Below are 55802 nucleotides of genomic sequence, written 5' to 3'. Positions count from 1 at the left end.
ACATGAAGATTCGTATGGCAATGGCTGTCGCGGCAATCGCACTCACGCCGGGCATGGCGCTCGCGCAGACCGCGACGGAGCAGGGCGCGCGCGAGGGCGCGGCGACGGGTCAAGCCATTGGCGGCCCGGTCGGCGGCGCCGTTGGCGGAACTGTCGGCGCGGCGGTCGGAACCGCGGTCGATATTCCGGCGGCTGTGATTTCATCGGTCACAGGGTTGCCGGGACCGTCGGTCGTGGTGAAGGAGCGTGTGGTGGTTGGTGAGCCGCTGCCGGATTATGTCGAACTGCGTCCGGTGCCGAGCCACACCGAGTATAACTATGCGGTGGTGAATGATCGGCGTGTGATCGTCGAGCCGCGCACCCGGCGTGTCATTCGCGTCATCGAGTAACGGCGCGCTGAACAGCAGCGCCGGATGATGCGAAGCGAAAGAGCCCCGTCATCGGACGGGGCTTTTTTGTTTTGGGTGGTTAAACCGAACGCGGTCCAAACAGGATGACGGCAGCGCCGGTCAGGCAGAGCGCTGCGCCCGCGATATCCCATCGGTCGGGCCGCACGCCTTCCGCAGCCCACAACCACAGGAGCGATGCGGCGATATAGACGCCGCCATACGCTGCATACGCGCGTCCGGCCGCATCGGTCGGCACGAGGGTGAGAAAGTAAGCGAACAGCACCAGCGATATGACGCCGGGGACCAGCCACCAGATGGATTTGTCCAGCCGCAGCCAAGCCCAGAATGCAAAACAGCCCCCGATTTCGGCGAGGGCTGCTGCAACGTAGATGATGGCGGTCATGAGACGTGATCCAGAAACAGGATGTTCGTCATCCTGAGGCTCGCCGCGATGCGGCTCGCACCTCGGGGTGACGGCGCATCCCAATTCAGCGCGGCAGCGTGGTCGATCCCATCAGGAACTGATCGATCGCGGCGGCGCACTGGCGGCCTTCGCGGATCGCCCAGACCACAAGGGACTGACCACGGCGCATGTCGCCCGAGGAGAACACCTTCGCGACCGAGGTCTGGTAGTTATTGGTCGAGGCACGCACGTTGCCGCGCGGGTCCAGTTCGACGCCGAGCTTCTTCAGGAGGCCCTCGTGCACCGGATGGACGAAGCCCATCGCCAGCAGCACCAGTTCGGCCTTGATTTCAAACTCGGTGCCCGGCACCGGCTGGAACTTGTCGTCGACGCGAACGCAATGCAGTTTCGCGACCTTGCCATCGTGGCCGGAGAACTTCTGCGTCAGCACGGCGTATTCGCGGACCGCGCCTTCTGCCTGGCTGGACGAGGTGCGCATCTTCAATGGCCAGTTCGGCCAGGTCAGGCCCTTGTTCTCACGCTCCGGCGGGGCCGGCATGATTTCAAGCTGGGTGACGGAGGTCGCGCCCTGGCGGATCGACGTGCCGATGCAATCGGAGCCGGTATCGCCGCCGCCGATCACCACCACGTCCTTGCCGCCTGCGAGAATTTCGCGGACATCGCCGAGCGGCTCGTTGCTGACCCGTCGGTTCTGCTGCGGCAGGAAATCCATCGCGAAGTGAATGCCGTCGAGGTCGCGGCCGGGAATCGGCAGATCGCGCGAGGCTTCCGCGCCGCCGGTCAGTGCCACCGCGTCATAGACCTTCAGCAGGTCCTGCGGCTCGACAGCGCCGGCATAATTGCCGCCGACCGGCGTGTTGTAGTGGAAGGTCACGCCCTCGGCTTCCATCTGCGCCACACGGCGGTCGATGATGCCCTTTTCCATCTTGAAGTCGGGAATGCCGTAACGAAGCAGTCCGCCGGCCTTGGCGAACTTCTCGAACACGTGGACTTCATGACCCACGCGCGCCAGCTGCTGCGCGGCGGCGAGGCCTGCAGGGCCGGAGCCGACCACGGCGATCTTCTTGCCGGTCTTGGTCGCTGAAATTTCCGGCTTGACCCAGCCGCTGTCCCACGCGCGGTCAACGATGGCGCATTCGATGGTCTTGATGGTGACCGGGTTGTCGTCGATGTTCAGCGTGCACGAGGCTTCGCACGGCGCCGGGCAGATGCGCCCGGTGAATTCGGGGAAGTTGTTGGTCGAGTGCAGGTTGCGCGAGGCTTCTTCCCAGTTGCCGTTGTAGACGAGATCGTTGAAGTCCGGGATCTGGTTATTGACCGGGCAGCCGGGCGTGCCGGGCTGAACCGAGCCGGTGCCATGGCAATAGGGGATGCCGCAATTCATGCAGCGCGCGGCCTGATCGCGCGTGTCTTTCTCGCTCAGCGGAATGACGAATTCCCTGAAATCCTTCACCCGCTCCGCGACTGGCTCGTACTTGCGGTCGTGACGCTCGATCTCAAGAAAACCTGTAGGCTTACCCATGGTGACTCTGACGCCCCTGAATCTAAGTTCTCACTTCACGTCATCCTGAGGTGCGCGCTCTTGCGCGCCTCGAAGGATGACTGTTCATCCCGCCGCCCTTAGGCTCGCCGCGATGCGGCTCGCACATCAGGGTGACGGGACACCAAACATTACGCCCCGATCGCGATTTTCGGCTCTTCCGGCTCGCGCGATTTCATTTCTTTCAACGCGCGGCGGTATTCGACCGGCATCACCTTGCGGAACATCGGAAGATACTTCTTCCAGTTCGCGAGGATGTGCTGCGCCCGCGCCGAGCCGGTGAGCTTGGCGTGCCGCGTGATCAGGACATGCAGCCGTTCGACGTCCTCGCCGAGCAGATTGGAGAACACGTCGACGCGGCCATGCGCCTCGAGATCGCCGGACGAATGGAAGGCGTTCTGGTTGATCATCTCCTCGGACAGCACCGGCTCGAGATCGACCATCGCCATGTTGCAGCGTTTCTCGAACGTGCCGTCCTCGTCGATCACGTAAGCCACGCCGCCGGACATGCCGGCTGCGAAGTTGCGCCCGGTCTTGCCGAGCACCACGACGATGCCGCCGGTCATGTATTCGCAGCAGTGATCGCCCGCGCCTTCGACCACGGCGACCGCGCCGGAGTTGCGCACGGCGAAGCGTTCGCCGGCGACGCCCTGGAAGTAGCACTCGCCCTCGATGGCGCCGTACATCACGGTGTTGCCGACGATGATCGACTCTTCCGGCACGATGCCGGAGTTCTTGGGCGGCCGGACGATGATGCGTCCGCCCGACAGACCCTTGCCGACATAGTCGTTGCCTTCGCCTTCGAGATCGAAGGTGATGCCGCGCGCCAGCCACGCGCCGAACGCCTGTCCTGCCGTACCCTTGAGGCTGACATGGATGGTGTCGAGCGGCAGGCCGGTATGGCCATAGGTCTTGGCGACAACGCCGGACAGCATCGCGCCTGCGCTGCGGTCGGTGTTGTGGATTTCAGCCTCGATCTTCACCGGAGCGCCGCGGTCGATCGCCGCCTGCGCTTCCCTGATCAGGGTGCGGTCGAGCACGTTCTCCAGATGATGGTCCTGCGCCTCGGAGTGATAGATCTTCTGGTCGGGCAGGGCAGGCTGCTTGAAGAACAGCTTCGAGAAGTCGAGGCCCTTGGCCTTCCAGTGCGCCACCAGGGTTGCCTGGTCGAGCATCTGGCTCTGGCCGACCATCTCCTGGAAGGTGCGGAAGCCCATGGACGCCATGATCTCGCGCACTTCCTCGGCGACGAAGAAGAAGTAGTTGATGACGTGCTCGGGCTGGCCGGTGAAGCGCTTGCGCAGCACCGGGTCCTGTGTCGCGACGCCGACCGGGCAGGTGTTGAGATGGCACTTGCGCATCATGATGCAGCCCGCCGCGATCAGCGGCGCGGTGGCGAAGCCCATTTCATCCGCGCCGAGCAGCGCGCCGATCACAACGTCGCGTCCGGTGCGGAAGCCGCCGTCGACCTGCACCACGATGCGGCTGCGCAGGCGTTCGCGCACAAGAGTCTGATGGGTTTCGGCGATGCCGAGTTCCCAGGGCGAGCCGGCATGCTTGATCGAGGTCAGCGGAGATGCGCCCGTGCCGCCCTCGAAGCCGGAGATGGTGACATGATCCGCGCGCGCCTTGGCAACGCCGGCGGCAACCGTGCCGACGCCGATTTCGGAGACCAGCTTGACCGAGACCGCGCCGTCAGGATTGACGTTCTTCAGATCGTAGATGAGCTGGGCCAGATCTTCGATCGAGTAGATGTCGTGATGCGGCGGCGGCGAGATCAGGCCGACGCCCGGGGTCGAATGGCGCACGCGGGCGATGGTCGCGTCGACCTTGTGGCCGGGCAACTGTCCGCCTTCGCCGGGCTTCGCGCCCTGCGCCATCTTGATCTGCATCATGTCGGAGTTGACGAGATATTCCGTCGTCACGCCGAAACGTCCCGATGCGACCTGCTTGATGGCGGAGCGCATGCTGTCGCCGTTCGCCATCGGCTTGAAGCGATCCGCCTCTTCGCCGCCTTCGCCGGTGTTGGACTTGCCGCCGATGCGGTTCATCGCGATCGCCAGTGTGGTGTGGGCTTCGCGCGAGATCGAGCCGAACGACATCGCGCCGGTGGCGAAGCGCTTGACGATCTCACTGGCGGGCTCGACTTCGTCGAGCGGCACAGGCTTGCGCTTGTCGTCCTCGGCGGTCTTGAGCTTGAACAGGCCGCGCAGCGTCAGCAGCTTCTCGGACTGCTCGTTCAGCACCTTTGCATAGGCGCGATAACGCTCCTGCGAGTTGCCGCGAACCGCATGCTGAAGCAGCGACACCGTCTCGGCGTTCCAGGCATGGTCCTCGCCGCGCGAGCGGTAGGCATATTCGCCGCCGACATCGAGTGCGGTCTTGTAGATCTGCGCGTCGCCGAATGCCTCGGTATGACGGCGTGCGGTTTCCTCGGCGATCTCGGCAAGGCCGACGCCTTCGATACGGGTGTGGGTGCCGGCGAAATACTTCGCAACGAAATCCGCCTTCAGGCCGACGGCGTCGAAAATCTGCGCGCCGCAATAGGACTGATAGGTCGAGATGCCCATCTTCGACATGACCTTGAGCAGGCCCTTGCCGATCGACTTGATGTAGCGCTTGACGATTTCCTTGTCGTCGAGTTTGGCCGGCAACTGATCCTTCATCGCGATGATGGATTCGAATGCCAGATACGGATTGATCGCTTCGGCGCCGTAACCTGCAAGGCACGCGAAGTGATGCACTTCGCGCGGCTCGCCGGATTCGACCACGAGACCGACCGAAGTGCGCAGGCCGGTGCGGATCAGGTGATGATGCACGGCGGCAGTCGCCAGCAGCGACGGGATCGGAATGCGATCCGAGCCCGCAGCGCGGTCCGACAGGATGATGATGTTGACGCCTTCGCGCACCGCGGCTTCAGCACGGCCGCACAGCTCTTCCAGCACCTGCTCCATGCCCGCGGCCCCGAGGCCGGCGTGGAACGTGGTGTCGAGCGCGCGCGACTTGAAGTGATTGTCGGCGACGTCGGAGATCGAACGGATCTTTTCCAGATCCGCGTCGGTCAAAATCGGCTGGCGCACTTCGAGGCGCTTGGTCTTGGACAGGCCTTCGATGTCGAACAGGTTCGGACGCGGGCCGATGATGGAGACGAGGCTCATCACCAGCTCTTCGCGGATCGGATCGATCGGCGGGTTGGTAACCTGTGCGAAGTTCTGCTTGAAGTAGGTGAACAGCGATTTCGGCTTGCTCGACAGCGCCGAGAGCGGCGTGTCGGTGCCCATCGAGCCCGCGGCTTCTTCACCGGTCGACGCCATCGGCGTCATCAGCACGGAGAGGTCTTCCTGCGAGTAACCGAACGCCTGCTGGCGATCGAGCAGCGACAGGTTGGAGCGCGCGGCCTTGGCCGGCGCGTCCGCCATTTCCTCGAGCACGATCTGGGTGCGGTCCAGCCACTCGCGATACGGATGGCTCTTGGCAAGCTCCGCCTTGATCTCATCGTCGGGGATAAGACGGCCCTGCTCGAGGTCGACCAGCAGCATCTTGCCGGGCTGCAAGCGCCACTTGGTGATGATCTGGTCCTCGGGAATCTTCAGCACGCCCATTTCGGACGCCATCACGATGCGGTCGTCCTTGGTGACGAGATAGCGCGCCGGACGCAGGCCGTTGCGGTCGAGGGTCGCGCCGATCTGGCGGCCGTCGGTGAAGGCGATCGCGGCGGGGCCGTCCCACGGCTCCATCAGCGCGGCGTGATATTCGTAGAACGAGCGGCGCTCTTCGCTCATCAGCGGATTGCCGGCCCATGCTTCAGGCACCAGCATCATCATCGCGTGCGACAGCGAGTAGCCGCCCTGCACGAGGAATTCGAGCGCGTTGTCGAAGCAGGCGGTGTCCGACTGGCCTTCGTAGGAGATCGGCCACAGCTTCTCGATGTCCTCGCCGAACTTCTCGGAGGAGACCGAGGCCTGACGTGCGGCCATCCAGTTGACGTTGCCACGCAGCGTGTTGATTTCGCCGTTGTGCGCGACCATGCGGTAGGGATGCGCCAGCGACCATGCCGGGAAGGTGTTGGTCGAGAAACGCTGATGCACCAGCGCCAGCGCGGATTCGAAATCCGGCTCGTGCAGATCGGGATAGTACTTGCCGAGCTGGTCGGCGAGGAACATGCCCTTGTAGACGACGGTGCGGCACGAGATCGACACCGGATAGTAACCGGCCAGCGCGCGTTCGCGGCGCTGATAGATCGCGTTCGAGATCGCCTTGCGCAGAATGTAGAGACGGCGCTCGAAATCCTCTTCGTCGGCGCAGTCGCCGCAGCCGATGAAAACCTGCATGCAGGTCGGTTCGGTGGGCTTCACGGTCACGCCGAGCGAGGAGTTGTCGGTCGGCACTTCGCGCCAGCCGAACAGCTTCAGGCCTTCCGACTTGATCTTGTCCTTGATGATACCCTTGATGACTTCGCGCCAGGACTTCTCGCGCGGCATGAACATCTGGCCGACGGCGTATTGGCCGGGACCGGGCAAGGTGAAGCCGGCTTCCTTTGCCTTGCGTGCGAAGAAGGCGTGCGGAATCTGGACAAGGATGCCCGCGCCGTCACCGGCGCGCGGGTCGGCGCCGACAGCGCCGCGATGTTCGAGATTGCAAAGGATGCTGATCGCGTCGGACACGATCTGATGCGACTTCTTGCCCTTGATGTTGGCAATGAAGCCGACGCCGCAGGAATCCTTTTCGAGCGCTGGATCGTAAAGACCCGCGGCTTCCGGACGCCAGTTATGCTCGCGCGGTTTCAAGGCCGGGTCCGCCATCGGCGCATCCACCTCGATCTGATTCCGCTCGAACTCTGACCCGCTCATTCTCATCCTCACGCCTCTTTGGATTTAGAGGCAGTCTATTTTTACCCATTTTGGCCGCAGCTTCGGCGTTCGCGGAACCCTTCGGGAAGTCCTCGGGGCCACCGCTCGCGCTGTCACGAGCCTCGCTTTAGAAAGTGCAGTTCGCGCGTGCCGTTTCCGGCTGCCATGCGGCCTGCTGATATTACCGGCGCTGCAAACGCCGTGCCGAGATTACGCGGAAATTGGGACAGTAGTCCTGTCCTAATGCCGAGATTGCCAAACTTTTTCCTATCATACAAGCGCGTGAGAGTCCTCCCAGTGTAGTGGTTCGCAATTCCACGGAAACCCTGATGCGCGCTCCGTTCGTGGACCTGCGAACTGAAACCACACTGGAATCAATATCGTCCAGTGTCCTTCGAATCCCCAGCCCGCTACGGCAGCGCGGCGGAAGGCGGCGAGCCGCGGATTCGGGACACTGGGATGCGCTGCGCAGGCCATGCAGCCACCCGCGAAACGCAGCTGGATTAAGGCATTGCCGCCGCCATCCGGTCCTAGCTCCGCCGAAATCGGAAATCACGTTTGACCCAGGATTTTTGGGAATCCGGGGACGGATTGGGACCCAGAATGGGAGGCCAATGGCGATGACGTCGTTTTCAACACTACAGATGATCGGACGGGCTGCCGCAGCCAGCGCGATCTTGGGAGCCGGACTGGTTTTCGTGCCTCCGGCGTTCGCCGCCGACGATTTTCCGATCGTGGGTGACATCCATATTTCCATGCCGCGAATTCTGGAGGACGAAGACCGTCCGCTGCCGCCGCCCGCTTACGAAAGACCGCCCAGCGAGCGGCCTTCCTATGAGGAGCGGCCTTACGCCCAGCGGCCCTATGCACCACCCCCTTATGCCGCGATCCCCTCGACCCGCTATCAGCGCTCGACATTGGGAGGTCGCCCGATGCTGCCACCTGAGCAGGTCGTGACCGTCCTGCGTTCGAGTGGTTACTCGCCGCTTGGCCGGGTCACCCAGCGCGGCTGGATCTATACCATCGCGGCGATCGACCGGAACGGCGACGACGGCCGCCTGATTATCGATGCCCGCACCGGCCAGATCATGCGGTTTATTCCGGCTCAGGCCGTCGATGAGCGGATGATGGCGGTTTATGGTCCGCCCGGTCCGCCGCCTGCGACCTATGCGGGCTATGAAAACCGGCGCGGAGCCCTGCTCGACCTGCGAAACGTGCCCCGCCCGCCGAACGCCGTCCCGAGGGGTGCGCAGCGCCCCGGATCGAAGGCCGCGAGCCGGACCCCGGCGCCAGCCGGAACGGCGACCACGCCACAAACGGCAGCTCCGGCGCAGCAGGCAACGGCTCCCTCCGCGGAGCCTTCACCGGCCCCGAAGCCGGCCACAGCAGAGAACAAATCTGCGGCAGCAGCGACGGTCGGGGCGGCTGCAGCGGCCGCGCCGCAGGCTTCCACGCCGGCTCCATCGACGCTGAAACTATGGCCGACGCAGGCGATGCCCGACGTTCAGTCGCTGGAGTGACCTTCCGCATCGGTAACGTCGCGTCTCACCATGACGCGGCAAAGAAACGCCCCGGGGCACCGGGGCGTTTGTAGTTTGGGAGGTTCGATAAAGCCGGACGGTTAGGCCGCGGCCTGCTCGGTCACCTGCGGCGCGGGGGCCGACGTGGTGATCGGAATCTGGCGAGGCTTCTTCGCTTCGGGAATCTCGCGGACGAGATCGACGTGGAGCAGGCCGTTCTCGAGCGTGGCGTTCTTCACCTGCACGAAGTCGGCAAGCTGGAACTGGCGCTCGAAGGCGCGCGACGCGATGCCGCGATAAAGCACTTCGCTGGACTGGCTGTTCTCGTTGGCGGCTTTCTCGCCCTTGATCGTCAGGGTGTTTTCCTTGGCGACGATCGAGATTTCATTCTGCGAAAAGCCTGAGACGGCGACCGAAATCCGGAAATTGTTCTCTCCGGTGCGCTCGATGTTGTAGGGCGGATAGCCCGGCGAGCTTTCGCTGGCGGACTGATCGAGCAGCGAGAAGAGGCGGTCAAAGCCGACGGTGGAACGGTAGAAGGGGGTCAGGTCAAACGTACGCATGTTAGTCCTCCAAAGTGAGCGACCAGCGCGTTTTTCAGGCGGGACGGACCATTGCGCTTGCAATGTCCTCAAGACCGTCTCGCTTGCACAACGCGCCACTCTTTTTCAAAGAGCAGACAACCCGCCATTGGGCCGGGTTTTCGTTCTGCGTGCAGCCTTAACTGGCCTGCACGAAACTGATATGGGAGGGGCCTTGCGGGGTTCAAGAGGGTTCCCGCCCCCTCTTTTTGCCCGCAATATCTTTTTCCGAATTTCATGATTCCTTTCGCCTGATCGGCCCCGCATGACGCTTGTTTCCATCCCCGCCAATCCCGTTCCCGACAATGTCGTCAGCGGCACAATCAAGACGCCCGATGGCGCGGAGTTGCGCTTTGCCCGCTGGCAGCCGCCGGCTGGCCGCAAGGGCACCGTCTGCGTCTTCACCGGGCGGGCCGAGAGCATCGAGAAATACTTTGAGACCGTGCGCGAACTGCGCGAGCGCGGCTTCGCGGTGGCGATGATCGACTGGCGCGGGCAGGGACATTCGTCGCGGCAGTTGCGCGATCCCCGCAAGGGCTACGTCCACAGGTTTTCCGATTTCGAGGTCGATGTCGAAACCTTCGTAAAGCAGGTGATGCTGCCGGACTGTCCGCCGCCCTACTATGCGCTTGCCCATTCGATGGGCGGCGCCGTGCTGCTGCGGGTGGCGCATGCCGGCAAGCGCTGGTTCGACCGCATCGTGCTGTCCGCGCCGATGATCGACCTGCCGGGCTATGCGACAAAATTACCGACGCGGATGTTTGTGCGCACGCTCCGCTGGCTCGGCATGGGCGGCCGCTACGTACCCGGCGGCAACGGCGAACTCACCGGCACCAACAGTTTCGTCAACAATCCGCTGACCTCGGACCCGGTACGCTATGCGCGCAACGCCGCGATCTTCGAGGAAGACCCGACGCTCGGCATCGCGTCGCCGACGGTGGCGTGGGCCGACAGCGCGTTCCGGGCGATCGTCGAATTCCGCGAGGCGAGCTATCCCTCGCAGATCAGGCTGCCGATCCTGATGATGGCCGCGAGCAGCGACACCATCGTCTCGACCGCCGCGATCGAGGAATTCGCCTACCACCTGCGCGCCGGATCGCATCTGGTGATCGCCGGCTCCAAGCATGAAATCCTTCAGGAGCAGGATCGCTACCGGCAGCAGTTCTGGGCCGCGTTCGATGCCTTTGTGCCGGGCACGCCGCTGTTCAAGTAGGCAGTTCTAGTTCGCCTTCGGCGCAACGCCTGTTGCCTGCGGCGGAGCCGCGGCCTGTGCTGCACGGCCGACACTGACACTCAAGAGTCCCTGACCCCAGATACGCTTGGCGACACGCCTGGTGTCCCCCAGCGTGACCGCATCGACGAGCGCATTGCGCTTCTCGATATAGTCGATGCCGAGGTCGTCGAGCTGATACTGCAGCAGCGCAGTGGCGAACTTCGACGAGGTGTCGAGCGCCAGCATCTGCGAGCCCTTGAGGAAGGACTTGGCTTCGTCCAGTTCGGTCTGGGTCGGGCCGTCGTTGCCCATGCGCGCGATTTCGGCGGTGATGGTGTCCAGCGTCTCCTTCGCCTTGTCGGCGCGGGTCGCGGTGGAGCCTGCAAACAGCGACGACTTCTTCATCCAGATCAGGGATTCCGACACCGAATAGACCAGCCCGCGCTTCTCGCGGACTTCCTTGTAAAGCCGCGTCGACAGCGTGCCGCCGCCGAGAATGTGGTTGACGATGTAGGCGGCCATGAAATCGGGATCGTTGCGCGCGATGCCGGGTCCGCCGAAATTCACCGAGGTCTGCGGCACGTCCACGATAGCCGATGTATGCAGCGGCGGCTTGGCGGCCTGCACCTCCGGCACCGGAGTCAGGTTGCCCTTGGCGGGCAGGGAGCCGAACGTGTCGTCGAGCAGCTTGCCGAGCGCCTCCGGCGTGATGTCACCGACCACGGCGATCTTGAGGGTATCTCTCGCGATCACGCGCTGGGCGTAATCCTTCAGGTCGGCGGACTGGATCGTGGGGAGACTTTCGAGCGTGCCGTTCGGCTGCCGCGCATAGGGATGGTTGCCGTAGGCCTGTTCCCAGAACTTGCGGCCCGCAATCGACACCGGATTGGTGGTTTCGCGCCGTGCACTGGACAGCATCTGCGCGCGGACACGTTCCAGCGGCTCGCTGTCGAAGCGCGCGGCTGTCAGCGCCAGCTTCAGCAGGCCGAAAGCCTCGTCGCTGTTTTCCTTGAGCATCCGCATCGAGCCGCGCAGATAGTCGCGGGTCACCGAAAAACTCATCTCGATGGCGCGCCGTTCGAGGCGCTCGTGAAATGTCTTCGAATCGAGATCGGCGGCGCCTTCGTCGAGCATGTTGGCGGTGAAAGCGCCGATGCCGGGTTTGTCGGCGGGGTCCTGCGTCGAGCCGCCGGCGAAGGCGTATTCCATCGCGACCAGCGGCACGGTCGCGTCCTGGACGAACCAGGCCTCGATGCCGCCGGGAGACACCACGCGCTGAACCTTCGCGGCGGCGGATGCCGGCGTCATGAGAGCGGCGAACGATGACGTGGCGACGAGAAAGGCTGCGGCGAGACGGGGCAGGTGACGGCGAGTGATGATCACGAACGTTTCTCCTCGCGCTTGGCGGTCGTCGCGCTCGTATCCTTGATGAGATAGCCGGTCACGGACCGCTTTTTCTCGAGCCATGTCCGCGCAGCGTCGCGAACCTGTTCGGCCGTGACGGCGCGAATGCGGTCGGGCCAGGCCCTGATGTCATCGACACTGAGGCCGACCGTGACGGCGGCGCCGTACCAGCGCGCCAGGGTGGTCTGGCTGTCCTGCGCGTAGATCGCCTGAGCGATCATCTGGGTCTTGATGCGCTCGAGTTCTTCGGCCGGCACGGGATCGGCCGCCAGTTTCGCAATGACCTCATCGATGGCCTGCTCGACCTGCGGAAATTCCACACCGGGTTTTGGCGAGGCGGAAATGCCGAACTGGGTCGGATCGACGCCCGTGCCCTGGTACCAAGAGCCTGCGCTGACCGCGAGCGGCTTGTCGACCACCAGCGCGCGATAGAGCAGCGAGTTGCTGCCGGTGCCCATCAACTGCGCCAGCACTTCCAGCGCAGCGCCCTGTGCCGGGGTTGCGGTGACGGACGACGGGACGAGATAGTAACGGCGCAGACTTGGCTGTTCGACACGCGGATCGGCCAGTGTCACGGTGCGCGGCCCGGCGGGCTCCGGCTCCTGCGGCCTGATCCGCTGCGGCGGGATCGCCGGCTGCGGTGGAATCTTGCCATAGGCCGCCTCGATCATGGGGCGGACCTCGTCGGCGCTGACGTCGCCTGCGATGACGAGGGTGGCGTTGTTGGGCGCGTAGAAGCGTTTGTAGAACGCGAGCGCGTCCTCGCGGTTCAGCTTTTCGATCTCCTGATGCCAGCCGATCACCGGGCGGCCATAGGGATGGTTGAGATACAGCGCCGCCATGATCTGTTCGGTCAGCCGTGCATCGGGACTGTTGCCGACGCGCATGTTGTACTCTTCGAGCACCACGTCGCGTTCGGGCAGCACGTTCTCGTCCTTGAGAACGAGGCCGGTCATGCGGTCGGCCTCAAATTCCATCATGGCCGCGAGCTTGTCGCGCGAGACGCGCTGGTAATAGGCGGTGTAGTCGTAAGAGGTGAAGGCGTTTTCGTTGCCGCCGATACGCGCCACCAACTGGGAGAATTCACCGGCCGGATGCGCGCTGGTGCCCTTGAACATCAGATGCTCGAGGAAATGCGCGAGGCCCGATTTGCCGGGCGTCTCGTCGGCGGAGCCGACCTTGTACCAGATCATCTGCGTGACCACCGGCGTGCGGCGATCCGGAATGACGATGACGCTGAGGCCGTTCGAGAGTGTGAAGGTCGACGGCCGTTGCGGCGCGGTCTGCGCCGCCGCGGTGTGAATGGCGGCCGGCGCGAGCAGAAGGCCGAGCGCAGCGAGAGCCCGGACGATATGGTGGCGGGAAATCATCATCATGTTCTACCGGATCGCAGATTTATCGCCCGGAAAACATTCAAATCCGCGAGAGGCGACGCTGCGGGATCTGAAACGATCACACCTCTGAAAAATCAACGGTGGGCGGATCGCGATCACCTGGCCGCGACCATGACGGCGCGGCCAGGAAGTTCAGCCCAAGCTCAGTCCCAGCGCTTTTCGCATTTGCCGGTAGCTGCGTCGCAGGTTTCCTTCGGAGCCTTCAACTGGCCGACGCCATAGGCGAAGTTGGGCGACGGGGTCTGGTAACCGGTCGGCGGCTGGGTGAGTTCGCTGCGCTCGGGCTCAGTGGTGAACTTCTCGGTTTCCGTCTTCGAGCTGCTGCCGAACACATTGGAGAACAGGCCGCCGCTGTAGCCGAGATCCGAGGGCATCATCATCAGCGGCGCATTCGCATTGTTGCCGCCGGGCGCATTGTTGTCCGCCGACTTGCTGCTGCGCGGAGCACGCTTGTTGAGTTCGCTCGGCATCAGCGGCAGGCGCGCTTCTTCCGGGCTGATCGCCTTTTGCTTGGCGGCTTCGCGAGCGGCCTTGCGCTCGGCTTCATCGGGATCCTTCGGCCAGTTCGGGGCCAGCTTCCGCTTTCCGCTCTGGGGCGGAGGCAGAGCATCGACCTTGGAAGGAACCACCAGCGGCGAGCGCTCGCGGTACTCGATGGATCCGTCCTCGAGCTTCCTGCCGCCGAGGCCGCTCATCAGGTTGTCCATCAGCTTTTGTTCGAAGGTCTTGCCGTCATCTTCTTCGTCAGCGTCCTGCGCGCGAACCGGGCCGGCGCCCAGCACCAGACCGACGCCAAGCAGGATGGCGGCGAACCGCAGCGCGCGCGTCGCGCGGCGCGATGAGAGATGCAAACCTGAACCGATGCCGCCCGTCATTGCGTTCATCCTGATCCGTTGTCCAAATCCGTTATCAAACGGCGCGGCCATGTCCTCTTGGGCATGTCGCCGCAGGCCAGATTGCCGAGGGCCAGGTGGCGAGCCAACTGGCCGATAACTCACGCGTATCCCCGGTTATCAGGGCCTTTTTGCGGCGCCGGGGGTTATAAAGGAGTCATACAGGAGGGCGGCAACTCCGGCAACGATGGCCACGTCCGCAAGGTTAAACACGTACCAGTTGTAGGTTTTTCCGCCGATCTGGACGTGAAACAGCGCGAAATCGACCACCGCGCCATAGGCCAGCCGGTCGATGGCGTTGCCGATGGCCCCGCCGATGATGAGCCCGAGGCCGACGACGGCGAGACGGGTGCCGGATTTCGCCATCCAGACCGCCAGCACGATCACCGCCGTGGCCTTGATCGCCAGCAGGATGGCCTGACCCCCCGGACCCGAATCCTGGAACCAGCCGTAGCTGATGCCGGTATTCCAGGCGAGCACCAGATCGAAGAACGGCGTCACGGCGACCGTGCCGCGCGGGCCGAGTTCGAACACGTTCAGCAGCCACAGCTTCGAGGCCTGATCGAGCACCAGGGCTATGGCGGCGGCGATCACACCGGAGCGGAGGAGAGGGTTCACACACCGACTCCCAGCGCCTTCCACTCTCTCAGCGCTTCCGCATCGCGAGGCGAGACATCCGGATATTCGGGATCGCTCCCGACGGTGGGAAGTATCTTCCACGACCGCGCGCACTTGGTGCCAACGGCCTTTTCGACGACGACGGCCACGCCCGGGACATCGCCCAGCGTGAATGCACCCGCAGGAGCATCTTCGTTCGTGACCATGGCGTTCGACGTAATGCAGACTTCCGCGAGATCGACGTCGAACAGCGTTGCGAACACCGCCTTGTCGGACACGTAGACCAATGGCGAGGCTTCCAGCGATGAGCCGATGCGCTTGGCGGCGCGCTCGACTTCCAGTGCGCCGGTGACGACGCGGCGCACCTCGCGGATGGTTTCCCACTTCTTTGCAAGGCTGTCGTCGCGGAAGCGGTCGAGGTCGTCGCGGAACGTGGTCAGATGCACCGACGGTTCGGCGTCCGGACGATACATGGTCCAGGCTTCATCGGCGGTGAAGCTGATGGCAGGCGCGAGCCACTTCAGGATCGCGTCGCACAGGATGTCCACGGTGGTCAGCGCGGCCTTGCGCTTCACCGACGACGGCGGATCGCAGTACAGCATGTCCTTGCGGATATCGAAGTAGAACGCCGACAGTTCGGTGTTCATGAAGTTCGCCAGCGTCGCGATCACCGTCTTGTAGTCGAAGTTCGCGTAGGCCGGGCGAATGATGGCATCGACCTCGGACAGGCGATGCAGCATCAGCCGCTCCAATTCCGGCATCTCGCTGTAGGACACCGTGTCGCTGCGCTTGAAGTGATGCAGCGTGCCGAGCATCCAGCGGATGGTGTTGCGCAGCTTGCGGTAGGTTTCGATGGTGTTCTTGAGGATTTCCGGGCCGATGCGCTGATCGTCGGCATAGTCGGTCGCGCAGACCCACAGCCGCAGGATGTCGGCGCCGGACTGCGAGATCACCTTCTGCGGCTCGGTGGTGTTGCCGAGTGACTTCGACATCTTGCGGCCGTTCTCGTCGAGCGTGAAACCGTGGGTCAGCACCACGTCATACGGCGCGCGGCCGCGGGTGCCGCAGCTTTCCAGCAGCGACGAATGAAACCAGCCGCGATGCTGGTCGCTGCCTTCGAGATACATCACGGTGTCGTTGCCGCCATCGACCTTGCGCTTGATCCCGGCGAGGCCGGGGAAGTGCACCGGATCTTCCAGCACGAAGGCGTGGGTCGAACCGGAGTCGAACCAGACGTCGCAGATGTCGTTGACCTTCTGCCATTCCTCGTTGGCGTGCGAGCCGAGGAAGCGTTCGCGCGCGCCGTCTGCGTACCACGCATCCGCGCCTTCCTTCTCGAACGCGTCCGCGATGCGCTTGTTGACGGCCTCGTCCTGCAGGATCTCGGCGGAGCCGTCGCCCTTCTCGCGCACGAACACGGCGATGGGCACGCCCCAGGCGCGCTGGCGCGAGATCACCCAGTCGGGACGGCCTGCGATCATGCCGGTGATGCGGTTCTGGCCCTGCTCGGGCACCCAGCGCGTGACGCTGATCGCCTGCAGAGCGCGGGCGCGCAGCGTGTCGCCGGGCTTCGCCTTGCCGTGGTCGGAAATATCCTTGTCCATCGCGATGAACCATTGCGGGGTATTGCGATAGATCACCGGCTTCTTCGAGCGCCACGAATGCGGATACTGATGCTTGAGGCGCGAGCGCGCCAGCAGCATGCCGCGTTCGATTAGCGCCTTGATGACAGCCTCGTTGGCGTCGCCCTTCTCGCCCTTCTCGGTCAGAACGCGCCTGCCGGTGAAGCCCGGCGCATGTTCGGTCAGCGCGCCGTCGGCGTCGACGGTGTAGGGGATGACCGAACTGATGCCGCGCGCTTCGAGTTCGCGCGCGTTGGCGGTCCAGACGTCGAAGTCCTCGCGGCCATGGCTCGGCGCGGTATGCACGAAGCCGGTGCCGGTGTCGTCGGTGACATGATCGCCGGCCAGCAGCGGCACGGTGAACTCGTAGCCTCCGGCAAGACCCTTTAACGGATGACTGCACTCGATGGCGTCGAGAATATCGGCGGAGACATCGCCGGCCTTCTCGTACGACGTCACGCGCGCCTGCTTGAACACGTCTTCCGCCAATTTGTCGGCGAGGATCAGGAGATCGCCGGTCTTCGCCCAGTTGTCAGCGGGCGCGTCAGTGATCTTGTACAGGCCATAGGAGATCTTCGGCGAGAAACTGATGGCGCGGTTGCCGGGCAGCGTCCACGGCGTCGTGGTCCAGATCACCACCGAGGCCTTGGCGAGGCGGCCGTGCGCGGCGTTGACCGGAAACTTCACCCACACCGCGTCCGAGGTATAATCCTCGTATTCGATTTCGGCCTCGGCCAGCGCGGTCTTCTCGACCACGCTCCACATCACCGGCTTGGAGCCGCGATACAGCGTGCCGTTGGCGGCGAACTTCATCAGTTCGCGCGCGATCTGCGCTTCGGCCGGAAAGGTCATCGTCATGTACGGATGCGACCAGTCGCCGACCACGCCGAGGCGCTTGAATTCCTCGCGCTGGATGTCGACCCACTTCTGCGCGAACGCCCGGCACTCCTGACGGAATTCGACGATCGGCACCGCGTCCTTGTTCTTGCCCTTGGCGCGGTACTCTTCCTCGATCTTCCACTCGATCGGCAGGCCGTGGCAGTCCCAGCCCGGCACGTAGTTGGAATCGAAGCCGAGCATCTGCTGGCTCTTGGTCACCACGTCCTTGAGGATCTTGTTGAGCGCGTGGCCGATATGGATGTTGCCGTTGGCGTAGGGCGGGCCGTCATGCAGCACGAATTTCGCGCGGTCCTTCGCGGCCTCGCGGAGCTTCCCGTACAGGTCGATCTCGTTCCAGCGCGCCAGAATTTTGGGTTCCTGCTGGGGCAGGCCCGCACGCATCGGAAACTCGGTCTGCGGCAGATAAAGAGTGCTGGAGTAATCGTTGCCGTCGGCTTTGGGGGCAACGGACTTTTGGGGCTTGTCGGACATGATGCTCTGGCTTGGCTCGAATGGCGCTGGCGCGCACGTAATGTGCAGCGATGAAAATCGATCCCGGTCTTGCGCCGAGCGTGTGCTCAGACGGAAGCCGGGCCGCTAATGCCGATTATGGTGCGCTGCGCCAACATGACGCCTAGATAGCAGGCATGGGGGGCATCGGAAAGGCCCGCAAGCTGCTCAATTCGTGACAATTCCGAGCTTCGGAAACGCATCCGGAGCCGCGGCGAGCAGGGCGCGGGCCTTTGCGCTGTCGTCATCCATCTGGCGCACCAGGGCGTCGATCCCGTCGAACTTCAGTTCGTCGCGGATAAAACCGACGAACGCGACGTCGAGCTTCTGGCCGTAAAGGTCGCCCTTGAAGTCGAACAGGAAGATTTCCAGCAGCGGCGCGCCGTTGTCGAAAGTCGGACGGCGGCCGAAGGAGGCGACACCGTCGAAGCGCTTGTCGCCGATCCCGACCCGCACGGCATAGATGCCATGCTTGAGGCCGCAGTTCTTGTCGAGACGGATGTTGGCGGTGGGATAGCCCATATCGCGGCCGCGCTTCTCGCCGTGAATGACCTCGCCCGAAATGAACCACGGCGCGCCGAGCATCGCAGTCGCCTCGGTGACCTGTCCTTCAGCCAGCGCCATGCGGATCGCGCTGGAGGAGACCGGGCGATCCAGAATATCGACGTGAGCCTGGATGTGGACCTCGACACCGAGCTTCGGCATCTCGCTGGCGAGCAGTGACGGCGAGCCCGCGCGGCCCTTGCCGAAATGGAAATCGTAACCGACGGCGATGCCGCTGATTCCGAGCCGGCCGATGAGATCGTGGTTAATGAAATCCTGTGCCATGGTGCCGGCGCGGGCGCCATCGAACGTCATCACTACCGCGCCGTCGAGCCCGGTGCCGGCGAGCAGGCGCAGCTTGGCGGCTTCATCGGTCAGCCTGAACTGCGGTGTGTTGGGGCTGAAAAAACTGCGCGGATGCGGCTCGAACGTCACCGCATATGCGGGCTTGCCGAGCTTGCGCGCCATATCGATGGCCGCAGAAATCACCACCCGATGGCCGAGATGGACGCCATCGAAGTTGCCCATTGCCACCACAGCGCCTTTTACAATTGCGCTGGTTGGAGTGGCGTCGCGAATGACGGAAAAGCTTGTCGTCATGGGTACCGGTAGGAAGACAATGAAGAAATCGGGCCGGACCTGACCCCGGCGTGCCATCGGAGTCAAGCTGCTGAATAAGGCCTTAACGGCGCAACTTAAGATAATCCCGATGTGGTCCGATTAACGGGCTGTTTAAGCCGCCGGTGCTAGGTTCGCCCCGGCTGCGGGTGGCAGAAGCTGCCCGCAAAATGTTGATAACGCACGCCGGTTGCTGCGTTCGAGGGAGAAAAACAGCGATGGCCATGGATTTGTCGATGCCGGTTCTGGTTGTGGACGACTACAACACGATGATCCGCATTATCCGCAATCTGCTCAAGCAACTCGGCTTCGAAAACATCGATGACGCCAGCGATGGCTCAGCTGCGCTCAGCAAGATGCGCGGCAAGAAGTACGGCCTTGTGATCTCCGACTGGAACATGGAGCCGATGACCGGATACGATCTGCTCAAGGAAGTGCGCGGCGATCCGAATCTCGCCACCACGCCTTTCATCATGATCACCGCTGAATCGAAGACGGAAAACGTCATCGCCGCCAAGAAGGCCGGCGTGAACAACTACATCGTCAAGCCGTTCAACGCCGCGACCCTGAAGACCAAGATCGAGGCGGTGTTCCCGGATCACGCGCCGGCGTAAGCCGCGGCACCATCATTCGCAGAATTTCAATGCCCGGTGTTCGCACCGGGCATTTTGCTATCCGCCGGCTCGCCCGTCATCGCCGGATCAGAACGACGCCGCCGATCAGCATTGCGACGCCGATCAGGCGCGGCAGATCGATCGAGCGCTGCGCGAGCCCCAGCCAGCCGAAGTGGTCGAATGTCACCGATGCCAGCATCTGTCCGGTGACGAGGAGGGCGATGAACGTCGCAGCTCCCAGAGTGGGTATCAGCACGATCGCGAGCCCGATGAAGATGGCGCCGAACAGGCCGCCGCTCCAGGCCCACCACGGAATCCGCGCGGCCGTCACAATCTGCGGCACGGGATCGCGCAACACAACGGCGAGAACCACCATGCAGATGAGCCCGACGAAATAGCTCGTAAAACCGGACCACACCGCGGAGCTGAGTGCTGTCCGCAGGTTGGTGTTGAGGACCTGCTGGATCACGATACTCGCGCCGGCTGCGACCGTCAGAAAGATCGGGAAAGCCAGTTTCATCATGCTGCACCTCAGATCACGAACCGCAGGGCATCCGATCTTGCCCGTGCGGTTTCACCACGTCAGGTCGCGCATCAGCGCGAACGGCGGCTTGGCGTCGCCGAACAGCCGCCGCACCGAGAATTCGTCGGCGACAGCAAGCCCTTCGAAGTCCACGGCATGAATGCCGCGGGTCAGGAACAGGCAATCGAGTCCCATTCCATTCGCGCCGTTGAGATCGGTGCGGACGGAATCGCCGATGGCGAGCACGCGATCGAGCGGCGTCGATGCGCCGCGCTTCTCCGCGGCCAGCTCAAGCGCGCGGTCGTAGATCGGCCGGTGCGGCTTGCCGTAGAAGATCACTTTGCCGCCCATGTCGCGGTACAGTTCGGCAATGGCGCCGGCGCAATAGATCAGCCGGTCGCCGCGCTCGACCACGATGTCCGGGTTGGCGCAGACGAAGGTGAGATTGCGCGCACGCGCCTGTTCGAGCACGCCGCGATAATCCTCGGCGGTTTCGGTCTCGTCGTCGAACAGGCCGGTGCAGGTGACGTAGTCGGCGTTCTCGATGGTCGTGAACGTCACGTCGAGCCCGCGAAATACCGGATTGTCGCGCTCCGGCCCGATCTGGAAAACCGCCTGCTGGTGGTGTGACGCCACGAAGCTGCGGGTGAGATCGCCCGACGACACGATGGCGTCATAGGTGTCGTCGGAGATATTCATCCGGCGGAGCTGGCGCTGCACGGAATCCGCCGGGCGCGGCGCGTTGGTGATCATGATCACCGTGCCGCCCTGCTTGCGGAAGGTTTGCAGCGCTTCGCAGGCGGGGACAAAACCGGTGAGGCCGTCATGAATGACGCCCCAGACGTCGCTCAGAATGACGTCGACGCCGGTGGTGAGGTCGCGCAAATGATCGGCGAATCGCAACGCAGCGGCGTCAGGCAGCTTCATGGAAAAAGATCACTTCTCTGCGGAGACTTTGGTTATTTCTGCGCCGATGCCCGGCGTGCCAGCGCGGCGTTGCCGGTTACACGAGGAGCCTCGGCTCTCGCGTCGAACTTGACGTCGGCGTTTTCTTCTTTTCGGACCTGGGCGTCAACCGTGGAAGCCGCAGGTGCGGCATGTTCCGCTGGCGCAGCTGCGCCCTCGGGCCGCAGCGGACGCGGCGGCGCGAACAGGAAGCCCTGGCCGAAGCGGACGTCGTAATCGAGCAGATCGACCACGGCCCGCTCGCCTTCGATCCGCTCGGCCACGAGATCGATCCCGAAGCGTCCGAGCAGATCAGACAGGTCGGCGGCGTGAATGTCGGCGGAGGACAGTTGCTTCTGGTCGAGCAGCATCGCCGCCGGCACCTTGATGAACTTGACGCCGCGGTCGGCGAGTTCACGCGGATCGAGCCGCAGGTCGGTGACGTTGTCGATCGAGAAGCCGTAGCCGAGCCGTTGCAGTGTTGCCAGATGCTCGCTCTCTACCGGACCGAGATGGCGGAACGTGCTCTGCTTGAATTCGAGAACCAGCGACGGCGCGAGAATGCGGTTGGCTTCAAGAAAGTCGAGGCACTGTCCGAACACCGAGGGGTTGCTCAGCGTCGTCCCCGAGACGTTGCAGAACACGCCGACGTCCTTCGAGCGCACCATCAGCCGCCGCAGCACCTGCACGCAGCGAAGCATCACGGTGTGATCGATCTGGCCCATGAGGCCGGCGGCTTCCGCTGTGCCGACGAAATCGTTTGCGGTCAGCAACTGGTCCTTGTCGTCGCGCACACGTGCGACGGCTTCGTAGTACCGCACCTTGCGCTGGGGCAGCGTTACCATCGGCTGGAGAAACAGATCGACGCGGTTCGCCTCGATGGCGTTTCTCACCGCCACGAGAAGCTGGGTATTGTTGAGGTTGGAGGATGCAGGCTGTGCGCCAGCCGTCTTGGCGGGGGCAGGCGTGCTGGCGCTGGTTGCCGGCGCCGCTGGATTTGCCTCGGGCGCCGCAATGTTCGACGGTTCGGCAGCCTGCTGCTCGGCCAGTGTGCTGACGGCGTTTGCGAGAAGATCATCATGGGCGGCGACTGAGGACGCCAGTTGCTTGACGAGCGATCCCAGTTCGCTGATTTCGCTGGCGACGGTCTGAACGCGCTCCTGCCCGCTCGCGTCGATCGCCGACAGGCGGGTCTCGATGGCGCTCATGCGGCGGCCGAACTCTGCAACCTGGCGCGCGAGATCCGCGGTGCCGCGCGACAGATCCGCGATCTGGCCGCCGACATCGGTGCGATCGCGCAGGCGCATCGACACGGCGTTGTAGAGGATCAGAAAGGTCAGCGCGGTCAGCGCGACGATAGCGGACTCGGAGACGCTCAGCCCTGCCAGCGAATACAGCATCAGGCCAAGCGACGCTGCGATCAGCACCATGCAGATGGCGATGAAAATCGTCGAAATGCGGATCATGAAGCCTGCCCAACCCCGAACCGGAGCGAGCTTAGCATCAAGTTTGATTCGGCGCGAAGTTGTTGTTTTCCGATTGAATTAAGGCACGCCTCTCCCCGCTTGCGGGGAGAGGCGGATGAGGTCAGGCGACCGCGCGGATCACCTTGGCGATCTTGTCCATGATCTCGCCGACCTGGCTTTCCGAGATGATCAGGGGCGGGGTCAGGCAGAGGGTATCGCCGGCCACGCGCATCATCAGCTCGTGGTCATGGAACGCCGAGTCCAGCGCCTCGAAGCCGCGCTTGCCGGGGCCGTCCTTGTTGGGCGCGAGATCGATGCCGGCGGTGATGCCGACGGTGCGGATGTCCACCACGTTCGGCTCGTTGCGCAGCGCCATCACGGCGTCGGCCCATTTCGGTTCCATCGCCCGGGCGCGCTCGAACAGGCCCTCCTCGCGATAGATGTCGAGGGTGGCGAGACCGGCCGCGCAGGCCAGCGGATGGGCCGAGTAGGTGTAGCCGTGGAACAGCTCGATGACGTGTTCCGGGCCCTTCATGAAGGAATCATGGATCTCGTCGCGGATCAGGACGCCGCCCATCGGCACGGCGCCGTTGGTAACGCCCTTGGCGAAGGTGATCATGTCCGGCAGCACGCCGTAGCGTTCCGCCGCGAAGGCATAGCCGAGGCGGCCATAGCCGGTGATAACTTCGTCGAAGATCAGCAGGATGCCGTGCTTGTCGCAGATCGCGCGGAGCTTTTGCAGATAACCCTTCGGCGTTGCCAGCACGCCGGTGGAGCCAGCCATCGGCTCGACGATCACGGCGGCGATGGTGCCGGGGCCATGGATGCCGACGATGCGTTCGAGCTCATCGGCGAAATGCGCGCCATATTCCGGCTCGCCCTTGGTGAAGGCCTGCTTTTCGCGGTCATAGGTGGTCGGCAGGTGATCGACGCCGGTCAGCAACGTGCCGAACATCTTGCGGTTGTTGACCATGCCGCCGACGGAAATACCGCCGAAGCCGACGCCGTGATAGCCGCGCTCGCGGCCGATCAGCCGGGTGCGTCCGGCCTCGCCGCGGCCGTTGTGATAGGCCAGCGCCACCTTCAGCGCGGTATCGACCGCTTCCGAACCGGAGTTGCAGAAAAACACATGCTCGAGCCCCTTCGGCGCCAGCGCAGCGATGCGGCTGGCAAGCTCGAAGGCTTTCGGATGGCCGAACTGGAACGGCGGCGCGTAGTCGAGGGTCGCGGCCTGCTTCTGGATTGCGTCAACGATCGGATCGCGGTTATGGCCGGCGTTGCTGCACCACATGCCGGCGGCACCGTCTAGGATGCTGCGGCCGTCGGCGGTGAAGTAGTGCATGTCCTTGGCGCCGGCGAGCATGCGCGGCCTCGCCTTGAACGCCCGGTTGGCCGTGAACGGCATCCAGAAGGCGTCAAGATCGTTTGGCGTCGCGACAGTCGGGCGAGGGTGCTGAATATTCAAAGGTCGTTCCTTCCGGCAAGGAGCAAATTTTTCTTCTTAGGCAGCGAGCCTATCAGTTTCCGGGGTCATTCGGAACGCATCGCGGCGCATAGTCGCCCGTAAGTGAAGGCACGGACTGCAGTCGGATAATACTACTACCATTAGTAGTGTAATGAATTAGCTTGCCCTTAAAGGTTGTATGCGCGAATGCCTGTCATGAAACAGGCTCGCACACTGCTCCAGAAATTTCGCGCCGCGCAGGACGGCGCCATCGCCGTCGAATTTGCGATGATCGCGCCGATCTTCCTGATGATGGTGTTCGGCATCATCATGTACGGCTCGTATCTCGCAGTGGTCCACGGCGTGCAGCAACTGGCTGCGGAAGCCGCACGATCCTCGGTCGCTGGACTGAGTGAAAGTGAGCGCAGCACGCTCGCCAACAACTACGTCACCGGCAACGTCAATACCTACCCTCTGATCGATCCGGCAAAGCTTACCGTCAACGCCGCGACGTCAGGCTCCGATGCCAACGTCTTCGTCGTCTCCGTCAATTACGACGCCTCCGGCATGTTCATCTATTCGCTCCCGGCATTCGTGCCGATGCCGTCGCCTTCCATCGTGCGCTCCGCGGCGATTCCGCGCGGAGGATATTGAACAAGAAAAGTTCAGGGAGGTTGTGATGCGCAATTTGCTCCGGCGTTTCGCCGCCGACGACCGCGGCAACATCGCGATCATGGGTGCGGCAAGCCTGCTGCTCGTGATCGCCTGTGCGGCGCTCGGCGTCGATGTCGGCGCCATCTTCGCCGACAAGCGGCGGACCCAGAGCGCCACCGACCTCGCGGCGCTTGTCGCCGCGAGCGACCTTTCCAATGCGTCCCGCGCTGCTGCGGCGACAGTCGCCAAGAACAACTATCCACCGGAGTCGCTCGTGGCTGTCGAACCCGGTGTTTACACGGCGAATGCGTCCCTGACGCCGCAGCAGCGCTTCGTGGCGGCCGCCACACCCGCCAACGCGGTGCGCGTCACCATGCAGACCATGACACCGCTGTATTTCGGCAAGGTGCTGACCGGCGACAGCCAGTGGAATCTCAAGGCGACCGCGATCGCCAGCACCACGCGGCTCGCGAGCTTCGCGATCGGCTCGCGGCTGGTGTCGCTCAACGGCGGGCTGCTGAATTCGCTGCTGGGCGGCATGCTCGGGACCACGCTGTCGCTGTCGGCGATGGACTACAATGCGCTGCTGGGCGCGAAGATCGACGCATTCGATTTTCTCGGGGCACTGGCGACGCGGGTCAACCTGACCGGTGTGAGCTATGACACGCTGCTGAACAGCAACCTGAAGGTGACCGACATCGTGGCGGCGCTGCAAACCGCCGCGGCCGGCAACAGCGGCGCGATCGCAGCGCTCTCCAGCCTGTCGTCGGCGATCTCAAGCCTCACCACCCGCATCACGCCGAAGTCGCTGATCAGCGTCGGACCGTATTCCGATCTCACCGTCGGGCAGAAGCCGAAGGTTGGCGCGAGCGTGTCGGCGCTGGATCTGCTTTCGGCCATGGCGGCGCTGGCCAAGGGCACCAACCAGATCGCGGCGAATGTGAACCTGTCGCTGCCGGGCATCGCGGGTGTCACATTGCAGGCCACCGTCGGCGAGCGGCCGGTGGGAACAAGCTGGATCACCGTGGGGTCGCTGGGCGCGAGCGTGCACACGGCGCAGACGCGCGTGCTGCTGAAGATCCAGCTTGTCGGTTCGGGCGCGGTGTCGGTGGTCAACCTTCCGGTCTATGTCGAGATCGCGGCGGGCACCGCGACGCTCAACGCCATTTCGTGCGGGTATCCCAACGTCAGCACCTCGACGGTGACGCTCGGCGTCTCGCCCGGCATCGTCGATGCATGGATCGGCGATGTGACCTCCGCGATGATGATGAATTTCTCCACCGCGCCGAATCCGCCCGCGGTCAACATCGTAAACTTGGGCGCGATCCAGGTGACGGGCCGGGCGCATGCGACCATGGCGAATACGGCGCCGACCAGCGTGACATTCAGCTACGCCGACATTCAGGCGCAGACCAAGAAGACCGTGAACACGATGTCGTTCACCTCGTCGCTGACGTCGAGCCTTCTGGGCGATCTGCAACTCGGCGTGCAGCTCGGACCGCTCGGCCTGCCGATCCCCGGCATCGGCGCGCTGGTTGCCGGCATCATCGGCGGCGCGACCGGCTCGATCGATACGCTGCTCAATTCGGTGTTGCAGGCATTGGGCGTGGGTCTCGGCCAGGCCGACGTCTGGGTTACCGGCGTGCGCTGCGACGGCGCGGTGCTGGTGAATTAGCTGATCCCCCTCTCCCCGTTCTTACGGGGAGGACAACACAATGAAATGTCATGGCCGGGCTTGACCCGGCCATCCATCTTTCTTGAGTGATGGATACGCGGGTCAAGCCCGCGTATGACGGCCTCGTAGACTTGCCGCTTGATGCTTCGGCTGATAGTCCACAACACGCAAATAATGCCAGTTGTGCTGCATAGGCCGCTTCGTTCCATGTCCGACAAAAAACCCAAAAAGCCCCAGAAACTGCGCGCGCGCCTGCCGCGCGGCCTTGTGGATCGCACGCCCGCCGAGATCGCTGCCACGCGGCAGATGGTGGAGACGATCCGCGAGGTCTATGAGCGCTACGGTTTCGAGCCGGTGGAAACACCGGCGATGGAATACACCGACGCGCTCGGCAAGTTCCTGCCCGATCAGGACCGGCCCAACGAGGGCGTGTTCTCGTTTCAGGACGATGATGAGCAGTGGATCTCGCTGCGCTACGACCTGACCGCGCCGCTGGCGCGCTATGTCGCGGAAAATTTCGACACGCTGCCCAAGCCCTATCGCTCCTATCGCAACGGCTATGTCTACCGCAACGAGAAGCCCGGACCCGGCCGCTTCCGCCAGTTCATGCAGTTCGATGCTGACACGGTCGGCAGCGCATCGCCTGCCGCCGACGCCGAGATGTGTATGATGGCGGCGGACACGATGGAGGCGCTCGGCATTCCGGCTAATCAGTTCGTTGTTCGAATAAACAATCGAAAGTTGCTCGACGGGATTCTCTCGAACGTAGGCCTCGGCGACGATGAGGCAGGTCGTAAGCTGACCGTACTGAGAGCGATGGACAAGTTCGACAAGTTTGGGATTGAAGGCGTCCGTCTTCTGCTAGGGGCAGGCCGGAAAGACGAAAGTGGAGATTTCACGAAAGGTGCAGGTCTCGATGAGGCAGCAATCGAGCTAGTTCTTTCAATATTCAACGTTAGTGCCGTGTTTACGAGTCCGGCGACCGTAGGTGATAAGACGGCTCGCCCTTTCGACACGCTTACTTTTCCATCTGGTGATGGTAGCGAATGGCACCGCAAGGTAACGTTTGAAAGCGTTTTCGAGACGTTGGACCTTGTGCGCAAAAGATTGGGGGCGACAGTTCCAATTTTTGAAGATGGCGTTCAAGAGCTTCGTCAGATTGCAAGCCTATTGGTTGCTTCTGGATATGACGACGGGCGTGTACAGATCGATCCCTCCGTCGTTCGCGGCCTCGAATATTACACCGGCCCGGTCTACGAGGTTGAACTGCTGCTCGATACCAAAGACGAGAAGGGGCGTCCGGTGCGCTTCGGCTCGGTCGGCGGCGGCGGGCGCTATGACGGACTCGTCTCGCGCTTTCGCGGCGAGCCGGTGCCGGCGACCGGGTTCTCCATCGGTGTGTCGCGCTTGCAGGCCGCGCTGACGCTGCTCGGCAAGATCGATACGACTCCCGAGTTCGGTCCGGTTGTCGTGGTGGTGATGGACCGCAACGAGATTGCGCAGTATCAAAAGTTCGTCGCCACGTTGCGCAATGCGGGAATTCGCGCCGAACTCTATCTCGGCAATCCGAAGAACAATCTCGGCGTGCAGTTCAAATATGCCGACCGGCGCAACTCGCCTTGTGTCGTCATTCAGGGCGGCGACGAGAAGGCGAAGGGCGAGGTTCAGATCAAGGATCTGATTATCGGCGCTGAGCTCGCCGGAGACACCGGCAATCGCGACGATTATTTGCAGAAGCAGACGCAAGCGCAGATCGCCTGCAAGGAAAGCGAGCTTGTCGAAAAAGTGCGCGAAGTTCTCGCGCGCCACAATGTGCCTTGGGCCAACGAATAAAAAACAATAACGGTCGCGCATGCAGTTCGACACCAAGGTTGCCCTCGTCATCCGCTCCGATCTGGAAACCTGGCAGAAGCTGAATGTTGCGGCGTTCCTCGCCAGCGGCATCGCGGCGGCGTTTCCCGAATGTGTCGGCGAGCCATACGGGGACAAGTCCGGCACGCGCTATCATGCGCTGATCGGTCAGCCGATCCTGATCTATGGCGCGGACCGGCCGGCGATGTCGCGTGCGCTCGAACGGGCGCTGGCGCGCGATGTGAAACCCGCCGTCTATACCGAGGACATGTTCAAGACCACGCATGACGAAGCCAACCGCGCCGCGGTGCAGGCGGTCATCCGCGCCGACCTCAATCTGGTCGGGCTGGCGTTCCGCGCCGAGCGCAAGGTGGTTGACAAGATCGTCGATGGATTGAAGTTTCACGCCTGACAATTTCTGTCGCAAAGAAAAAGGGAAACGAACATGCCAGAGGTAACCGTGAACATGGCCGCGGGCCGAACCGATGAACAGAAGAAGGGCATGATGCTCGACATCACCCAGGCTCTGGTGAAGAACCTCGGCGTGGATGCGGAGGCCGTGACGGTGCAGATCAACGAAGCGCCGTTGACCCACAAGATGAAGGGCGGCAAGACCTTCCTCGAGCGCAAGGCGGCAGCGAAGTAGCCCGAACATGAACGTGCTTGAAAAAGTCGCCGTCGGCATTACCGGCGAAACGGTCGTCACCGTGACGCATGACATGACGGTGCAGCATTTCCTCGCGACCATGCCGCCGGTCTATGCGACCCCGGTCATGATCCTGCACATGGAGGAGGCCTGCACCGCCTCCATCGCCGGCCTGCTGCCGGAAGGCTATGTCAGCGTCGGCATGGAGGTGAACGTCCGGCATCTGGCGGCGACGCCGGTCGGACGCACCGTGCGCGTGTCGTCGCGTGTCCGGCAGATCGATCCGAAGAGCGTCCTGTTCGACGTGGAAGCGTGGGACGGTTCCCGCAAGATCGGCGACGGCACCCATCGGCGCGGTGTGATCAATGTCGCGGCTTTCGAAAAGCGGTTCGGCGTCAACTGATCCGGCGCATGCGGCTCTCCGAATCTTGAGCATTTCTGATTGTTCTGAAGCCTTGAACGGGGCTAGGTTTCCGGCGGTTCGCCCCAACGGAGACGTCCGATGAGACTCGTATTGATTGCCGCCGCGGCTGTGATGCTGCTCGCCGGGCAGGCCCATGCGCAGGGCAGGAGCCGCCCCGATACGAGCGGCGGAACTCAGGCCAAGGGCGAGGATCCGCAGAAGCGGATGGCGCGCGAAGAAGCCGCCGCCAAGGCCGCGATGAAGAACGTTCCGGATTCGAAAGAGAAGTACGATCCCTGGAAGATCGGGAAGTAACGAAATCCACACACCCTCGGTCGTCATCCCCGCGAAAACGGGGATCCATAACCACCGAGCCATCCGATGAGACGCAGACGGCAGCGTCTCTTATAAAATTTGACGACAGGGAGTATGGGTCTCCGCTTTCGCGGGGACGACGTGCTTAGAGAAGGCCTGACGCAATCACTGCTTCGGCCGCATCGCCTTCATGTCCCTGATGTTCATCTTCATGCCGCCGGGCATCAGGATATCGCCGGGCTTCTGATCCGCCTTGCAGGCGCCGATCCATTTCGCTTCGAGGACGTTGGTGGTCTCGGCCGGCATGCCCGCCGGACCGCCGCTGTTCTTCGATGTGGTCGTCACCGTGTAGGCCGAGTTGAAGTCGCCGTTGAACTCGGTGTGCGAGACGGACGTCATGTTGCCGATCTTGCAGGTCGAATCGACGACCAGGCCGGTCGCGGTTTTCGCCATCTCGTGCCTGGAGCACATCTCCTTGGCCACCGGGCCGAAGGTCGCCGCCATCTCTTTCTCGGTGGTGGCGTCGGTGCATTGCTGCATGGTCTGGGCGGCCGGCCTTGTCCAGCTTCAGTTCCCAGAGCCCTGGCTTGCGGCTCGGCATTTCAACGGGGTCGGCCAGCGCCGGAAGAGCGGTGAGTCCGCCGCTCACAATCGCCAGTGCCATGACACGAAAGAGCGGAAGCACTCGCATCATGGGCGGTCTCCTGAACGGAGCTTAGTAGCCGACGCGCAGCGGCCGGCTGAGATGACCCGGATGGACCCAGACGCAGGAGAAGGAAATGTAGCCGCCGTACTGGGCGTCGACGCCGGTCAGCTTCACCGACTTGCCGTAGCTGGCGCAGTGATTGAGGGCCATCGCCTTGACGTCCGCGCCTTCCTTGTAGAGCGAGTAGGCGATGATGCCGCCGGTGTCGTTGCCCTTGAAAGGTGGCACCGTGTCGATGTCGAACCAGGCGGCGCTGGCTTGTGCGCTCATGAGCGCTCCGAAGACCGTCGCCAGAATCGCCTTGCCTGTTATCCGCATCGTCGTCTCCCATGGAATCTCGTCCTCACCATAAGGCGGCCGGGCTGTCATGGAAAGAATGCCCGTGTGGTTCGCCAGGGGTTGGCGGCCAAGTGTTGCCGCGCTGCACTTGACCGGCTGATGGCTTCGCGGCACCTTCCGGCACAACCTCATCCCGGATTCCGGCGGACCGCTCCCATGCGCGACCTTTTCTCGACACTTCGCAAACTGACTGTTGCCCTGGCGCTTGGTACCGTGGCTGGCCTGATGACGCTCAGCCCGGCGGCCGAGGCGGCCAATGTGCTGGAGCGGAATTTCTGGCTCTCCGGCCCGCGTTACGACGGCGCCATGCGTCCCTGCAACGAGGTGCTTGGCACCATTACCCAGCAGTTCGCCGAAAAAGAGGGCAAGTTCTGGAATTCCGCCCTCGAAATCACCGGTTTTGCCAATGTTCATGAGGTCGCCTTCCGGGCCTGGGCGAATGACAGCATTCCACGCCGTTTCTGCACCGCCAGCGCCATGCTGAACGACGGCCGCGCGCGGCAGGTGCACTTCTCGGTCATCGAGGACGGCGGCTTCGCCGGATTCGACTCAGGTGTCGAATGGTGCGTGGTCGGCCTCGACCGCAATTGGGCTTACAACCCGTCCTGCAAGGCCGCGCGTCCGTAAGCCTCGCGAATCATCTCATCGCCAGCCGCCTCGTCCGATCAGTGGACGGGGCGATTTTGTTCTTGAAATGTTCTTTTGGCCTGACTAGGCTTTGAGCAGGGTTATCCGCACATCCGATCTGCCCGGAGGATGCGGAGAGAGTTGGGGGGCGTTGCCATGTTCGGTTTCAGGTCCGGTTCGTCGGCTGCTGCTTTTTCGTCTGGCTTTTGTCTTCGTTCGTATCGCTGGCTGATCGCTCCGCTGCTCGGCCTTGCGATGGCCGGCATGGCCGCGGGTTCAGCGTCGGCGCAGGACAAGCGCCAGAACGCACCCGGCGAATTCGATTTCTATGTGCTGTCGCTGTCGTGGTCGCCGTCGTTCTGCCAGGCCGCGCACGAACGCGGCAATTCCGGACGGGGCATCCAGGCCCAGTGCGCCGGCCGTCCGTTTTCCTTCGTCGTGCACGGGCTGTGGCCTCAATACGATCGCGGCTTTCCGAACTACTGCCAGCGGCCCTCGCCGCGGCTGGATCGCAACGTCATGACCTCGATGCTCGATCTGATGCCGGCGCCGGGCTTGATCTACAACGAATGGGACAAGCACGGCACCTGTTCGGGGCTGGGCGCGCGCGCCTATTTCGAGACCATCCGCAAGGCCCGCGCGGCGGTGAAGATTCCCGCCGATTATCTCGAATTGTCTGACACCAAACTGGTGACGCCCGGCGAAATCGAGGACGCCTTCATCAAGGCCAATCCCGGTCTGTCGAGTTCGGCGATTGCCGTGCAGTGCGACAGCAAACGCCTCAGCGAGGTGCGCATCTGCATGAGCAAGGATTTGCAGTTCCGCGCCTGCGAGGAAATCGACCGCCGGTCCTGCCGCCGCGACAAGGTCGCGATGCCGCCGGTTCGCGGAGGATAGTTTCTGCCCCGTCACCCTGAGTTGCCAAAGCGTAGCGGAGGCCTCGAAGGGCGACCGCAATAGTCATCCTTCGAGCGCAAGGGCTCGCACCTCAGGATGAGGGATTCACTCACGCAACTCGTTACTTTCATCGCGCGATGTCGTAACTGTCGCGCCATGAACTACCGTCACGCATTCCACGCCGGAAACTTCGCCGATGTCATCAAGCACATCGTGCTGGCGCGCATCCTCACTTATCTGCACGAGAAGCCCGCCGCGTTTCGTGTGATCGACACCCATGCCGGCGCCGGGCTGTACGATCTGACGGGCAGCGAAGCCGAGCGCGGCGGCGAATGGCGCACCGGCATCGCGCGGCTGATGCAGGCGCGGTTGTCCGAACCGGTGATGGCGCTGGTCGCGCCCTATCTCGACATCGTCCGCGCGTTCAATCCGCAGCGCGATCTCACCGCCTATCCGGGATCTCCGTTGATCGCGCGCGCGCTGCTGCGGCCGCAGGACAGGCTGGTCGCCTGCGAACTGGAGCCCAATGCGCGCAAGCAACTGATCAGCGCATTGCGCCGTGACGAGCAGGCGCGCGTGGTCGATCTCGACGGCTGGACCGGGTTGCCGGCATTCGTGCCGCCGAACGAGCGGCGCGGGCTGGTGCTGATCGATCCGCCGTTCGAGAGCCGCGACGAGTTCAAGCGGCTGGCCGACGGCTTCAGCGCAGCTCACGCGAAATGGCCGACCGGCATCTACATGCTTTGGTATCCGGTGAAAGAACGCCGCGCCACCGACACACTGGCCGAACATGTGGCGCGCGTGGCGAACGCCGGAAGCAGTGACGCCAGATGCCTGCGTGTCGAATTCAGCGTCGCGCCGCAGACACCCGACTCCGGATTGGTGTCTGCTGGGCTGTTGATCGTGAATCCGCCATGGACTCTGGCCGGGGAATTGAAGGCGATTTTGCACGAACTCGAAAAGCCGTTGGGACTGGGCGGGGCTGGCCGCTTCCGGATCGAGGCCGTGCGGGCCTGATGCACTGCACGCGTGAGGTTGGCGCGTGCCTGGATTTTGTCTGCACGATTTACCCAAATGCGTCATGGCCAATTTGGCGGGAACCGTATTATGCTACAGTCGTGAAGGTCGGCTTTTACGTTCCGCGCCCGCGAATGGCCGCGGCGGAATGACGAGAGGCCCTCGGGTGTTTCCGGTTTTGGGAGGCGCCCTTCAAGGCCGCCGCTTTCCGGCAGTGAATGCCGGGCCTAGCCGGTGCGCGTTGCGCACCGGAGGTGCAATGCGGGGAGGGGTTTCCCGATGGCCATGATGGGTGTCGTCAAGTTTTTCAATGCCGAGCGTGGATACGGCTTCATCAAGCCGGATGACGGCGGACGCGATGTGTTCGTGCACATCACCGCAGTCGAGCGCGCGGGTCTGAAGGACCTGATCGAAGGACAGCGTATCACTTTTGAAGTCGAGCCCGATAAAAAGGGCAAGGGACCGAAGGCGGTCAATCTCGTGATTTCGCCCTGAGCATGTCGCAGGCGTCATGGCCGAAATAAAAATCCCGGGCGCTTGGCCCGGGATGATGGATTGCGGATTCGGTCCGGATCAGAAGCGGTAGTTGACGCCGACGCGGACGGTGCTGAACTGATAGCCGTTCGACATGCCCGTCATCAGGAAGTTCTTGTCGCTCAGATCGACATAGAGATATTCGACCTTGGCCGACCAGTTCTGGTTCAGCGCGAATTCAGCGCCCGCGCCGATGGTCCAGCCTGCCGAGGTGTTGGATTCCGAGAGGCCGCCCGGCAACTGCGCCTTCAGCGCGCCGAACGCGAGACCGCCGGTGCCGTAGAGCAGGATGCTGTTGAAGGCGTAGCCCACGCGGCCGCGCACGGTGCCGAACCAGGGGTTCGAGAATTTCCACGGCGCGAACGTATCGTCGGCCGAGCTGAGTTGAAGATCGGCCTCGATGCCGGCGACCCACGCCCCGTTCTGCCAGTTGTAACCGGCCTGAAGTCCGCCGAGGACGCCTGACGGCTTCGCGCCGTTGTTGGACACATCGCCCCAGCCGTAGCCGAGATTGCCGCCGATGTACGGTCCGATCCAGCTATTGGCGAGCGGCTGGGCGACCGTATAGGGCTGCGCATAGGGGCGGCGGCCATAGATGTCTGCGGCTTGCGCGGACGCGGTCACGCATGTTGCGGCGGCGATGATCGCGCCAAAAATTTTCTTGCTCATCTTAACTCTCCTCACGCGCGCGCCGGCGTGGCCGTTGTTGGGTCTTTCGAGGAATTGCGGATCCGTGTGGTTACGGAATTCCACCTTTTCTGCGTAAAATTTATCGAGAGTTTTACGTTAAGCGGTCGTTAAGGCCGCCCGCCGCCGCATTCACATCCTTAAGAAAGTGTTACAAGCGGGGCAGTGCCGCCGCCGAATCCGGTTCCCTGATGCGGCCGTGCCTGCTGGATGAAATCGCTCCTCGTTCCTAAATTCTGATCATGATTCACGACACCTCCGACCCGACGCAGCCGCCGGAGAAACCGGCGCCGGACGCGCCTCCGCAGGAGCCTTCCGCGCGGAACCTGCGCGGACAGGATCTGGACCCGGCCTCGATTCCCGCCGAGGAAGACGAGGAAGCGCGCCTGCCGGAACCGATCGACGATTCCGCTGACGTCGCCAGCGAAGGCACCCTCGCCATCGGCCGCGCGGCGATCGAGCGCGCGGTGAAACTCGCCCCGACCTCGCCCGGCGTCTACCGCATGCTCAATGCGGCCAACGACGTGCTCTATGTCGGCAAGGCCAAGAGCGTGAAGAAGCGGCTCGCATCCTATGCGCGGCCGACCGGTCAGGTGGCACGCATTGCGCGCATGATCGCGATGACCGCCAATGTGGAAATGATCTCCACCGCGACCGAGACCGAAGCGCTGCTGCTGGAAGCCAATCTCATCAAGCAACTGCGCCCGCGCTTCAACGTGCAACTGCGCGACGACAAGTCTTTTCCCTACATCCTGATCACCGGCGATCACTGGGCGCCGCAGATCGTCAAGCATCGCGGCGCGCAGACCCGGCCCGGCCGTTACTTCGGCCCGTTCGCTTCGGTCGGTGCGGTCAACCGCACCATCACGGCGCTTCAGCGCGCATTTCTGGTGCGCTCGTGCACCGATTCATTTTTCGAGAGCCGGACGCGGCCCTGCCTGCTGTATCAGATCAAGCGCTGCTCGGGGCCCTGCACGGGCGAGATCGATTTTCCCGGCTACACCGAACTGGTGCGCGAGGCGAATGAGTTTCTCTCCGGCCGCTCGCGGCTGGTGAAGCAGGAACTCGCGGGCGAGATGGAGAAGGCCGCGCACGAACTCGAGTTCGAGCGTGCCGCGCTCTACCGCGATCGTCTTGCCGCGCTCTCCGCGATCCAGTCGCAGCAGGGCATCAACCCGCGCACGGTGGAAGAGGCGGACGTGTTCGCCATCCATCAGGAAGGCGGCTATTCGTGCGTTGAGGTGTTCTTCTTCCGCACCGGGCAGAACTGGGGCAACCGCGCCTATTTCCCACGCGCCGACAAGTCGATCGAGGCTGGCGAGGTGCTCGGCTCGTTCCTGGCGCAATTCTATGACGACAAGCCGCCGCCGAAGCTGATCCTGCTCTCGCATCGTGTCGACGATCAGGATCTGCTGGCGGAGGCGCTGAGCGTCAAGGCGGGGTCCAAGGTCGAGGTCTCGACGCCGCAGCGGGGCGAGAAGAAGGAGCTTGTCGCGCATGCGCTGACCAATGCGCGCGAGGCGCTCGGGCGCAAGCTCGCGGACACCGCGACCCAGACGCGGTTGCTCGAGGGCCTTTCGACGGCGCTCGGTCTGCCGCGCGTGCCGAAACGGATCGAGGTTTACGACAACAGCCACATCCAGGGCACCAACGCGGTCGGTGCGATGATTGTCGCGGGGCCGGAAGGCTTCCTGAAGAACCAGTACCGCAAGTTCAACATCAAGTCGGAAGGCTTAGCTCCGGGCGACGACTACGGCATGATGCGCGAGGTGCTGCAGCGCCGCTTCAAGCGCCTGATCAATGACGCAGCCGAAGGAAAAAAGCCGAGTGACGACGCCGTGCCGCAATGGCCCGATCTTGTGATTATCGACGGCGGCCAGGGCCAGCTCAATGCCGCGCGCGAAATTTTCACCGGACTGAACCTGACCGACGTCTCGCTGATCGCGGTGGCCAAGGGACCGGACCGCGACGCGGGGCGTGAAACCCTGTTCATGCCGGACCGGCCATCGATCAAGCTCGAGCCGCGCGATCCGGTACTGTACTTCATCCAGCGGCTGCGCGACGAAGCGCATCGCTTTGTCATCGGCTCGCACCGCAAGCTGCGCAAGAAGGACATCCGCGAAGCCGGATTGCAGGAAATTCCCGGCATCGGCCCGTCACGTAAACGTGCCCTGCTGCATCATTTCGGGACCCTGAAGGAAATCGAGCGGGCCTCGGTGGCCGATCTCGGCAAGGTTCCGGGCGTGAGCGCTGAAAGTGCACGTAAAATCTTCGATTTCTTCCATCCCGGCAGCGGTTGAACCTCCCGCCGTTGCCCGCATTTAGAGTTGGGCGAAATGCGCCCGCCGGGCTGTTGACGCGGCCGCTTTCGCAGTATTGGTAAGGTCATGACCAGTGTCGTCGCCCCGAAGCCAGCAAAGCGCTCGCTGTCTTTGCCCAATATCCTGACTTACTCCCGGATCGCCGCCATCCCGGTGGTGATCGGCTGCATGTATGCGCAGTCCATCATGGGCGCGCCGCTGTGGCTGCGCTGGGTGGCGCTGTTCGTGTTTATCGCCGCGGGCGTCACCGATTTTCTCGACGGCTACTACGCGCGGATGTGGGACCAGCAGTCTTCGCTGGGCAAGATGCTCGACCCGATCGCCGACAAGCTGCTGGTGGCGTCGTGCCTCTTGATGCTCGCGGCGGACGAAACCATTCGCGGCTGGTCGCTGTGGGCGGCCATCGTGATCCTGTGCCGTGAGATTCTGGTGTCGGGTCTGCGCGAATATCTCGCCGTCATCCGGATCAGCGTACCTGTGTCACAATTGGCGAAGTGGAAGACCACGGTGCAACTCGTGGCCATCGGGTTTCTGATCGCAGGCGAGGCGGGCGAAATGATCCTGCCGCCGACCGTGCTGATCGGCATCACGCTGTTGTGGATTTCGGCCATTCTCACGATCTACACCGGATGGGATTACCTCCGCGCGGGTATCCATCATCTGACCGAGGAAGACCGGTGAAGGTTCTGTATTTCGCATGGGTGCGCGAACGCGTCGGCAAGGCCGAGGAAACGCTGGAGCCGCCGGCGAGCGTGCGCACTGTTTCCGACCTGATGCAGTGGCTGGTGGCGCGCGGCGAGGAATATGCCAACGCTTTCGCTTCGCCGAAGACCATCCGCGCCGCCATCGACCATACCCACGTGAAGCCTGACACCGCGATCGCCGGTGCTCGCGAGATCGCGTTTTTCCCGCCGATGACCGGCGGTTAACATCCCAATGACGACGCCCGTCACAATCCGGATTCAGTCCGCCGATTTCGACATCGCCGCGGAAATCGCGGCACTGACCCGGGGCAATACCGACATCGGCGCGGTGGTGAGCTTCTCCGGCATCTGCCGTGGCGGTGAGGGCGATCAGGCGATCGCCGCGATGACGCTGGAGCACTATCCCGGCATGGCGGAGGCCGAGATTGGACGGCATGTGTCCGAGGCGATTGCGCGCTGGCCGCTGACCCGCGTCACCGTAATCCATCGTTATGGCCGTGTCGTGCCCGGTGACAACATCGTGCTGGTGCTGACTGCGTCGGTTCATCGCGAGGCCGCGTTTCAGGCCGCGGAATTTCTGATGGATTATCTCAAGACCAATGCGCCGTTCTGGAAATCGGAGGAACGCGCGGACAGCAAGGTGTGGGTCGATGCGCAGGCTCATGACGACAATGCAGCAGCGCGGTGGAAGAAGTAATGGCAAAGAAAGCGAAAAAATCCCCGACAGCGAAGGCGCCCGCGAAGAAGGCCTCCGCAAAGCGCGGCGCGGCGCGCACGGCAACGAAGAAGCTTTTGAAGCCAGCATCGCCGAAGGTGCTGCCCGGCGAACTGCTGACGCTGCTCGACCTGATGCGCTACGGTGTCAGCCGCTTTGTCGAGGCCGGACTGGTGTTCGCCCATGGCACCACCGATCCGGTGGCGGAAGCGGCGTTTATCGTGTGCGAGACGCTGCATCTGCATCCCGATCAGTTCGAAATGTTCGCGAATGCGCGGGTCACGTCGCATGAGGCCGCGAAGATTCTTGCGCTGATCGACAAGCGCATCACCACGCGGAAACCCTCGGCGTATCTCGTCAACAAGATCTACATGCGCGGTCTGCCGTTCTATGTCGACGAGCGGGTGATTGTGCCGCGCTCTTTCATCGGCGAACTGCTGGATTCGCATTTCGGCGGCGACCTTGAGGAAGAGGGCGGCTCGCTGATCGACGATCCGGGCAATATCACACGGGTGCTCGATCTGTGCACCGGTTCGGGGTGCCTTGCTATTCTGGCGTGTCAGAGTTTCCCCAATGCCACCGTCGATGCAGTGGACATTTCACCGGATGCGCTGGCGGTCGCTGCGCGCAATGTCGCCGATTACGGTCTTGAGGATCGGATTTCGCTTTACGAAGGCGATCTGTTCGACGCCATCGGCGATGCGCGCTACGACCTCATCATCACCAATCCGCCATACGTCGATGCCGAAGGCATGGCGGGCCTGCCGCGCGAATGCCTGCATGAACCGTCCATCGCGTTCGATGGCGGCGACGACGGCCTCGACCTCGTGCGCAGGATTCTGGACGAGGCGAAGGACCATCTGAATCCGGACGGCGGTCTGCTGTGCGAAATCGGCCGTGGCCGCGACCTGCTCGGCGATGCCTATCCCAACCTGCCGCTGCTGTGGCTCGACACCGAAGACTCTGACGGCGAGGTGTTCTGGATTCCGGCTGAGGCACTGTAATCGTTGTTGTCATGCCCGGACTTGTTCCGGGCATCCACGTCTTTTGAAATTGCTGTCTTGAAGACGTAGATGGCCGGGACGAGCCCGGCCATGACGATTTATTTGTGCTCAATTCACGCGAGAGCGTCTGATTACTCCAGGCTTGCTACAGGACCTTTCTGATCCAGTTGTGCGGGTCGGCCGCGCGGCCGTACTGGATATCCACCAGTTGCTTGCGCAGCCCCATCGCGACCGGGCCTGCAGCGCCGCCGTTGATGGTGAATTCGCCGCTCGTGGATCTCACCTTGCCGATCGGCGAGATCACCGCCGCGGTGCCGCAGGCAAAGGCTTCTTTCAGTTTCCCGCTCGCAGCATCGGCGCGCCACTGGTCGATCGTGTAGGGTTCCTCGCGCACGGTCTTGCCCGCCGCCTTTGCCAAAGCGATGATCGAGTCCCGCGTGATGCCGGGCAGGATCGTGCCGAGCGGCGGCGTCAGCAGCGAACCGTCGTCGAACACAAAGAAGACGTTCATGCCGCCGAGTTCTTCGATATAGCGGCGCTCGATCGCATCGAGGAACACCACCTGATCGCAGCCGTTCTGCATCGCTTCGGCCTGCGCGCGCAGGCTCGCAGCGTAGTTGCCGCCGCACTTGACGGCGCCGGTGCCGCCGATTGCGGCGCGTGTGTAGTTCTCCGACACCCAGATCGACACCGGGGCCGGGCCGCCCTTGAAGTAGGAGCCGACCGGGGACGCGATCACCGCGAAGACGTATTCCGCCGATGGTTTCACGCCGAGGAACACCTCGGTTGCGATCATGAAGGGCCGCAGATAGAGGCTGCCTTCGCCGCCAGGAATCCACTCGCGGTCCATGCGCACGAGTTGCTCCACGGCTTCGATGAACACATGCTCCGGCAGTGGAGCCATCGCCATCCGATCGGCCGAATCCCGGAAGCGCCGCGCATTGGCGTCGGGACGGAACAGGTTCACCCCGCCGTCGTCGCGCTTGTAGGCCTTGAGGCCCTCGAAGATTTCCTGGGCGTAGTGCAGGACTGCCGTGGCCGGATCGAGCAGGAAGCTCGCGCGGGATTCGACGCGTGCATCGTGCCACCCCTGCGCCTGCTTGTAATGAACCACCGCCATGTGATCGGTGAAGACCCGGCCGAAGCCGAGATCCGCGAGCTTGGCGATGCGCTCCTGATCCGGCGTCGGAGTTGGCGTCGGCCGCGTTTCAAAATCGATGAGAACGGTGCCATCGATTTTCTCGAACGAAACTCCCGAAATGCCCATTGGGTCTTCTCCCGGCTTGAATTCAGTCCACGCGGCGGCGGGCTGGTCGATTTGAGGTCTGGCACCGGCCCGCCGGCCCGAGGGCCGGTTTCCGCTTTGGCGGAAGGCGCGAAGTCCAGTATGTTTGCCGAAATGCCGCTCGACAATCGCACGTAGAAAGAAATTGCGTCCTTGGACCCGTCGTCGCTGCATGTTCTGTGCGAACTTAAGGATCAAGGATAGTCGACGAAACGAACTAATATTTCGTCGTCCTTGCGATTTTTGTAACATTGAGACCTATATACGTCAATATGGCTGACATAAAATTTATGAAGGCAGGAGCGCATTCGACTGACGCCGCCACCGGCCCCACGACGCCGGGGGCCACCCCTTTGCGCTGGGACATCATCGAACTGCTGTTCTTCGCCTACCGGGACTTTGTCGGAGACGCCGATCATGTTCTGGAGGAGTTCGGTTTCGGCCGGGCCCACCACCGCGTGGTCCATTTCGTGACCCGCTATCCGGGCCTGAAGGTGGCCGATCTGCTCGACGTGCTGCGGATCACCAAGCAGTCGCTCGGACGTGTCCTGAAGCAACTCCTCGACGAGGGCTATATCGTTCAGAAGGCTGGCGACAATGACCGGCGGCAGCGTCTTCTTTTCGCCACGGCGAAGGGCGAGGCCCTTGTGGCGAAACTGGCCGGATTGCAGACGGCGCGCATCACCCGCGCGCTCGACTCGATCGGGCCGGAGAACGCCGACAGCGTGCGGCGGTTTTTGCTGGGCATGATCGACCACACCGATCCCGACAAGGTGCTGGAGGAAATTCTCCGGGGCAGCCGCAAGACGGTGAAGGATTCAAGGTGACAGAAACCTCGATACGGGAGCGAGCAGGCCGCCAGATGGCCGACGATGCGCCGCATCTGCTGCTGGTCGATGACGACCGCCGCATCCGCGATCTGCTGTCGCGCTTTCTCTCCGGCGAAGGCTATCGCGTGACCACGGCCATGAGCGCCGCCGACGCGCGCGCCAAGCTGACCGGCCTGCATTTCGATCTCCTGATCCTGGACGTGATGATGCCGGGCGAAACCGGCTTCGATCTCGCGCGCTCGATCCGCACATCGTCGGCGGTGCCGATCATCATGCTCACCGCGCGGCATGAAGCCGAGAGCCGCATCGAAGGTTTGCAGATCGGCGCCGACGACTACGTGGCGAAGCCGTTCGAGCCGCGCGAGCTGGTGCTGCGCATCGCCAACATTCTCAAGCGCGCTGCGCCGGTGGTCGCGCCTGCGATCGAGTCCGTCGCGTTCGGGCCCTATGTCTATCATCTCGAGCGGGGCGAATTGCGCGACGGCGAGAAGATCATCCATCTCACCGACCGCGAACGCGACATGCTGCGTATTCTCAGCGCGACGCCGGGCGAGACCGTGCCGCGCGGCGCACTGACCGGCGGCGACGGCTCGGTCAACGAGCGCGCGGTGGACGTTCAGATCAACCGCCTGCGGCGCAAGATCGAGCGCGATCCGGCCAATCCGCTGTTCCTGCAGGCGGTGCGCGGCATCGGTTATCGTCTCGTGGCGTCGCCGTGACCGGACCGGGCGCGTTGTTATGAGTACGCTCGACACAGGTCTCACGTTCATTCGTACCGCGTCGCGTCGCGTGTCACGCGCCAGCGAATGGCTGGGCCAATGGTTCAAGGAGCTGATGCCGAAGGGGCTTTATGCCCGCGCCCTGCTCATCATCATCGTGCCGATGGTGATCCTCCAATCGGTGGTCGCCTTCGTGTTCATGGAGCGGCACTGGAACACGGTGACCCGCCGGCTGTCCGCCGCCGTGGTGCAGGACATCTCGGCGCTGATCGACGTTTACAGGTCCTATCCGCAGGACAAGGACCGCACCCAGATCAAGCGCATCGCGCAGCAGCGGCTTGGCCTTGTGGTGGACTTCCTGCCGGTCAACGACATGCCGGCGCCGGGGCCGAAGCCGTTCTTCTCGCTGCTGGATCAAACGTTGTCGGTGCAGCTCAGCCGCCAGATCGCGCGCCCGTTCTGGATCGATACGGTGGGCCGCTCGTCGCTGGTGGAAATCCGCATCAAGCTCGACGACACGGTGATGCGCATCTTCGCGCAGCGCAGCGCGGCCTATGCGTCGAATTCGGAAATCTTCATCTTCTGGATGGTGGGCACGTCATCGATCCTGCTGATCGTGGCGGTGCTGTTCCTGCGCAACCAGATCAAGCCGATCCTGCGGCTGGCCGATGCCGCGGAGAGTTTCGGCAAGGGCCGCGAGGTGCCGGATTTCCGTCCGCGCGGCGCGCGCGAGGTTCGCCGCGCAGCGCTCGCTTTCATGGAAATGAAATCCCGCGTCGAGCGCAGCATCGAGCAGCGCACCGCGATGCTGGCCGGCGTCAGCCACGATCTGCGCACCATCCTGACCCGCTTCAAGCTTGAGATGGCGCTGATCGGCGACAGCCCCGAAGTCGAGGGCATGCGCAAGGACGTGGACGAGATGAGCGGCATGCTGGAGGCGTATCTGGCCTTCGCGCGCGGCGACAGCGGCGAGCAGGCGCAGCCGACCGACATGGAGCAGGCGCTCGAAGAATTGCGCAGCGACGCCGAGCGCCATGGTCACGCGGCGACTGTTGTGTTTCACGGCATGCCGGTGGTGATCGTGAAGCCTGCGGCCTTCAAGCGCTGCATCGCGAACCTGGTGTCGAATGCAGGGCGTCACGCCAATGCAATTGCGATCACCGGCCATCGCGATCATCGCTATCTGACGGTGACGGTGGATGACGACGGTCCGGGCATTCCGGTCGAGATGCGGGAGGAAGTTTTCAAGCCGTTCCTGCGGCTCGACGATGCGCGCAATCAGGACGAGGGCGGCACGGGCCTTGGTCTTGCGATTGCCCGCGACATCGCGCGCTCTCATGGCGGCGACATCACGCTCGGCGACAGCCCGATGGGCGGTCTGCGGGCGACGGTACGCGTGCCGGTCTGATTACTTCGCCAGTTCCTTTGAGCGCTTCGTCGCAGCCGCAATCGCTTTCGTCAGCAGCGGCTGAAAGCCGTTCGCGCCCATCAGCACTTCCAGTGCGGCTGCCGTGGTGCCCCCCGGCGAGGTGACGTTCTTGCGCAGGGTCGCGCTGTCGAGATCCGACAGGCGGAGCAGTTCGCCGGAGCCTGAGACGGTTGCCCGCGCCAGCGTTGTCGCCAGCGCTTCGGGCAATCCGGCTGCGACACCGGCGCGTGCGAGTTCTTCGGCAAGCAGGAACACATACGCCGGACCCGAGCCGGATACGGCGGTCACCGCATCCATCAGCGCTTCGTCGTCGACCCATTCGACGCCGCCGGTGGCGCGCAGCAGCGCATCGGCGACAGCTCGCTGATCCGGCGCGACGCCATCCGCCGGCACCGCGACTGTGATGCCGCGTCCGATCGCGGCCGGTGTGTTGGGCATGGCGCGGATCACCTTGCCGCCGCAAACCTCGGAGAGGGCTGCGATGGTGGTTCCCGCCATGATCGAGACCACGAGGGTCGATGAGCCCACCAGCGGCTTCAACTGCGGTCCGGCATCGCGAAACATCTGCGGTTTGACCGCGAGTACAAGCACGTCGGCGGTGCCGATGTCCTTCGTCTCGGGATTCAGCCGCACGCCGCGCGCGACGAAATCGCGGGTGTCGTCCGACGGGAATGGCTCGATGATGGTCACGCGTTTGGCGTCGAGTCCTCCGTCCAGCCAGCCGGACAGCATCGCGCCGCCCATCTTGCCCGCACCCGCGAGCACGAGTGAGCCTGTGAAGTTTTTCAGCGCGTCGGAGGAAGTTGATGTTGCCATGACTCAATCCACTCGGGCCGTCCCCGCGAAAGCGGGGACCCATAACCACAGAGTTCTATTGAATGAGCGGGGGCGCAACAAGCTGTCGCAGCGTGCGCGGATCGAAAGATAGGTCCCCGCTTTCGCGGGGACGACATCTCGGGTGTTTGGGCGCCCTGGATGAAGTGAAGCTTACGCTTCGCCTGCGGTATCGAACATCGCGGCGCTCATCGCCTCCGCGGCGCTCTTGCCGGCCCAGACCACGAATTGCAGCGCCGGATAGTAGCGCTCGCAGGCGTGCAGCGCGCCTTCGAGCATCAGTTCGCACTGCGCGGGCGTGGCGGTCATGCCGCCCGGCAGGATCAGCGCCTGCCGGTACATGATCGATCCGGTGGTGAGCCAGACATCGAAATGGCCGATCCACAATTGCTCGTTGATCGCGGCGATCAGGCGCTGCACTTCGCTGCGCCGCGCCTCGGGAATTTTCATATCGAATGTGCAGGCCAGATGCAGCGCATCGATGTCGCCCATCCAGGTGAAGGACAACTGATAGTCGGTCCACTGTCCCTGCGTCAGGATGGTGATTTCGTCGTGGCCCGAGCGTTCGAACGACCAGTCGTTGGAGGATGCGATCTCCTCGACGACCGAAAGCGGGCTGCTTTGCGAATCCGTTATGATGTCCAGATGGGACATGCTGCCTTCACCCTCTGCTGGTGTGGGATGTGAAACGCCTGAACGAAACGCAAAGAACGAGCGAGAACTGTCGCTGCAAGTTCTCCGTTTACGATCATGACGACCCGGCTTTCGGATCGTGCGCCGCAACGGCAACCTTGTGACAAGATTGATCGGTGATTTGCGCAAGACGCGCAACGCCGCCACGAATCCCGTCCACAGGCAAAGGGTTAATTTCCTGTCTCTTCAACAGGTAAGCGTGACATCCGGTGATGAAATGCATCGTCGCGCCAATTCATGAGTCCGCGCATGAACTTACGCGCGGCTGACTCGTGTTTCAAATCCGACGGGTGTGAGAACAAAACGGAATCGGATTCGCGCGGCGCGAGTCGCGCAGACTCATTGCGCGTGCGGGGCGAGAAAAAATATTTTTGAAAATGGGCCGTTCAGTCGAACAGGCTCGACACCGACTCTTCGGATGCGGTGCGGCCGATGGCTTCGGCGATCAGGGTGGCGACCGAGAGCACGCGGATGTTCGGAGCCTTCCGCACCGCTTCAGTCGGCTGGATCGAGTCGGTGATCACCAGTTCCTTGAGCCGGGATGAGGTGACGCGCGCGACCGCACCTCCCGACAGAACGCCATGGGTGAGATAGGCCGAGACTTCCTTGGCGCCGTATTTGAGCAACGCGTCGGCCGCATTCACCAGCGTGCCGCCGGAATCGACGATGTCGTCGATCAGGATGCAGTTGTAGCCGGCGACATCGCCGATCACGTTCATGACTTCGGATTCGCCGGCGCGTTCGCGGCGCTTGTCGACGATGGCGAGCGGCGCGTTGATCCGCTTGGCGAGGCCGCGTGCGCGGGCCACGCCGCCGACGTCCGGCGACACGACCATAACGTTGGCGAGGTCGAACTTCTCCTTGATGTCGCGCACCATCAGCGGCGAAGCATAAAGGTTGTCGGTCGGGATATCGAAGAAGCCCTGGATCTGGCCGGCATGGAGATCGAGCGTCATGACCCGGTCCGCACCGGCATGGGTGATCATGTTGGCCACCAGCTTGGCCGAAATCGGGGTGCGGCCGCCGGCTTTGCGGTCCTGCCGCGCGTAACCGAAATAGGGGATCACGGCGGTGATGCGGCGCGCGGAAGCGCGGCGCAGCGCATCGGTGATGATGAGCAATTCCATCAGGTGGTCGTTGGTCGGAAACGACGTCGACTGGATAATGAAGACGTCGGAGCCGCGGACGTTTTCCTGAATCTCGACGAAGATTTCCATGTCGGCGAAGCGGCGCACGCTGGCCTTGGTCAGCGGCACGCCCAGCACGGAGGAAATCTCGGCAGCCAATTCGGGGTTCGAATTGCCGGCTACCAGCTTGATGGAGCCATTCTTCGCTGAAATTGCAGCCTCTCCTCGCGATGTGGGGGAAACGCTTTTCAACATATCGCTGCCTATGAAACGGAACCGGAGCCTGACGTCTTCGCAGGCGCGCGTGATAACAAGGAGATGACGAGGCTGGCAATACAAAGCCTCGGTTTTTCCTGCAAAAACCGGCTCAGAACTGCGTCCGCACCCCTAATGGGCGCTGAAGGCCAGCGTCTGCATTCGTCCGGGGCCCGATTCAGGCCGATTCTCGTCGGTCTGCGCGATGGCAGGACCGGAGGTTCGGGGCGCGGCCGGGGCAGTGTCCTGCGCCGGGGCGGTCCCGCTGATCAACCCATTGAGGCCGTTCAGGCCGGCGAGCGCGATTCGGCGCATCAACTGGTCATCTGCCATGGCCCAGGCGTCGCGGCCGCCCTTGCCGGCGGGTTCCTCGCCGCTGAGGCGGACGGCGCGTTCCTGATCCCGGTCGTAGACATCCCAGACCCAGGCGATGGTGGTCTTTCCGCGCCGGACCTGCGCTGACAGATAGCTACGGACCCGGTAGGAGGCCTGCGCTTCGCGGGACACGATAGTGAAGCTGCGGGCGGTGGATTCGGTTTCGAGGGCTCGAACCAGCCGGTCGAAAACCTGCGGCGGCGGGCCGTCCACGGATTCAAAGGCGACGGTGGGGCCGAACGACGAGGTGGTGGCAACCGGGCCCGAGCCGTTGGTGGTGCAGGCGGCGGTCAGGCTCAGCAGGACCAGCAACAGGGGCGCCCGCGCAACCCGCAGCGCTGCCCAAGTGATTGTTCGCCCGGTGAAATCCATGCCCGCCCCGATGTCTCGCCGGCGGGTTTTGCCCTGCCCGGCGAGGTTCGGTCCAGCGATATCGTTAATGAGCGTTAACGTCTAGGGCAGGCTGCGGGCAGGGTTTGCAATCGGCGACTAGGGCCGCCGGTATTTGAGCCAAATCCGAGCTTTTACCCGTCCAGCACGATGGCGTGGATGTTGCGGCCGTAATCCGGTTCCTTGCGGTGCGTGGTGCGGCGGTAGCTGAAGAAGCGCTCGTCCGCGTAGGTGTCGACGCCGATATCGTCGATCATCAGGATGCCCGCGCGCTCCAGCCGCTGGCGGATATAGCCGGCGAGATCGAACATCGCGTGGCCCGCGCGCGTTGACGGCACGAAGAAGCGTGCGTTGTCGGGCGCGCCTTCTGAAAAGCGCGCAACGAATTCCGCGCCGACCTCATAGCTCTGCTGCCGGATCAGCGGGCCGATCGCGGCGATGATGTTTGCGCGCGATGCGCCGAGGCCTTCCATCGCGGCAATCGTATTTTCAAGCACGCCGCCGATGGCGCCCTTCCAGCCGGAATGCGCGGCGCCGATCACGCGTGTCTGCGGGTCGAAAAAGAGAATAGGTCCGCAGTCGGCGGCGGTGACGCCGAGCGCCAGTCCCGGCACTTTCGTCACCATCGCATCGGCGTGCGGGCGCGATGCCGTGTCCCACGGCGTGGTGGCGACCGCGACATCGGGCGAGTGAATCTGGAATACGGTGAGGAATTGCGGCGGCGCGACGCCGAGATGCTCGGCCATGCGCCGGCGGTTTTCGATGACATGCGCCGGATCGTCATGCGAGCCGATGCCGCCGTTGAGGCTCTCATAGATGCCTTTCGAGACGCCGCCCTCGCGCGAAAAGAATGCGTGGCGCAGACCCGGCACAGCCGACAACAGCGACGACGTGAATGTCATGATTTCGTGTCCTGCTCGGACAGCGCCGCCAGCGTTGCGATGGCGGGGTGCGAAATGCCGAGCACCTTGAACAGCGAACCCATTCCTTCCGGGCTCGGGCCGGTGAGGCGGGCCAGTCCTGCGGCAATCAGCTTCTGGCCGTCTTCGGTGGCGTTCTTCATCAACGCCTGCGCGCGGGTCTCGATGCCCAGGCTCTTGAGGAATACGCCTTGCTCCACCGGGCCGTGGGCGCGCGCTCCGACATCCTCGGCGGCGCGGGCCAGCGCCTGAAAGTCCACATGTGCAGTCAGATCGGCGAGACCCGCGTTGCGCAGCGGGTTGGTGTAGTTGTGCCGCGCGACTGCCTGGAAGGTATCGCCCGCATCGCTGCGCAGATGGCCGTAGTCCATGATCAGCGCCGCGCCGCCCTGATCGCGCAGCCGGCGCGCGATGGTCATGATCTCGTTGTCGGGCCGCCATTCGAAGATCGCGCCATTGGGCGCGGCACGCACCAGTGGCGGCAGCAGCACCTCGAAGCGCGGGATCGGGTCCTTGGCGATGCCGTAGGCGAGAACGTCGTCATCGATCTCGATAACGCGCTCGTGCCATCCGCTTTCCTGTTTGACCGCCTGATGGATCGGCAGCGCATCGAAAAACTCGTTGGCCAGAATGATCGCGGGTCCTTCCGGGATGTCCTCGATCCGGTCGTACCACTCGACATAAGCCGCATCGGCAAGCTTCTCGCGCTGCTTGTCGCGCAGCCGCTCGCTGGCCTCGACCAGATGCACGGTGATCGCATCATGGAACGCCGGCAGAATCCGCACCGCGCGCAGCGCGTCCGCCATCATGGTGCCGCGGCCGGGTCCGAGTTCGATGAACTTGACCTCCTGCGGCATGCCCATCGCATTCCACACCGACGCCGCCCACAGTCCGACCAGTTCCCCGAACATCTGGCTGACTTCGGGGGCGGTGATGAAATCGCCGTCGCGGCCGAGCGGATCGCGCTTGAGGTAATAGCCGTATTCCGGATGCGTCAGGCAAATCTGCATGTACCGCGACACCGGCATCGGGCCGTTCGCGGCGATCTGCTTTCTGATCAGGGTTTCAAGCGGCGAATAATCGGACACGGCGAACTTTCAAAAATCGGGAATCGCTAATTTAAATATGATCTTACGTTATTAAGCCGCTTTGGCAGCGCCGTCACCCGCCGTGCGCGGCCCGCGGCGCCATGCAGCCCCGATAAAAATGAGGCCGGCGACAATCATCGGGACCGACAGGATCATGCCCATGGTCAGGCCGCCCCAGAGAAATCCCAGTTGCGGGTCGGGTTCGCGGAAAAACTCGCTGACGATGCGCGCGACGCCATAGAGCGCGGCGAACGCACCGATGATCAGGCCCGGGCGCTTCAGCGCGCCGCCCCGGATCAGCAGCGCCAGAATGATGAAGAGAGCAACGCCCTCAAGACCCGCTTCATAGAGCTGGCTTGGGTGACGCGGCAGCGGTCCGCCGTTCGGAAACACCATCCGCCAGGGGACGCTCGCATCCGCCGTGCGGCCCCACAACTCGCTGTTGATGAAGTTCGCCAGCCGCCCGAGCAGCAGGCCAATCGGGCCGACCGCGCAGGTCACGTCGCCGAGCGACAGCACGGAAATATTCCGTTTCCATCCGAACAGCAGCACCGCGATCACGCAGCCCATGAAACCGCCATGGAACGACATGCCGCCGGTCCACAGCTTGAAGATTTCCGCAGGATGCTGGGTGAAGAAATTCAGATTGTAGAACAGCACATAACCGGTGCGGCCGCCGAGGATGATGCCGAGGGTCACCCACAGGATGAAATCGTCGAAATCCGTCACCGTGAACGGCGCCTTGCCGCCCCACAGCCGCTCGCTGCGGATGATCTTGCGCGCATAAAGCCACCCCAGCACGATGCCGCCGATATAGGCCAGCGCATACCAGCGGATCGCGATCGGCCCGATGGCGATGGCGATGGGGTCGAAGACAGGGAACGCGATGGTCAGAAACATGGGCAGGCAATGTCCGGCGGGGGTCGCGAATCCTGGCGTCTATTCCGCGAAAAGTAGCCCCGGTTTGCGACAGGAATGCGCGTTTAACAGTTCACGTGTTTCTTACATCTTGCGTCCCGGCAAGGCCATCACCATTGTCTGGGCAAGCTAAACACGGTATTCGGCCCTCGGAGTTTCATGATGACCCAGACCAGCAACCGCTTTTTCGACGAGATCGCTCGCCTGATGAACGATGCCGCGGGCGCCGCGCAGGGCGTGAAGCGCGAGATCGAAACCGTGGTGCGCAGCCAGGCCGAGCGCATCCTGCGCGACCTCGATCTCGTCAAGCGCGAGGAATTCGAGGCGGTGAAGGATATGGCGCGCCTCGCCCGCGAGGAGAACGAGGCATTGAAGACGCGCATCACCGCGCTGGAAAAGAAGCTCGGTCCCGTCGCGGAGACGTGAGGCCGGAGCCGTCACGCGTACTGCGCGATGCCGTTGCCGAACGACCAGTTTTCCTTCGCGACTTCCACCAGATTGATGAAGACGTCCTCGCGGCGGATGTTCAGTTGCGCATGCAGGTCGGCGGCGATGCGCTTGTAGAAGGCCTTCTTCATCTCCACCGTGCGCCCACCGTTCAGCGTGACCTGGATGAAGACGATGTCCTTGCTGTATTCGATGCCGAGATAGCTTTTCGGAAAATTCAGATCTTCCGGCGCATGCTCGGTGATGACCTGAAACTTGTCGTCGGCGGGAACGTTGATGGTTTCGATCATCGCCGTGTAGATGATTTCGCCGATGGCCTTGCGGTGCTCGGCTGACTTTCCCTTGGCGAGATCGATGCGTACGAGCGGCATGAGGCTTATTCCTTTGTCGTGAAAAATAAATCGCGCGTGGCAGTGGCGTCAGGCTTTCCTGCGCGTTTTGCGCTCGACAACCGGCTCTTCAGGATCGGTTGCGCCAGAGAGCGCCTGAAGCTTTTCAAGTGTGTCGATCAGCGGATCGCCCTTGCGGGCGGCGAAGATTTCCTTGGCGGACCCTAGGATCTGGTCCTGTGCGACCTGCCAGCTTGATGTCGCGGTATCGATCTTCCTGCCGCCGGCGCTGCTCAGGCGGATCTTCTTCTCGCGGCCGTCGTCGGTGTTCTGAAAGCTGACCCAGCCGTTGGCCGCGAGAACTTTCACGTTCCGGGAAATGGTGGTGGTGTCGAGGACGACCTCTTCGGCGAGTTCGCTGAATGTCGCCGCGCCACCGAGGCGGCGCACTGCACGCAGCAGCGAGAACTGGGTGATGCGGATGCCGTGATCCTTGAGCGCGGCATCATAGAGGCGCGTCAAGGCCCGCGAGGAACGGCGAAACTGGGTACAGTAGCAATCGGTGAACATCGGCACAGCCTACGCGACATTAGATGCATATACAATAAATAAAGCTTGCATATGCATCTATATATCGTCACTTTCCGCGGGCAGAATGGATACTGCATAAATCCGGAGGAACCGATGCCGACCTACACCGTGACGACGGCAAACCTGTCGCTCTCAGCCGCTCAGAAAGGGCAGATCGCCGAGGCGATCACCGCGGCCCATCATGCCGCAACCGGTGCGCCGGCGTTCTTTGCGCAGGTGATCTTCCGCGCCCTCGAGAACGGCGAACATTTCATCGGCGGCAAGCCTAACGCGCATCCGCACGTTTTCGTCCACGGCATGATCCGTTCGGGGCGAGGAATCGATGTGAAACAGAAGCTGATGGGCGAGGCGGCCGACAAGGTGCGGGCGTCCGCGGGCGTTGGCGCGGAGGATGTCTGGTTCTACATCCAGGACATCGACGCACCGCAGATGATCGAGTTCGGCCGCTTCCTTCCCGAACCCGGCGCGGAAGACGCATGGCGAAAGGCCATCACGCCCGAGAAGCAGTCACAGCTTGGGAAAGCAGGGGTCAGGGTCTTGTGACGGCCCATGCCGACCATTTGAATCGAAACGCTTCGGCTTTGCGCCAAGGACGTTGACCAATCCGGTCCAGAATCTCGATCTGGTTGCGAGGCTTAGCTGTGACTCCATTCGATCGAACACGTTTCTCCGAGGTTGAACGCGTCATCAAGGCGCCTGCACCGCGATGGGACAAGAAGATCGCCGCCGACCTTGTCACGGAAATGGAGGCCTTCTTCGGCAAGGTGGATACCATCCCGCAGATGAAGCAGGCGCTGGCGATCGCGGGCTATCAGGGACTTCAGCGGCAGATTGAACAGGCTGTCAAAGGCAAGACGTGCCTGGATGCGATCCGTGCGATGGCGCATGCGATGCGCAGTTTTTCGCTTGGCAGTCCCGGCCTGGCCATTGCGTCGTTTCGCGACCCGGATGTCGACAATCCCGAGTATCAGAAGGCGGCGGGGCAACTGGCTCTGGTCGTACTCCGCGTTTTTGGCGAGGCAGGAATCGGTGGCGAGGCCGCCAGGCATGCGATCCGCATCCTCAAGAGCCTGGTTCGCGGATTCGTCATCAATGAAATGTCGGCGCCGGTCGCCCGCCCGATCGAATATCAAAAGAGCTACGTTTTCGCGGTCGAGATGTTCGTTCGCGGTTTGAGCGAGCTTCGGGACGCGAAGGAAGCCGAACGCGTCAGTCCAGTCTGATCCCCGCGGTCTTGATGACCTTCTCCCACTTGGTGGTTTCGGATGCGACATAGCCCGCCATCTCCTGCGGCGTGCTTTGCAACGGATCGATCCCGGCATCGATCAGCTTCTGCTTGATCGCGGGATCGTTGACCGCCTTGAGATAAGCCTCGCGCAGCTTCGCGATGATGTCGGGCGAGACTTTCGCCGGTGCGGAAAAGCCCTGCCACGCCCATGCCTCGAAGCCCGGAACCGCGGCGGCAACGGCGGGAACTCCCGGCAATCCATAGAATTCGCCCGGTGAACACACGCCGATCGCCTTGATCGATTTCAGGTTGAGCTGCGACCGCGCTGTGGCGAAATCGACGAACATCATTCCGATCTGTCCGCCGGCGAGATCCTGCAATGCCGGGCCCGCGCCCTTGTAGGGAACGTGATTGAGCTTGATACCGGATGACTGCGCGAACAGTTCCGCGGCCAGATGGAACGGCGAGCCGACACCGGCGCTCGCATAGTCGATGGCGCCGGGCGCTTTCTTCGCGGCATCGATCAGGGCCTGCACCGAATTGACATTGAGCTTGTCGGTGTTGACCAGCAGCACGATGGCGAAGCGTCCGGTCAGCGAGATCGGCGCGAAGTCCTTCTGCGGATCGTACGGAAGCTTCTGGTACAGGCTTTTGTTGGAGGCGTAGGTCGAGGTGTCGCCAAGCAGGAACGTGTAACCATCGGGCTCGGCCTTCGACGCAGCTTCGGCGCCGATCTGCGTTCCGGCGCCGGGGCGGTTCTCCACCACGATCTGCTGTCCGAGTGTGCCGCTCATCGACGCCGCCACCAGCCGCGCGAAGAAGTCCGTGCCGCCGCCGGCTGCGTAGGGGACGATGAGATGAACCGGCCGCGTGGGGTAGGCAGCCTGCGCCCAGGCTGGCGCAGCCAGACCGGTGGGAGCGGACAGGCTCGCGCCAAATGCTGCGGCGGCTGTCATGAATGATCGGCGGGTCAGCGTTTCGATCGGCATGGGCGTCCTCCTGCGCGGCCGATGCGATGCCGGCACGCGTCCCGAATTAGTTGCAACTGCACCTAATCGTGTCGGCAGGCTAAAATCAACGAAGGAAATGCGGACGCTCAGGTCCCGAGCGCCACCGGGCGGAAGGCCTGGCGCAGCGCGCCGTCGAGTTTGCCCCCCATCAATTCCATGATTCCGTAGGCCTGTTCGGGCGTCATCGCGGATGTTTCGGCGTCGGGCTCGAGAAGGGTCGCGTAGGTATCGACCAGCGTGATGATGCGCACGATGTCGCTGATGCGGTCTCCCTCAAGGCCCTTCGGGTAGCCCGTGCCGTCGAGCATTTCATGGTGGTGCAGGACGACGTCGAGCACCTCGCCGGGAAATCCGCGCTGCTCTTTCAGCGCGTTGTAACCGAGTTGGGTGTGCTGCGCGAGAACGGCGTTCTCTTCGTCGGTCAGGACACCGATTTTTTCGAGAATCGGAACGGGAATGAACGCCTTGCCCACATCGTGGAGCAACGCCGCGCGGGTCAGGCGGCGCTGGTCGTCTTCGCGCATGCCGAGATGATGGGCGAAGGCAACCGCATAGCCGGTGACATGCAGGGTGTGGCGATAGCTCTTGTTGTGATGCTTGTTGACCGCGATCAGCCACTGCCGCAGCGAGCAGCGTTTCAGCGCGCGCAGGATCTGCGTTTCGGCCTGCATCACATCGTCGAACGAAAGCGGAATGCCGGCGGGGAGCCGCCGGAAGATTTTCGACATCACGACCAGCGCGGCGGTGACGCCGGTGCTCAGGATGCGCGCGTCGGTCGTGCGTTCGTCTTCCGGCGTCTCCGGAAAGACCTGGCGGATCCGGTGCAGGATGCTCTCCGGATGAAACGGCCGCTGGATGGTGTCGGTGGCGCCGAGCGCCCAGGCCTGCGCCGATCCGTGGTAAAGCGCATCGGCCAGAACGAACAGCCGGGGCAGGGGCTGATAGTCCTTGCCGGTGAGCTTGCTGCGCACGCGCTGCACGGCGGTGGCCGAGGTGAGATCGATGTCGATAATGACACCGGCGAAATCGCTGGCCGGATGATCGGGCAGGTCGAAAATGGAAATCGTTTCCACGCTGCCTGCATTCCTCAGAATGCGCGCGAGGTCTTCGCTTTGGTCCTCACAATCCGATGCGAGAAGCAGACGTCGCGACGTCTGCGGAAGTTCTGCCAAAGCAGCCATGTCCGTCCTCTGCGGGGCGTTAGGTATCAACTCCATAGATGTAGCGAAAAACAGGTTCCCGACTCTTAACAGTTATCCTTAACGGCGGTTACCGGCTCTCGTCACGCAACCGTGCCTTCCGCAGGCTGCATCTTTAATCAAAGCTGAGTAGCGATGGTAACGATTGAGTAAAAGAGCGCAGCCGCCGGCCATGCCGAAGATTCTGTCGATCCAGTACCTGCGCGCCGCCGCCGCCCTGATGGTGGTTTTTTTCCATGCCGACGGCATGGCGGAGGAGTATCTCAATTTCAGTGGACTGCCGTTCGGCGCGGCCGGCGTCGACATCTTCTTTGTCATCAGCGGATTCATCATGTGGATCACCACGGCGTCGGAGCGAACCACGCCGCCATCCTTCGCGGTGACCAGGATCATCCGTATCGTGCCGCTCTACTGGACGATGACGCTGTTGCTCTATGGCGGCTGGCTAATCTTCCGCGATCCCGCAACAGTGCCCTCGCTGTGGAATCTCGTCCGGTCCCTGCTGTTCATCCCGTTCGTCTCGCCGCGAACCGGAGAAATCCAACCGCTGCTGATTGCCGGATGGACGCTGAATTTCGAGATGTTCTTTTATGCGGTGTTTGCCTTCGCTCTTTTCATCGCAAGGCGACACCGCGCGTTGTTGGTTTGCACAATCCTGGGGGCGCTGGCGGCATTGCCGCTGCTGGTCTCGCCATCGGGGCCGATCGGGCTGACCTACACCAGCCCGCTGCTCATCGAGTTCATGATCGGATGTCTGCTGGGCATCATGTATGAGCGCAAGGCGTTGCCGCGCCCGGCTGTTGCCGTATTCCTGCTCGCCGTCGGGTGCGGTTTTCTGTTGACGTCCGGGATGCTTTCGGCGGCCAGTACCGGCGTCGCGCGACTGTTTCACTGGGGCCTGCCGGCGTTCCTGATCGTGACCGGCGCGCTCTCTCTTGAGCCGAAACTGAGGGTCTGGCGCTTGCCGATGTTGCTGGGCGACGCATCCTATTCGATTTATCTTACCCACGGCGTCGTGCTCTCCGTTGTAAAGAGCGCGGTCATGTTGTC

General features: G+C 63.1%; 56 protein-coding genes (1 of these 56 only partly in view). 27 read left to right on the top strand and 29 right to left on the bottom strand.

The genetic code is table 11. The features are described from left to right. Positions 1–2 precede the first annotated feature (2 nt). A complete protein-coding gene (locus HMPREF9695_RS16705; protein ID WP_006022056.1) occupies positions 3–389 on the top strand; it encodes a DUF1236 domain-containing protein in 387 nt (128 codons plus the stop codon). A 79-nt stretch (positions 390–468) separates the two neighbouring features. Here the strand turns inward: HMPREF9695_RS16705 and HMPREF9695_RS16700 are convergent, their stop codons facing one another. The 3 genes from HMPREF9695_RS16700 to gltB form a co-directional block, all read right to left on the bottom strand. Then, on the bottom strand, positions 469–792 hold the full coding sequence (locus HMPREF9695_RS16700) for a YnfA family protein (protein WP_006022055.1): 324 nt from the start codon (positions 790–792) through the stop codon (positions 469–471). An 85-nt stretch (positions 793–877) separates the two neighbouring features. Continuing rightward, the gene (locus HMPREF9695_RS16695; RefSeq protein ID WP_006022054.1) at positions 878–2335 is read right to left on the bottom strand and encodes a glutamate synthase subunit beta; all 1458 of its coding nucleotides are present in this window, start codon (positions 2333–2335) and stop codon (positions 878–880) included. Positions 2336–2484: 149 nt separating this feature from the next. Then, positions 2485–7203: a glutamate synthase large subunit gene (gene gltB, locus HMPREF9695_RS16690; RefSeq protein WP_006022053.1), complete on the bottom strand. Its 4719-nt coding sequence runs from the start codon at positions 7201–7203 to the stop codon at positions 2485–2487. Between the two features lie 620 nt (positions 7204–7823). Between gltB and HMPREF9695_RS16685 the strand changes: the two genes are divergently transcribed. After that, the gene (locus tag HMPREF9695_RS16685) at positions 7824–8723 is read left to right on the top strand and encodes a hypothetical protein (RefSeq protein ID WP_006022052.1); all 900 of its coding nucleotides are present in this window, start codon (positions 7824–7826) and stop codon (positions 8721–8723) included. A 101-nt stretch (positions 8724–8824) separates the two neighbouring features. Here the strand turns inward: HMPREF9695_RS16685 and HMPREF9695_RS16680 are convergent, their stop codons facing one another. Then, positions 8825–9286: an Hsp20 family protein gene (locus HMPREF9695_RS16680; protein ID WP_006022051.1), complete on the bottom strand. Its 462-nt coding sequence runs from the start codon at positions 9284–9286 to the stop codon at positions 8825–8827. A 283-nt stretch (positions 9287–9569) separates the two neighbouring features. Here HMPREF9695_RS16680 and HMPREF9695_RS16675 point away from each other — a divergent pair, with 283 nt between their 5' ends. Next, a complete protein-coding gene (locus HMPREF9695_RS16675) occupies positions 9570–10517 on the top strand; it encodes an alpha/beta fold hydrolase (protein ID WP_006022050.1) in 948 nt (315 codons plus the stop codon). Positions 10518–10523: 6 nt separating this feature from the next. On the opposite strand, the gene HMPREF9695_RS16670 is transcribed toward HMPREF9695_RS16675, so the two are convergent. From HMPREF9695_RS16670 to HMPREF9695_RS16645, 6 genes are all read right to left on the bottom strand, one after another. After that, positions 10524–11900, bottom strand: a complete 1377-nt coding sequence (locus tag HMPREF9695_RS16670) for a M16 family metallopeptidase (protein ID WP_006022049.1) — start codon at positions 11898–11900, stop codon at positions 10524–10526. Continuing rightward, complete coding sequence (locus HMPREF9695_RS16665; protein WP_006022048.1) at positions 11897–13297, bottom strand: M16 family metallopeptidase; 1401 nt, start codon at positions 13295–13297, stop codon at positions 11897–11899. Before HMPREF9695_RS16665 ends, HMPREF9695_RS16670 begins: the two co-directional genes overlap by 4 nt. Before the next feature lie 161 nt (positions 13298–13458). Continuing rightward, positions 13459–14190, bottom strand: coding sequence for a hypothetical protein (locus tag HMPREF9695_RS16660; RefSeq protein ID WP_006022047.1), 732 nt, complete (start codon positions 14188–14190; stop codon positions 13459–13461). A gap of 138 nt (positions 14191–14328) precedes the next feature. Then, positions 14329–14826 (bottom strand): signal peptidase II, encoded by a 498-nt coding sequence (gene lspA, locus HMPREF9695_RS16655; RefSeq protein WP_006022046.1) that lies wholly within the window; start codon positions 14824–14826, stop codon positions 14329–14331. Next, the gene (gene ileS / locus HMPREF9695_RS16650) at positions 14823–17819 is read right to left on the bottom strand and encodes an isoleucine--tRNA ligase (protein ID WP_006022045.1); all 2997 of its coding nucleotides are present in this window, start codon (positions 17817–17819) and stop codon (positions 14823–14825) included. Before ileS ends, lspA begins: the two co-directional genes overlap by 4 nt. 186 nt (positions 17820–18005) lie before the next feature. Continuing rightward, positions 18006–18980, bottom strand: a complete 975-nt coding sequence (locus tag HMPREF9695_RS16645) for a bifunctional riboflavin kinase/FAD synthetase (protein ID WP_041712577.1) — start codon at positions 18978–18980, stop codon at positions 18006–18008. Between the two features lie 236 nt (positions 18981–19216). Here HMPREF9695_RS16645 and HMPREF9695_RS16640 point away from each other — a divergent pair, with 236 nt between their 5' ends. After that, complete coding sequence (locus tag HMPREF9695_RS16640) at positions 19217–19612, top strand: response regulator (protein WP_006022043.1); 396 nt, start codon at positions 19217–19219, stop codon at positions 19610–19612. A 76-nt stretch (positions 19613–19688) separates the two neighbouring features. Here HMPREF9695_RS16640 and HMPREF9695_RS16635 read toward each other — a convergent pair whose 3' ends face one another. From HMPREF9695_RS16635 to aptA, 4 genes are all read right to left on the bottom strand, one after another. Beyond that, positions 19689–20135 carry a DMT family transporter gene (locus tag HMPREF9695_RS16635; RefSeq protein WP_006022042.1) on the bottom strand — a complete coding sequence of 149 codons (447 nt, stop codon included), beginning with the start codon at positions 20133–20135 and terminating at the stop codon, positions 19689–19691. Positions 20136–20186: 51 nt separating this feature from the next. Continuing rightward, the gene (locus HMPREF9695_RS16630; RefSeq protein ID WP_006022041.1) at positions 20187–21062 is read right to left on the bottom strand and encodes a TIGR01459 family HAD-type hydrolase; all 876 of its coding nucleotides are present in this window, start codon (positions 21060–21062) and stop codon (positions 20187–20189) included. Positions 21063–21094: 32 nt separating this feature from the next. After that, complete coding sequence (locus tag HMPREF9695_RS16625) at positions 21095–22546, bottom strand: EAL domain-containing protein (RefSeq protein WP_006022040.1); 1452 nt, start codon at positions 22544–22546, stop codon at positions 21095–21097. A 121-nt stretch (positions 22547–22667) separates the two neighbouring features. Next, positions 22668–24011 (bottom strand): omega-aminotransferase AptA, encoded by a 1344-nt coding sequence (aptA, locus tag HMPREF9695_RS16620; protein WP_024919966.1) that lies wholly within the window; start codon positions 24009–24011, stop codon positions 22668–22670. Between the two features lie 195 nt (positions 24012–24206). Here aptA and HMPREF9695_RS16615 point away from each other — a divergent pair, with 195 nt between their 5' ends. The 7 genes from HMPREF9695_RS16615 to HMPREF9695_RS16585 all read left to right on the top strand — a co-directional run bounded on the left by HMPREF9695_RS16615 (position 24207) and on the right by HMPREF9695_RS16585 (position 29534). Next, on the top strand, positions 24207–24644 hold the full coding sequence (locus HMPREF9695_RS16615) for a TadE/TadG family type IV pilus assembly protein (protein ID WP_041712847.1): 438 nt from the start codon (positions 24207–24209) through the stop codon (positions 24642–24644). Between the two features lie 25 nt (positions 24645–24669). Continuing rightward, positions 24670–26319 carry a TadG family pilus assembly protein gene (locus tag HMPREF9695_RS16610; RefSeq protein ID WP_006022037.1) on the top strand — a complete coding sequence of 550 codons (1650 nt, stop codon included), beginning with the start codon at positions 24670–24672 and terminating at the stop codon, positions 26317–26319. A 207-nt stretch (positions 26320–26526) separates the two neighbouring features. Continuing rightward, the gene (locus tag HMPREF9695_RS16605) at positions 26527–28152 is read left to right on the top strand and encodes a histidine--tRNA ligase (RefSeq protein ID WP_006022036.1); all 1626 of its coding nucleotides are present in this window, start codon (positions 26527–26529) and stop codon (positions 28150–28152) included. Positions 28153–28171: 19 nt separating this feature from the next. Further along, the gene (locus HMPREF9695_RS16600; protein ID WP_006022035.1) at positions 28172–28582 is read left to right on the top strand and encodes a DUF2000 family protein; all 411 of its coding nucleotides are present in this window, start codon (positions 28172–28174) and stop codon (positions 28580–28582) included. 6 nt (positions 28583–28588) lie between these two features. After that, on the top strand, positions 28589–28816 hold the full coding sequence (locus tag HMPREF9695_RS16595) for a tautomerase family protein (RefSeq protein ID WP_275451135.1): 228 nt from the start codon (positions 28589–28591) through the stop codon (positions 28814–28816). Between the two features lie 7 nt (positions 28817–28823). After that, on the top strand, positions 28824–29219 hold the full coding sequence (locus HMPREF9695_RS16590) for a thioesterase family protein (RefSeq protein WP_006022033.1): 396 nt from the start codon (positions 28824–28826) through the stop codon (positions 29217–29219). Positions 29220–29318: 99 nt separating this feature from the next. After that, positions 29319–29534 carry a hypothetical protein gene (locus HMPREF9695_RS16585; RefSeq protein ID WP_006022032.1) on the top strand — a complete coding sequence of 72 codons (216 nt, stop codon included), beginning with the start codon at positions 29319–29321 and terminating at the stop codon, positions 29532–29534. A 165-nt stretch (positions 29535–29699) separates the two neighbouring features. Here the strand turns inward: HMPREF9695_RS16585 and HMPREF9695_RS16580 are convergent, their stop codons facing one another. Both HMPREF9695_RS16580 and HMPREF9695_RS16575 read right to left on the bottom strand, forming a co-directional pair. Next, positions 29700–30074 carry a DUF3617 domain-containing protein gene (locus tag HMPREF9695_RS16580; protein WP_006022031.1) on the bottom strand — a complete coding sequence of 125 codons (375 nt, stop codon included), beginning with the start codon at positions 30072–30074 and terminating at the stop codon, positions 29700–29702. Positions 30075–30249: 175 nt separating this feature from the next. Beyond that, positions 30250–30558 (bottom strand): hypothetical protein, encoded by a 309-nt coding sequence (locus HMPREF9695_RS16575; protein ID WP_006022030.1) that lies wholly within the window; start codon positions 30556–30558, stop codon positions 30250–30252. Positions 30559–30735: 177 nt separating this feature from the next. On the opposite strand from HMPREF9695_RS16575, the gene HMPREF9695_RS16570 reads away from it, so the two are divergent. The 4 genes from HMPREF9695_RS16570 to HMPREF9695_RS16555 all read left to right on the top strand — a co-directional run bounded on the left by HMPREF9695_RS16570 (position 30736) and on the right by HMPREF9695_RS16555 (position 33615). Beyond that, positions 30736–31206, top strand: a complete 471-nt coding sequence (locus tag HMPREF9695_RS16570) for a hypothetical protein (protein ID WP_006022029.1) — start codon at positions 30736–30738, stop codon at positions 31204–31206. 156 nt (positions 31207–31362) lie between these two features. Beyond that, the gene (locus HMPREF9695_RS16565; RefSeq protein ID WP_006022028.1) at positions 31363–32103 is read left to right on the top strand and encodes a ribonuclease T2 family protein; all 741 of its coding nucleotides are present in this window, start codon (positions 31363–31365) and stop codon (positions 32101–32103) included. 156 nt (positions 32104–32259) lie between these two features. Next, the gene (locus HMPREF9695_RS16560) at positions 32260–33120 is read left to right on the top strand and encodes a 23S rRNA (adenine(2030)-N(6))-methyltransferase RlmJ (protein WP_006022027.1); all 861 of its coding nucleotides are present in this window, start codon (positions 32260–32262) and stop codon (positions 33118–33120) included. 279 nt (positions 33121–33399) lie between these two features. After that, complete coding sequence (locus HMPREF9695_RS16555; RefSeq protein ID WP_006022026.1) at positions 33400–33615, top strand: cold-shock protein; 216 nt, start codon at positions 33400–33402, stop codon at positions 33613–33615. Positions 33616–33693: 78 nt separating this feature from the next. Here the strand turns inward: HMPREF9695_RS16555 and HMPREF9695_RS16550 are convergent, their stop codons facing one another. Next, positions 33694–34323: an outer membrane protein gene (locus HMPREF9695_RS16550; RefSeq protein WP_006022025.1), complete on the bottom strand. Its 630-nt coding sequence runs from the start codon at positions 34321–34323 to the stop codon at positions 33694–33696. A 260-nt stretch (positions 34324–34583) separates the two neighbouring features. On the opposite strand from HMPREF9695_RS16550, the gene uvrC reads away from it, so the two are divergent. The 5 genes from uvrC (at position 34584) to prmB (ending at position 39085) form a co-directional block, all read left to right on the top strand. Next, positions 34584–36641, top strand: a complete 2058-nt coding sequence (gene uvrC / locus HMPREF9695_RS16545) for an excinuclease ABC subunit UvrC (protein ID WP_006022024.1) — start codon at positions 34584–34586, stop codon at positions 36639–36641. 87 nt (positions 36642–36728) lie between these two features. Continuing rightward, positions 36729–37343, top strand: a complete 615-nt coding sequence (pgsA, locus tag HMPREF9695_RS16540) for a CDP-diacylglycerol--glycerol-3-phosphate 3-phosphatidyltransferase (RefSeq protein WP_006022023.1) — start codon at positions 36729–36731, stop codon at positions 37341–37343. After that, the gene (gene moaD, locus HMPREF9695_RS16535; protein WP_006022022.1) at positions 37340–37591 is read left to right on the top strand and encodes a molybdopterin converting factor subunit 1; all 252 of its coding nucleotides are present in this window, start codon (positions 37340–37342) and stop codon (positions 37589–37591) included. The genes pgsA and moaD overlap by 4 nt, the downstream gene beginning before the upstream one ends. A gap of 7 nt (positions 37592–37598) precedes the next feature. Then, positions 37599–38063 (top strand): molybdenum cofactor biosynthesis protein MoaE, encoded by a 465-nt coding sequence (locus tag HMPREF9695_RS16530; protein ID WP_006022021.1) that lies wholly within the window; start codon positions 37599–37601, stop codon positions 38061–38063. Then, complete coding sequence (gene prmB, locus HMPREF9695_RS16525; RefSeq protein WP_006022020.1) at positions 38063–39085, top strand: 50S ribosomal protein L3 N(5)-glutamine methyltransferase; 1023 nt, start codon at positions 38063–38065, stop codon at positions 39083–39085. The genes HMPREF9695_RS16530 and prmB overlap by 1 nt, the downstream gene beginning before the upstream one ends. A 145-nt stretch (positions 39086–39230) precedes the next feature. Here prmB and HMPREF9695_RS16520 read toward each other — a convergent pair whose 3' ends face one another. Further along, entirely contained in the window at positions 39231–40352 is a 1122-nt protein-coding gene (locus HMPREF9695_RS16520) for a branched-chain amino acid aminotransferase (protein WP_006022018.1), read from the bottom strand. 290 nt (positions 40353–40642) lie between these two features. On the opposite strand from HMPREF9695_RS16520, the gene HMPREF9695_RS16515 reads away from it, so the two are divergent. The 3 genes from HMPREF9695_RS16515 to HMPREF9695_RS16505 are packed head-to-tail and all read left to right on the top strand — an operon-like array spanning position 40643 to position 43327. Then, positions 40643–41197, top strand: a complete 555-nt coding sequence (locus HMPREF9695_RS16515) for a MarR family winged helix-turn-helix transcriptional regulator (protein WP_208856399.1) — start codon at positions 40643–40645, stop codon at positions 41195–41197. 35 nt (positions 41198–41232) lie between these two features. Beyond that, positions 41233–41919 carry a response regulator gene (locus HMPREF9695_RS16510; protein ID WP_006022015.1) on the top strand — a complete coding sequence of 229 codons (687 nt, stop codon included), beginning with the start codon at positions 41233–41235 and terminating at the stop codon, positions 41917–41919. A gap of 19 nt (positions 41920–41938) precedes the next feature. Beyond that, positions 41939–43327 carry an ATP-binding protein gene (locus HMPREF9695_RS16505; RefSeq protein WP_006022014.1) on the top strand — a complete coding sequence of 463 codons (1389 nt, stop codon included), beginning with the start codon at positions 41939–41941 and terminating at the stop codon, positions 43325–43327. Here the strand turns inward: HMPREF9695_RS16505 and proC are convergent, their stop codons facing one another. From proC to lgt, 7 genes are all read right to left on the bottom strand, one after another. Further along, on the bottom strand, positions 43328–44164 hold the full coding sequence (proC, locus tag HMPREF9695_RS16500) for a pyrroline-5-carboxylate reductase (protein WP_006022013.1): 837 nt from the start codon (positions 44162–44164) through the stop codon (positions 43328–43330). It lies immediately after the preceding gene. Between the two features lie 171 nt (positions 44165–44335). Next, a complete protein-coding gene (locus HMPREF9695_RS16495; protein WP_006022012.1) occupies positions 44336–44836 on the bottom strand; it encodes a type III secretion system chaperone family protein in 501 nt (166 codons plus the stop codon). 425 nt (positions 44837–45261) lie between these two features. Next, entirely contained in the window at positions 45262–46215 is a 954-nt protein-coding gene (locus tag HMPREF9695_RS16490; protein ID WP_024919981.1) for a ribose-phosphate pyrophosphokinase, read from the bottom strand. Between the two features lie 174 nt (positions 46216–46389). Beyond that, positions 46390–47004 (bottom strand): hypothetical protein, encoded by a 615-nt coding sequence (locus HMPREF9695_RS16485; RefSeq protein ID WP_006022010.1) that lies wholly within the window; start codon positions 47002–47004, stop codon positions 46390–46392. 152 nt (positions 47005–47156) lie between these two features. Beyond that, positions 47157–47924 (bottom strand): peptidoglycan editing factor PgeF, encoded by a 768-nt coding sequence (pgeF, locus tag HMPREF9695_RS16480; protein WP_006022009.1) that lies wholly within the window; start codon positions 47922–47924, stop codon positions 47157–47159. Then, positions 47921–49030: a class I SAM-dependent methyltransferase gene (locus HMPREF9695_RS16475; protein ID WP_006022008.1), complete on the bottom strand. Its 1110-nt coding sequence runs from the start codon at positions 49028–49030 to the stop codon at positions 47921–47923. The genes pgeF and HMPREF9695_RS16475 overlap by 4 nt, the downstream gene beginning before the upstream one ends. A gap of 51 nt (positions 49031–49081) precedes the next feature. Continuing rightward, positions 49082–49930, bottom strand: coding sequence for a prolipoprotein diacylglyceryl transferase (gene lgt / locus HMPREF9695_RS16470; RefSeq protein ID WP_006022007.1), 849 nt, complete (start codon positions 49928–49930; stop codon positions 49082–49084). A 180-nt stretch (positions 49931–50110) separates the two neighbouring features. Between lgt and HMPREF9695_RS16465 the strand changes: the two genes are divergently transcribed. After that, entirely contained in the window at positions 50111–50374 is a 264-nt protein-coding gene (locus tag HMPREF9695_RS16465) for an accessory factor UbiK family protein (protein WP_006022006.1), read from the top strand. A gap of 11 nt (positions 50375–50385) precedes the next feature. Here the strand turns inward: HMPREF9695_RS16465 and HMPREF9695_RS16460 are convergent, their stop codons facing one another. Together HMPREF9695_RS16460 and HMPREF9695_RS16455 are read right to left on the bottom strand one after the other, a co-directional pair. Then, positions 50386–50766, bottom strand: coding sequence for a tautomerase family protein (locus tag HMPREF9695_RS16460; RefSeq protein ID WP_006022005.1), 381 nt, complete (start codon positions 50764–50766; stop codon positions 50386–50388). A 48-nt stretch (positions 50767–50814) separates the two neighbouring features. Next, the gene (locus tag HMPREF9695_RS16455) at positions 50815–51294 is read right to left on the bottom strand and encodes a MarR family winged helix-turn-helix transcriptional regulator (RefSeq protein ID WP_006022004.1); all 480 of its coding nucleotides are present in this window, start codon (positions 51292–51294) and stop codon (positions 50815–50817) included. Positions 51295–51408: 114 nt separating this feature from the next. Between HMPREF9695_RS16455 and HMPREF9695_RS16450 the strand changes: the two genes are divergently transcribed. Both HMPREF9695_RS16450 and HMPREF9695_RS16445 read left to right on the top strand, forming a co-directional pair. After that, positions 51409–51858, top strand: coding sequence for a tautomerase family protein (locus HMPREF9695_RS16450; protein WP_006022003.1), 450 nt, complete (start codon positions 51409–51411; stop codon positions 51856–51858). A 98-nt stretch (positions 51859–51956) separates the two neighbouring features. After that, positions 51957–52538, top strand: a complete 582-nt coding sequence (locus HMPREF9695_RS16445) for a TetR-like C-terminal domain-containing protein (RefSeq protein ID WP_006022002.1) — start codon at positions 51957–51959, stop codon at positions 52536–52538. Here HMPREF9695_RS16445 and HMPREF9695_RS16440 read toward each other — a convergent pair. Continuing rightward, positions 52525–53532, bottom strand: coding sequence for a Bug family tripartite tricarboxylate transporter substrate binding protein (locus HMPREF9695_RS16440; protein ID WP_006022001.1), 1008 nt, complete (start codon positions 53530–53532; stop codon positions 52525–52527). The two genes, HMPREF9695_RS16445 and HMPREF9695_RS16440, sit on opposite strands and share 14 nt — an antisense overlap. Positions 53533–53639: 107 nt before the next feature. Then, entirely contained in the window at positions 53640–54734 is a 1095-nt protein-coding gene (locus tag HMPREF9695_RS16435) for an HD domain-containing phosphohydrolase (RefSeq protein WP_006022000.1), read from the bottom strand. A 190-nt stretch (positions 54735–54924) separates the two neighbouring features. Here HMPREF9695_RS16435 and HMPREF9695_RS16430 point away from each other — a divergent pair, with 190 nt between their 5' ends. Beyond that, positions 54925–55802, top strand: the 5' portion of a protein-coding gene (locus HMPREF9695_RS16430) for an acyltransferase family protein (protein ID WP_006021999.1). The gene runs 178 nt beyond the window's last position; only the first 878 of its 1056 coding nucleotides appear in the window; the start codon lies at positions 54925–54927; its stop codon lies beyond the right edge, outside the window.

The organism is Afipia broomeae ATCC 49717, assembly GCF_000314675.2.
Lineage (GTDB): Bacteria > Pseudomonadota > Alphaproteobacteria > Rhizobiales > Xanthobacteraceae > Afipia > Afipia broomeae.
Note: the sequence above shows the minus strand (reverse complement) of the source record. Positions and strands in the feature narration are given on the sequence as shown.

Coding starts and splice junctions, on each gene's coding strand:
- HMPREF9695_RS16705 (WP_006022056.1), top strand. CDS start 3: ATGAAGATTCGTATGGCAATGGCTGTCGCGGCAATCGCACTCACGCCG.
- HMPREF9695_RS16700 (WP_006022055.1), bottom strand. CDS start 792: ATGACCGCCATCATCTACGTTGCAGCAGCCCTCGCCGAAATCGGGGGC.
- HMPREF9695_RS16695 (WP_006022054.1), bottom strand. CDS start 2,335: ATGGGTAAGCCTACAGGTTTTCTTGAGATCGAGCGTCACGACCGCAAG.
- gltB (WP_006022053.1), bottom strand. CDS start 7,203: ATGAGCGGGTCAGAGTTCGAGCGGAATCAGATCGAGGTGGATGCGCCG.
- HMPREF9695_RS16685 (WP_006022052.1), top strand. CDS start 7,824: ATGACGTCGTTTTCAACACTACAGATGATCGGACGGGCTGCCGCAGCC.
- HMPREF9695_RS16680 (WP_006022051.1), bottom strand. CDS start 9,286: ATGCGTACGTTTGACCTGACCCCCTTCTACCGTTCCACCGTCGGCTTT.
- HMPREF9695_RS16675 (WP_006022050.1), top strand. CDS start 9,570: ATGACGCTTGTTTCCATCCCCGCCAATCCCGTTCCCGACAATGTCGTC.
- HMPREF9695_RS16665 (WP_006022048.1), bottom strand. CDS start 13,297: ATGATGATGATTTCCCGCCACCATATCGTCCGGGCTCTCGCTGCGCTC.
- HMPREF9695_RS16660 (WP_006022047.1), bottom strand. CDS start 14,190: ATGACGGGCGGCATCGGTTCAGGTTTGCATCTCTCATCGCGCCGCGCG.
- ileS (WP_006022045.1), bottom strand. CDS start 17,819: ATGTCCGACAAGCCCCAAAAGTCCGTTGCCCCCAAAGCCGACGGCAAC.
- HMPREF9695_RS16645 (WP_041712577.1), bottom strand. CDS start 18,980: ATGACGACAAGCTTTTCCGTCATTCGCGACGCCACTCCAACCAGCGCA.
- HMPREF9695_RS16640 (WP_006022043.1), top strand. CDS start 19,217: ATGGCCATGGATTTGTCGATGCCGGTTCTGGTTGTGGACGACTACAAC.
- HMPREF9695_RS16635 (WP_006022042.1), bottom strand. CDS start 20,135: ATGATGAAACTGGCTTTCCCGATCTTTCTGACGGTCGCAGCCGGCGCG.
- HMPREF9695_RS16630 (WP_006022041.1), bottom strand. CDS start 21,062: ATGAAGCTGCCTGACGCCGCTGCGTTGCGATTCGCCGATCATTTGCGC.
- HMPREF9695_RS16625 (WP_006022040.1), bottom strand. CDS start 22,546: ATGATCCGCATTTCGACGATTTTCATCGCCATCTGCATGGTGCTGATC.
- HMPREF9695_RS16615 (WP_041712847.1), top strand. CDS start 24,207: ATGAAACAGGCTCGCACACTGCTCCAGAAATTTCGCGCCGCGCAGGAC.
- HMPREF9695_RS16610 (WP_006022037.1), top strand. CDS start 24,670: ATGCGCAATTTGCTCCGGCGTTTCGCCGCCGACGACCGCGGCAACATC.
- HMPREF9695_RS16605 (WP_006022036.1), top strand. CDS start 26,527: ATGTCCGACAAAAAACCCAAAAAGCCCCAGAAACTGCGCGCGCGCCTG.
- HMPREF9695_RS16600 (WP_006022035.1), top strand. CDS start 28,172: ATGCAGTTCGACACCAAGGTTGCCCTCGTCATCCGCTCCGATCTGGAA.
- HMPREF9695_RS16590 (WP_006022033.1), top strand. CDS start 28,824: ATGAACGTGCTTGAAAAAGTCGCCGTCGGCATTACCGGCGAAACGGTC.
- HMPREF9695_RS16585 (WP_006022032.1), top strand. CDS start 29,319: ATGAGACTCGTATTGATTGCCGCCGCGGCTGTGATGCTGCTCGCCGGG.
- HMPREF9695_RS16580 (WP_006022031.1), bottom strand. CDS start 30,074: ATGCAGCAATGCACCGACGCCACCACCGAGAAAGAGATGGCGGCGACC.
- HMPREF9695_RS16575 (WP_006022030.1), bottom strand. CDS start 30,558: ATGCGGATAACAGGCAAGGCGATTCTGGCGACGGTCTTCGGAGCGCTC.
- HMPREF9695_RS16570 (WP_006022029.1), top strand. CDS start 30,736: ATGCGCGACCTTTTCTCGACACTTCGCAAACTGACTGTTGCCCTGGCG.
- HMPREF9695_RS16565 (WP_006022028.1), top strand. CDS start 31,363: ATGTTCGGTTTCAGGTCCGGTTCGTCGGCTGCTGCTTTTTCGTCTGGC.
- HMPREF9695_RS16560 (WP_006022027.1), top strand. CDS start 32,260: ATGAACTACCGTCACGCATTCCACGCCGGAAACTTCGCCGATGTCATC.
- HMPREF9695_RS16555 (WP_006022026.1), top strand. CDS start 33,400: ATGGCCATGATGGGTGTCGTCAAGTTTTTCAATGCCGAGCGTGGATAC.
- HMPREF9695_RS16550 (WP_006022025.1), bottom strand. CDS start 34,323: ATGAGCAAGAAAATTTTTGGCGCGATCATCGCCGCCGCAACATGCGTG.
- uvrC (WP_006022024.1), top strand. CDS start 34,584: ATGATTCACGACACCTCCGACCCGACGCAGCCGCCGGAGAAACCGGCG.
- pgsA (WP_006022023.1), top strand. CDS start 36,729: ATGACCAGTGTCGTCGCCCCGAAGCCAGCAAAGCGCTCGCTGTCTTTG.
- HMPREF9695_RS16530 (WP_006022021.1), top strand. CDS start 37,599: ATGACGACGCCCGTCACAATCCGGATTCAGTCCGCCGATTTCGACATC.
- prmB (WP_006022020.1), top strand. CDS start 38,063: ATGGCAAAGAAAGCGAAAAAATCCCCGACAGCGAAGGCGCCCGCGAAG.
- HMPREF9695_RS16520 (WP_006022018.1), bottom strand. CDS start 40,352: ATGGGCATTTCGGGAGTTTCGTTCGAGAAAATCGATGGCACCGTTCTC.
- HMPREF9695_RS16515 (WP_208856399.1), top strand. CDS start 40,643: ATGGCTGACATAAAATTTATGAAGGCAGGAGCGCATTCGACTGACGCC.
- HMPREF9695_RS16510 (WP_006022015.1), top strand. CDS start 41,233: ATGGCCGACGATGCGCCGCATCTGCTGCTGGTCGATGACGACCGCCGC.
- HMPREF9695_RS16505 (WP_006022014.1), top strand. CDS start 41,939: ATGAGTACGCTCGACACAGGTCTCACGTTCATTCGTACCGCGTCGCGT.
- proC (WP_006022013.1), bottom strand. CDS start 44,164: ATGGCAACATCAACTTCCTCCGACGCGCTGAAAAACTTCACAGGCTCA.
- HMPREF9695_RS16495 (WP_006022012.1), bottom strand. CDS start 44,836: ATGTCCCATCTGGACATCATAACGGATTCGCAAAGCAGCCCGCTTTCG.
- HMPREF9695_RS16485 (WP_006022010.1), bottom strand. CDS start 47,004: ATGGATTTCACCGGGCGAACAATCACTTGGGCAGCGCTGCGGGTTGCG.
- pgeF (WP_006022009.1), bottom strand. CDS start 47,924: ATGACATTCACGTCGTCGCTGTTGTCGGCTGTGCCGGGTCTGCGCCAC.
- lgt (WP_006022007.1), bottom strand. CDS start 49,930: ATGTTTCTGACCATCGCGTTCCCTGTCTTCGACCCCATCGCCATCGCC.
- HMPREF9695_RS16465 (WP_006022006.1), top strand. CDS start 50,111: ATGACCCAGACCAGCAACCGCTTTTTCGACGAGATCGCTCGCCTGATG.
- HMPREF9695_RS16460 (WP_006022005.1), bottom strand. CDS start 50,766: ATGCCGCTCGTACGCATCGATCTCGCCAAGGGAAAGTCAGCCGAGCAC.
- HMPREF9695_RS16455 (WP_006022004.1), bottom strand. CDS start 51,294: ATGTTCACCGATTGCTACTGTACCCAGTTTCGCCGTTCCTCGCGGGCC.
- HMPREF9695_RS16450 (WP_006022003.1), top strand. CDS start 51,409: ATGCCGACCTACACCGTGACGACGGCAAACCTGTCGCTCTCAGCCGCT.
- HMPREF9695_RS16440 (WP_006022001.1), bottom strand. CDS start 53,532: ATGCCGATCGAAACGCTGACCCGCCGATCATTCATGACAGCCGCCGCA.
- HMPREF9695_RS16435 (WP_006022000.1), bottom strand. CDS start 54,734: ATGGCTGCTTTGGCAGAACTTCCGCAGACGTCGCGACGTCTGCTTCTC.